Here is a 57671-nt window from a genome sequence, read left to right as displayed (position 1 = left end):
CCCATTTTTCTAAAATTTTGTCACGATTTTCTGCTGCCCATTTAAAGTCATTCTTTTTATATAATTTTTCAGTAACATCTTTCGGGAATCCCTCTGGAAGTTTATAATCATTTTTAATTGTCGCAAATCCATTTTTCTCAAAGTATAACTTCATTACATCATCAGTAATTGCCCAATCTAAAAATGCTTGTGCTAATTTATCATTTTTCGCATTATCTTTCTTAATAAGTGCGTTCGCTTCTACTTCCCACCCTAATCCTTCTTTCGGCAGTACAACTTCAACTGGTGCACCTTTTTGTTTCTCTTTTAAAGCACTATAAACCATTGATACACCGACTGGATATTCACCTGCTCCTGCTAATTTCGCTGGTTTTGATCCTGAATGCGTATAACTTGCCATATTATCATGAAGTTTCTTCATGTAATCCCAGCCTTTATCTTCACCCATGATTTGTAGCCATGCAGAAACTGTTAAAAATCCTGTTCCAGATGATGCTGGATGTGGCATAACAAGTGTTCCTTTATACTCTGGTTTCGTTAAATCTTCATATGATTCTGGCATCGGTAAATTTTTCTTCTTTAACTCTTCTTTATTTACAGCAATCCCCGTCATAAATGCAGTATTTCCTACCCATTTTTCAGGTTGCTTATCATCTTTAAATTGTGGAAGAACACGATCTGCTCCTTTTGGAGAGTATCCTTTTAACATATCTTTTTTATCTAAAGCTAATAGACTTGATGCCGCAGTTCCCCATACAACATCTGCTTGTGTATTTTTCCCTTCAGCTAGCAATTTCGCAGTAATAACTCCTGTTGAATCACGTACAATGTTCAATTTCACATCAGGATATTTCTTTTTAAAGGAATCAAGATAAATTGGTACAAGCTCTTCTTCAATTGCTGTGTAAACAGTTAATGATCCAGATAATTTGTCATCTTTCACTTTCACTCCAGCACTTTCTTCCTTCTTTGCACCACACCCCATTAATAACGAAAATACCATTCCAGTCGCTACAGCTTTAAAGATTGTTTTTTTCACTGTTTCTCTCTCCTTTTACAAATCTTATGTACAACTCAAATATAAACAACTAGTGTAAAAGCAGTATTAAACCAACATTAATCTTTTGTTTGTTGTTTGTTTTTGTGTAATACGTTGCTACTTCTATGTTTTTTCGCATTTTTCTGCTAATAGAAAACACTAAATTTACAAATAATTAAAAAAACCTTTATAATCCCACAAAAAAATGAGGCGTTTGTAAAAAACGCCTCATTTTTATTTCCCTTTTTTTGAATTACGATTAGCATACTTTGCGCTATTTTCTCCTTCATACTCTAATGCAAATTCTGCATCTGGTAAGCTTTCTTTCGGAGTTTTATTATTATTGATTGCCGCATTTTGTTTCACTTTTCTTTTTACCAATACATTCACCTGCTCTCAAGAAATCACTTTCTACTCTAGTTTGAAACAACTTAAAATAATTATTACTGGCAAGTGTTAACAAGTACATAAGAGGCGTTAGATGGAAATACTACGTATGAAGAAATCATTATAAAAAGGAGCGATAATTTTGAAGAAAAAAGAAAAGATTCAATCACCAATTTTAGACGAAACGCTCCCGCATCAAATGAATTTTCCATCTTTTAAAGGAACAGGAAAAACGATGCAACAACCTTTTGTGAATCAATATGATGTTGTAATTGGAGACAGTAAATATAATTCCGAGAACAGTCCACTTAACAATTGGAGTGATAAAATAGATCCTGCCATTATGGCTGGCGATGAGTGGATCCATCCTACAAATGATATTGGGTGGATTTCAGAAGAAAATCAAGAGTTGCTAAAAAACGAAGCGGATAATAAAAATGAAGCTTTTATGCATCCACAATTTGGAATTAACGACTAAAAAACCATTCTACCTAACGTAGGTAGAATGGTTTCATACTATCCAATAATAATCCGCTCTTTCGGGTATTTATAGCGAGGTGGTTGTTCCCTTCCACCACTAGCTAAAATAAATGTTAAAATACCAACGCGTCCGATAAACATAAGCACAATAAGTACAAGTTTCCCAACAGTTGTTAAATCAGGCGTAACACCTGTTGATAGTCCCGTCGTTCCGAAAGCAGAACAAACTTCAACAATTAAGCTCATAAGCGGTACATTTTCCGTAATAGATAAAATGAATAGCGCAGTAGCACATAACAAAATCCCCATCGTCATAACGACAGATGCTTTCAGTACATCCTCTTCATGTAGCTGACGTTTGAAGACTCTAACTGTTCTACCACCCCTTGCAAAGGTATATAGTGACAATATACTAACAGCAAATGTTGTTGTACGTATTCCGCCCCCAACCGAACTTGGAGATGCCCCTATAAACATTAATATACTCATAAATAAAAGCGTCGGTTGTGACAATTCACGTATATCCATCGTAGCAAGTCCACCACTTCTCGTCGTCACAGATTGGAATAATGTATAAAATACAGTTTCATGCCATGACTTTCCTACTAAAAAATGATTTCTCTCCAGTAAAAAAATCATAATTGTACCAACAACAACGAGTGCAAAAAATGTTGTTGTCGTCAGTTTTGTAAATAATGAAAAACGGAATAATTGTTGGCTCCTTTTACTAAGGAATTGTTTCACTTCCATTAGCACAGGGAAACCAATCGCTCCTAAAATAATTAGTAACATATGAATCATTTGAACAATATAATCTTTTTTATAAGGAATTAATGATTGTCCTGTTAAATCAAATCCGCCGTTCGTAGTCGCACTAACAGCTGCAAAGAAACCGTGAAAATAAGCTTCTTTCCAAGTCGGAAAGTAAAGTAAAAATCTTGTACCTAATAGGATTGCTCCAATAAGTTCTATTGAAATAATTACAATCAAAATAGAACGCATCAATTCTACAAGACCCGATAAATTCCCTTGATTATGGTCTGCCATAATTAATCTTCTTCTTTGCAAACCAATCTTTTTCCCCGTAATGATCCAAACAAATGTACCAAGCGCCATAATTCCTAAGCCGCCTAATTGTAGAATAAGGGCTAAAACAATAATTCCTGCTGTAGTAAACGTATCTGAAATCGTAATAACAGACAGTCCCGTAACGCTTACCGCACTAACCGATGTAAAAAGCGCATCTATAAATGTCCATTTCACATCAGGCTTCGTAACAAACGGTAAACTAAGCAATATCACCGATACAACTACTGCTAACAAATAAAACAAAACGATGAGTTGTACAGGACGTAATTTTTGTAAAAACTTTTTTATATCTCTCATTCCATCACTTCGCTACCTTTTTTCTATCGATTAAATAAAGAAAAATCTTTACTTTCTTTATTTGTAAATAACTGCTCAAATAATTTGGCAAAGACCATTCCATATACAGTTCCATTACCTCCATACGGCAATGCGTAAAACAAATTATGTATCTTTTCGTCTTCTTTTAAAATGGGGAGACCATCATGAGTACCACCAAATGCGGCTGCCCAATAGTAGTCTGCCTGTATATTTTTATACTGCGGGAACATCTCTTTTACAATATTAATAAGGATATCACGCTTATGCAATAATTTCGTATCACCAATTGTTTGAATTTGCAGCGCTTCATCTAATCCGCCTACAATAATGCGGCTTCGATACGTTCGAAAATATAAGTAGGGCCGTGCCGTTTCCCAAATTAACGATCGCTCATGCCAGCCTTCAAACTGATCTATTTCATTTGTTACAATTGCATAAGAGGTGTCTACTGTTGTATTTTTTCTTTCTTTCTTTCCAAAAAGCGCTTCATAACCTGTCGCCATAATAATATTCTTTGCTACAATTTGATTTCCTATTTTCGTGTAACAAATTAAATCATTTTTACGTTTTTTTATATGTATTGCCTCTGTATGTTCATATATATTAGCTCCCATTTGATTTGCTTTATGCAAAAGACTGTGCGCTAATAAATACGGATTCACCTCGGCATCACCGTGTGTATATAATGCCGCTTGTTTTATGAAAGGATAACGTTTCTTAATATCAGATTCTGTAAAATACTCAACAGGAAATCCATAATTCTGTAACGTATTGTACTCCTCTTGTAAAAATGAGACATCCTCACTTTTACTTGCATAATATAAACTACTTCTCGGAATAAAATAGGGATCAATATCGAGAGTAGGTACCACTTTCTCCATTGTCCGTAACGCTTCGTAACACAGTTTATATGCTCGTACCCCTTTTTCTTCACCAAATGTATGGATAAGTGAGGTTAACGATTTATCATGAAGAAACTGTAATACACCTACATTTGCAAATGTACTACCACATGCAATTTCTCTTTTTTCAATAAGCATTACACTCATACCTATTTTCGCTAAAGAATACGCTATATGGGCACCTGCTTCGCCACTTCCGACTACAAGCACATCACATATCATATCACTTCCTAACGGTGGATAACAAGGTACTGAAACTCCTGTATTCCAAAACAACTTACCTGTCATAAGTTTCATAATTATACTCCTAAAATATAAATTTCTCCTTTCTATGTTTTGTTATTTTTCATAAAAAAATCCAACTAACATAGGCTAGTTGGATTTTTTATTTTTAATTAGAACGCTCTTCAAGCCAATTTCCAATCGTCGGATATGTTTGTTTTACAGCTGTTCCACCGTAAACGATAGACATATGCCCTGTTGGTAAACATACATATTGTTTATCTGTGCTAGAAATATGGTCTAGTAATGCTTCTACTTGACATGGCAAAGCGATATGATCACGTTTCCCGGAAATATTTAAGACATTCGCCTTAATATTTGCAAGATCTACCTTTTGTCCGCGAATAACGAGTTCACCCTTAACCAATTTATTATTTTGATAAAAATCACGAATCCACTGTCTGTATGATTCACCTGGGAACGGAATACCATCACCAACCCACTTTTGAACCAATCTCCAGCTTTCGACGAAGCGTTCATTCTCTGAACGATCTACTAGAGCAACATATGGACCAACAAAGTTCGTAATTGGCTTTAACATTTTGTTTCCGAAATCAATCATTTCTGGCGGAATATTTCCAAATGTATCAACCGCTTTATCTAAATTGAAGTATTTCTCATCTAATAAAGGACCATACAATCCTGTTTCAGAGAAATCAAAAGGACTTGTCATGAAAATTAAATTACGAATTGGCATGTGCGGATGAAGCGCTGCATAAATAGAAGTTAACGTTCCCCCCATGCAATAACCAAGTAAAGAAATCTCGTCCGATTTTGCAGTTCGCATTACTTTTTTTACTGCTTTTGCAATATAATCAAACACGAAATCATCAAATTTCAAATGACTATCTTCTAAACCAAATGTGCCCCAATCAAGCATATATACATCAAAACCACGATCCACTAGATATTCCACTAAACTATTTCCAGGAGTTAAATCCATAATATATGGTTTATTAATAAGAGCATATATTAACAGAATTGGAACTCTTTGTGTTTTTTCTTGTTTTGGAATGTAGCGATAAAGCTTCGTCTTATTCTTCGTCCAAATAACCTCTTTCGGCGTTAATCCGACTTGCGGCTCTGGTTCACGTAATAAAATTTCACTCGCCCTTTTCACTCGGCGGTATGCTTTTCGGTACTCTTCTGGGTATAGCTCTAATTGCTTTTCCCATTCTGTTGCGAATGTAGTCATTTTTCTATCTCCTTTTTGGTCGATTTCCTTCTTAAAAAAAAAGAAGTGCATTCCTGCTATGGATATGCACTTTTTTCTTACTTCATTACATATATAATCCGCCGTTAATGTTTAATTGTTGACCTGTGATATACGCACCGTCACGGCATAGGTATACTACACCTTTTGCAATTTCATCAGCTTGACCAAAACGTTTTTTCGGGATTTTTGCAACGATTTTTTGACGTACTTCTTCTGGTACTTCTGCTACCATTTCAGTATCAATAAATCCTGGGCAAATAGCATTTACAGTGACATTTGTTTTTGCAAGTTCTAACGCTAATGATTTTGTAAATCCTAACATACCCGCTTTTGCTGCTGAGTAGTTTGTTTGGCCAAATCCACCTGCTTGACCAATAATAGAAGAAATGCTAATAATTCTTCCTTCTTCTGCTTCCGTTATGTATGGAAGAACCGCACTTGTCGTATTAAATACGCTGCTTAAATTCACGTCAATTACGCGCTCCCAATCTTCACGATTTAACTTTTTGAATGTACGGTCTCTTGTAATACCAGCATTATTAACAAGAATATCAACTTTACCAAAATGATTCACAGTTTCTTCTACAAGTCGGTTTGCATCTTCTACTTTAGAAACATCCGCTTGCACTGCATAAACGTCATGTCCGTCTTTTCCTAATTCATTTACTAAATTTTCAGCTGCTTCTTTACTGCTATTATAGTTAATAACTACTTTCGCTCCCTCTTGTGCTAATGCTACTGTAATTGCTTTTCCAATTCCTTTTGCTCCACCTGTTACGATTGCTACTTTTCCATTTAATTGAACCATTTCTTTTCCCCCTTAAATGAATTTGTGAACGATTGTTATGAATCATTTTGGTACTCATACTATAGAGTCCATATATAATTATGTTTCGCTGTTTATACGTGAAAAGAGATTCTCCCTCTCTCTTTTATCTGTTATAAACAAGCGCTTTTATCATTTTTTATTTTCTGGTTTATTCGCAGGCTTTACCTCTTCTTTTACAGGTACTTGTAGTTTAGCTAGTACTGCATTTTGCTTTTCTAGCAATTCTAAAATTTGATCTACTTTTGTTTCAAGCGTACGAATATCTTGTTTTACTTTCGTTACATCACGCTTTAATGTAGGAGCTTGCCCTAAAGAATCTACTTTCTCCTCTAGAAACTCCTCAATGTTATCTACTTTATTTTCTAAGTTAATAACAAGCGTAGCCACTCTTGCGATATCCTCTTTCGTCGGCACATTTACTTGTTCTAAATAGTTTTTTGTCGTATCATTTAATGCTTTTTGATAAAACAAATTCAAATCTAGAACGCTGCCCATCCAAGCAGAATATTCTTCTGTTTTAATTGTTTCATTGAGCGCTTTTCCCCAAAATGTTTCGGTTTGTTCATAAGCATTTTTCCATGCTTGTAGTGGATCGAATTTTTGATCAATCACTTTACCTACACTCCCTTTTTCGTTTTTGAAACAATTCAACCTATTCACTATTTTCTAATATTCTGAATAAAACTTCAAGTCTATATTTTATTTTTTCTATTTTCTAACAAATGTGTTGACTTTAAAAACAGATAGGTGTAAATTGCACTTATAAGCAAAAAATTCCATCTAACTGATTCATGAGGTGATGCACAATCATGCTACAAAATGAACCAGAACAACGCGAAAGTTTGGAGAGCAACCAAGCGAAACAACCAAACTCCATGCCAAAAAACTTCTTAGTTCCCTTCTTACTTCTCTGTCTAAAAGACTGGAGTCTTCATGGTTACAAACTTATTCAAATGCTAATGGATATCGGCTTTTCTTCTGTTGACCAAGGTAATGTTTATAGAACACTACGCAAATTAGAAAAAGAAAACCTTATTTCTTCTACTTGGGATACAAGCGATGGAGGGCCGGCAAAAAGAATTTATTCTTTAACTGAATATGGAGAGCAATATTTAACAACATGTGCGACTTCTTTTGAACATTATCAAAATATGTTGCGAACGTTTTTCACGTTATACACCAATGCATTCTTTCCATTTTCTACTTCTCCAGAAAAGGATGAAAAGGATTCTTCATCTTCACCTGGTGGTACAGCAGAGTAATCTGCGTTCACAATATGCAAAAAAACATTTGGGGGTCAAACAATGGAAACTAAACCATACGAATTAGTCGATGCATTTTGGAAAAACTGGTCTCAATCACTTTCCCTTTTCTCTTCAGCTGGGAAGCAATTAGAGCAACTTACTTTAGAAACATTAAAACAACAACAAGACGCTTTGCATAAATTAACATCAGGAGTAGATGAACTAGAAAAAGAACTACAACAACTCACTGCTCAGTTCAATAACCAATATACAGATTACGTGAAACAATTAACTGGAAACTCCTTAAATGATCAAATTAACGAGTGGCAGGACAAATGGAAGGAACTTTCTGCTCATATGCATCAGCTTACTGTTTCTCCTACAAAAACATCATTGTCAATTCTTACCCAAACAAGCGGCCAATTTGAAGAAACAACAAAACAATTTATTGAGCAACAACAATTACAACGTGAAGAGGCTCAAAAACAGTTAGAGGGTTTTTTGGAAGAGTTCAAGTCAAAACAGTTGGAACTCGCAAAAAAGTTCGAGGAAAACTCAAAAAATCTATTTACTTCCATCAAGTAAGAAAAATGTGGGAGCTAACCGCAGCACAAACAAAACTCTTTCTTCCTCCTACTACATCAAGATGGCTAACATTTTTCGATATGGAAAAGAAGGAGGACAAAATGAATCCATTTCAAGAAGCACAAACTGTTCCGGAGCTTCGCTATGATGAGATTCAAGTCGGTGATCAAGCATCCCTTACAAAAACAATTACAGATGAAGATGTTATCAATTTTGCAAAATTGACTGGGGATGTGAATCCTATTCACATTTTAGATTCTTTTGCAAAAACGACAATGTTTAAAGAACGTATTGCTCACGGTATGCTCGTTTCGAGTTTTATTTCTACCATCCTTGGAACGAAACTCCCAGGCAAAAATACGATTTATTTATCCCAAAATGTTTCATTCCGTGCCCCTGTCAAAATCGGTGATACACTTCGCGTTGTGGCAGAGGTTATTAAGAAGCGTGATGATAAAAAAATCATTACGCTGCAAACAAACATATATAATCAATCAGATGATATTGTCGTGGAAGGAACAGCGACAATACTAAAAAAAGAGTAGCAAATTTGCTACTCTTTTTTCTATCCAAGAACTTCTAATCGCACCGATTACTTCCGCGTATGAGTACGTCGTTTCCACATAAAATAACGTTACCAGTTTAGATAAGAACTTAGCTGAACTGGACTACTCATAAGGATGTGTATCAACATGGTAAAAACAAACAAATTATTAGTTCCAGGTGCAGAACAAGCACTTGAACAATTTAAATATGAAATTGCACAAGAATTTGGTGTAAGCTTAGGATCTAATACAGCATCTCGTTCTAACGGTTCAGTTGGCGGTGAAGTAACAAAACGTCTTGTTGCTTTAGCTCAACAACAATTACGTGGATAATAATATAACATATGGCTTAGAGGCAGATATTCTCTGCCTCTTTCTATTTTCAACATACATAATGGTGCTTTTTCACATACTAATCAAAACGAAAGGAGCGATCTGTAAAATGAAACGGATTAATATTAGCATGAGCCCTCCCCGCGTTCTTACTTTGTCTTTTCTTGTATTATCAGTTGTCGGCACATGTTTATTAAAACTGCCCATTGCTACGACAACTTCCATTTCATGGCTCGATGCCTTATTTACAACCGTTTCCGCTTGTACTGTTACTGGGCTTGGTGTTGTAGATACTGGAAAAGTATTTACTTTGTTTGGACAATGTGTCATTTTAACGCTTATACAAGTTGGCGGGCTTGGCATTATGAGCTTTGCTGTCTTAATTGCGATTATGCTCGGAAGAAAAATCGGTCTTCAAAATCGAATTTTACTGCAACAAGCATTAAATCAAACGAATATCGGCGGCATCATCCGTCTTGCCAAAGCATTATTTTTATTCTCTTTTACAGTCGAATGTATCGCTACTATAATTCTTTCTTTTGAATGGGTACCAAAATATGGGGTTATGAAAGGGATCTATTATAGTTTTTTCCATTCAATCTCAGCCTTTAACAATGCTGGCTTTTCTGTGTGGAGCGATAATTTAATGTCCCATTCTCATAGCATTCTTGTCAATCTCGTCATTTCCTCTCTCATCATCTTAGGTGGAATTGGTTTTACAGTAATCGTAGACATAAAAAGAAAGAAAAACTTTAAAAACCTTACACTACATTCAAAACTTATGCTCTCTTCTACTCTAATCGTCAACATTATTGCTACCCTTTTTATTTTTATATTCGAGTTCCATAACTCCCTTTCTATGAGAGGTTTTACCCCATTTGAAGAAGGATTGGCCTCTTATTTTCAAGCAATTTCAACGCGAACTGCCGGGTTTAATACTGTTGATATTTCTACATTGTCAAAACCTTCTCTCCTATTAATGATGCTCCTTATGTTTATTGGTGCTGGTAGCGCTTCAACTGGTGGTGGGATTAAGTTAACAACATTTTTAATCATATTTTTTGGCGTATTTAAATTTTTACAAGAACAAGAGGATATTGTCGTATTTAAAAAATCCATTAAAGATACTCTCATTGTCAAATCATTAACCATTACTATTATTTCCATTTCATTTATCTTTTTTGCTATTTTAATTTTGAGTATTACTGAGCGAGTTCCTCTATTGATGAGTGCTTTCGAAGTATTTTCAGCATTTGGGACTGTTGGCCTCAGTATGAATTTAACACCCCACTTAACTATAATCGGAAAAGCTATTATTATCTTTATGATGTTTTTCGGGAAAATGGGTCCTTTAACATTGGCTTTTTCATTTGCTCGTAAAAAGAACCTGAAAATAAAATATCCGAATGAAGATATTTTAACAGGTTGACAACCGTATAAATTATCCATATAATGAGAATACAATAACATATCTCCAAAGGGGAGTAGCGTCCAAGAATATTTCTTGGAAACAAAGTCGTCATTACGTAGAACTTAGTTCTTCCGGCTTTGTTGGCATTTTTTATTACATATGTCTAGCAAGACCTTTGCCTATTAACGGCAGAGGTCTTTTTTTGTATTCACTTCCAGATTTTTCCAAAGTTAATAGGCAGGAGTATGGGGAAACTAAATAGTGGGGAAATTCTTCACTTATTTAGAACTTATAGAAATGAGAGGAGAATGTACATGGATGTATCATTATTATTGGAGTATGGTTGGGTATTACTCATCCTAATTGCACTTGAAGGGATTTTAGCGGCTGATAACGCTCTTGTTCTTGCAATTATGGTAAAACATTTACCAGAAGAAAAACGAAAGAAAGCACTATTTTATGGATTAGCGGGGGCATTTGTTTTCCGATTTGGATCGTTATTTATGATTTCGTTCTTAGTCGATGTATGGCAAGTGCAAGCAATCGGTGCCATCTACCTTATGTTTATCGCTGGTAATCACTTATTTAAAACATATGTTAAAAAGAATACAGATGAAGAAACAGAAGAAAAAGAAGCAAAGAAAAAACAAGAGAACTTTTGGTGGACTGTATTTAAAGTTGAGGTTGCTGATATCGCCTTCGCAGTTGATTCAATTTTAGCTGCTGTTGCACTAGCAATGACTTTACCAAAAACAGGATTAGGTACAATTGGTAGTCTTGATACTGGGCAATTCGCTGTTATCTTTGTAGGTGGACTTATCGGATTAATCATTATGCGATTTGCAGCAACTGCTTTCGTACAAATCTTAAAACGTAAACCAGGACTTGAAACCGCAGCATTCTTAATTGTAGGTTGGGTTGGTGTGAAGCTAGCAGTTTATACATTAGCACACCCTGCATTAAATGTAATTCCACATTCATTCCCAGAATCCACTCCGTGGAAGCTTACATTCTGGATTGTATTAGTCGGAATCGCAGTTGGTGGTTGGTTCTTCTCAAAAGAAGTAGAAGTAAAAGTAGAAAAGAATTTAGACGAAAAAGCGCTGTAATTACAGCGCTTTTTCTTTTTTCTTTCTTCCTCTCAATGTCCAGAAAAAATTACATTATACTACCTTTTGTAAACGTTTTCTTAATGTATGTATGTCCTTTTTGTGAAACATTGCACAAACTTATTGAAAGTGAGAACAATTCCATGTACTTTATTCATATAAGGAGTATTTATAGAAGATTTACTAAAGGAGCGTATTACTCATGCTAGAACAAGGACTAGATTATGTTGTCAAACTGGCTAAAAGCAAAAAGAAAATACTAGATACAAACCCAATGCAATATTTCATTCGTGCTGCACTTGCGGGTATTTATATCGGTTTTATTATTGTACTATGTTTTAAATTAGGTAACTTTTTTCACATTGCAGATTCACCAGCAACTTATTTAGCTGCTTCTATGTTTTTCGGGATTGCTCTCGTACTTATTATATATGGCGGTGCTGAATTGTTTACTGGGAACACAATGTACTTTACTGTAGCAACTTTAAGAAAAGAAACAACGATTTCTGATACACTACGTAACTGGGTTGCTTGTTATGCAGGTAACTTAGCCGGCGCGTTATTCTTTGCCTTACTATTTTACGCAACTGGAATTTTTGAAGCAATTGATCACGGTCACTTAATGAATAAAGTCGTTGAAGGAAAGATGAACACACCTACAATGCAGTTATTCTTTAAAGCCATTTTATGTAACTGGCTCGTATGTCTTGCTTGTTTCTTACCTTCTCAGGTTAAAGGTGACACAGCAAAAATAATAGTCATGATGCTACTTGTTTTCACATTCTTCTTATCTGGTTACGAACATAGTATTGCAAACTTATCACTCTTTGCTTTATCTTTAGTTTCACCGCATCCTGAGACAATTTCTTTTTCAGGTGCTATTCATAACTTAATTCCTGTTACAATCGGTAACATTATTGGCGGATCAGTATTTGTCGGTATGGTATACCACTACTTAACAAAGAAAACACCTGAAGTTCAACAGGAAGAAACTGAAATCGCAGTAGCTCAACAAGAAGAGATTATTCCTTTACAAGCACATATGAAACACTAAAAACTCCAAAGTTTTACTTTGGAGTTTTTAGCTTCCCACGTATTTAACAACAAGGTGAGGATTAATTTCTCCTTCTTCCTTTCCCTTATCCATTCTCTGTTTCATCTTGTGCATACCGATGACATCATTCGTATGAAGGTGAATTTCATTTACATATAATCCCTCTGTACAAAAAGCTTCTACAAAATCTAGTCCATTTTTTGCTCCCCAGCCCATATTATAATCAAGGGAAAGAATATTCACATCATAATCCCGAACCATTTGCAAGGCACATTCTACTGTAGTTGCGGACACATACCCGAACGGGCAACTTCTTTGATCATCCATATATACGTTCATTTTCGATTCCCTCTCTAATTTGAATAAACAGCTAATACATAGCACATTGCCCCAAGACTAATAAAAGGACCAAATGGAATTGGCTTTCGTACTTCTATACGTTTTAATCCGATACCAATCCCGAAAAAACAAAGACTAAAACAAGATGCTAAAAATAAAACGATAAAAACTCCCTTCACTCCTACTATAAAACCAAGTAACGAAAGTAGTTTTATATCTCCTCCGCCAAGCCCTTCTGGATATATCTTTTGCATGCAATATAACAAAAGGAATATAACACCACTGCCAACTATACTATCTGTCCAAGTAACTAATTGTACAAAAACACTTTCGAGAATGAGTAAAACCGCAAACGAAATTAAAATACAATCAGGAATTAACATATATAAGTAATCTGTAACTGAAATAATAAGAAGTAGCGAAAAAAGGGATAAAATGATAATAAGTTCTCGTTCTATTCCAATCATATACACGGTAAGAAGAAATATACTTCCTGTTATACATTCAAATGCTACATATATAATTGGAATTTTCCTCTTACAATTCGTACAACAGCCTCTTTGTATATAAAATGAAATGATGGGGATTAGTTCTTTTGGCCTTAGCACATATTTGCAATAATAACAATGTGAACGCGGGGTAATAATAGACGCACCTAATGGAACCCTCACCGCAACTAACATAAAAAAAGAACCAAACACCATCCCTGCTAACAGTGCATATAAATAAGTGAACATCCCTTCCTCTCCTTTCCCAAAAAACATAGCAAAAAAAGGAGAGAACTTCTACTTCATATTATCCTTTATTCTACTAAAAAAGCAGGCCATTTTCCGGCCTGCTTTCCCCTCTTTTATACGATGAAATATACTGCTTTTAATGGTCCATGTACTCCGACAACAAGATTCATCTCAATGTCAGCCGAGTTACTTGGCCCTGTAATAAAGTTAATACAAGATGCCGCTGTCTCCCCATTTTCTACGCGTGAGTTCATATCCTGAACTGCTTGTGTAATACGAGGCACAAGTGTTTCACGTGGAATAATAGCAAAATATACAGTCGGTAAAAAGTGTAAAGAACGTCCCTGCCCTTTATGACTTTGTACAACAATTGTACCAGATTCGGCTAATGTATAATCACTAAATGCAATACCAATATTCGCTTTTTCAGCTAAACGCATATTTTCGTCTTTTCTCTCTGGATCCCATACGTTTACTTCAACGTCTCGCTTTGGAAGTTCTTCTTTAAATAAAGATGTTAAACCATATGCATCAAAACGATCATCTGCTGATAATAAAATAGGTCCCCCGCCGTTTTCCATGATTACTTTTTGAAGGTCTTCACCTAAACGGTCATTTGTCGTTTCTACTACAGTTGTATGAATGTTTGTACATTGCTTTTTAAACACTTCTAGTAATTCTTCTTGTGAATAATCTTTTAACGTTTCTATATTCACATTACTTTTCCATACTGGACGCTCTACACCTTCTGTTTTACGTGCGCGCCCAAGTTCTTTTGCAATGTTATCTAGAAAGGCATCACGGTTTTGAATTAATCCTGTCATTATTTATCCCCGCCTTTCTTATGATCTTTATACCAATCACGGAATCGTTCTTTACTTGGAGCTGGGAATTCACGAATATCCGTCCAGTTTTTAAGTGGTCCAACACCTTTTGATACACGATTACCAGATGTAAATGGACTCATTGCCGCTGGTGCCATTTTTGAACCCATTTTATATAAAGCAGCTGAAGAAGCACCCATACTAAACATTTTCATCGCTAGTTTTTCTGCAAGTGGTGCACGACCTTCTTGCTCAACGATGACTTGACGATGTTTTAATAATAAATCATGCAATGGAATTTTTACCGGACAAGCTTCTGTACATGCTCCGCATAAACTAGATGCATAAGGAAGCTCTTTGTAATCATCATATCCACCTAGAAGCGGTGTTAATACCGCACCGATTGGTCCTGAGTAAATCGATCCATATGAATGTCCACCAACGTGACGATATACGGGACATACGTTAACACAAGCAGCGCAACGAATACATTGTAATACGGAACGGAATTCAGATCCAAGAATTTGAGAGCGACCATTATCAACAACCACTAAATGGAATTCTTCAGGTCCATCAACTTCCTCTTCTTGAATTGGTCCTGCTACTGTTACATAACTTGTTAATTTTTGACCTACTGCACTACGACATAGTAAACCAACTAAAACATCTAATTCTTCCATTGTCGGAACCATACGTTCCATACCCATTACCGCAATTTGTGTTTTAGGAATTGACATAACAAGATCTGCATTACCTTCATTCGTTACTAAACAAAGAGATCCAGTATTTGCAACAGCAAAGTTACAACCAGTTACACCAATTTCTGCATCCATAAATTTCTCACGAAGTTGTTTACGAACAAACTTTGTCATTTCATATGGGTCATCAGAATTTTCATAGCCTAGCTTTTCTTTAAATACATCGCGAATTTGCGTTCTATTTTTATGAAGTGCAGGTGCAATAATATGTGAAGGTGGATCGTTATCTACTTGCAAAATATACTCTCCTAAGTCACTCTCTAACACTTCACAGCCAATCTCTTCAAGCGCATGGTTCATACTAATTTCTTCTGTTACCATCGACTTTGATTTTACTACTTTTTTCGCTTGTTTCTTTTTAGCAACGTCTTGAATATACTTTGCAGCTTCCTCTTTCGTCTTCGCAAAGTACACGTGTCCGCCTCTTTTTGATACATTTTCACTTAACTGCATTAAGTAATAATCCAGATTTTCTAACGTATGTTGACGAATTTGTTCACCTAGTTCACGCCACTCTTCCCAGTTTCCTAATTCATCTGCAGCTTTTAAGCGATTCGTATATAAACGCGTTTGTGCAGAAGATACTGCTCCGCGCATAAACGAATCTTGAATTCCATCACCAACGCGATCATTAAATTTTTTCTCACTGATTTTCATAGACATAGCTTATGTTCCCCCTTCATGAGCGACTATTCAGTACCTCAGCAATATGCATTACTTTTACTTCTTTTCCTAAACGCTCAATACGTCCGCCAATGTTTAACAAACACCCACAATCTGCACCGATTAAATAATCTGCACCTGTTTCCATGACACTATCTACTTTTTCGTCTACCATTTGCTCAGAAATTGGAGTCATCTTAACTGAAAACGTTCCCCCAAACCCGCAACAATTTTGCACGTTTGGCAAATCTCTCACAGTTAATCCTTTTACATTTGATAATAAAATTCCTGGTGCTTCTTTTACTCCAAGCATACGCGTCATATGACATGATTTATGAATAGTAGCTATCCCTGGTAAACTTGCACCAACATCTGTAACTTTTAAAACATCTACAATAAACTGTGTAAATTCATAAGTTTTATCAGCAACTTTTTGTGCACGTTTAGCCCACTTTGGATCATCTTTGAAAACATGCGGATACTCATGAAACATTGTCGCACAAGAACCAGATGGCGTAACAATATATTCTGCATCTTCGAAAGTTTCAATCATATGTTTCATCGCTTCTTTTGCTGCTTCTACATGGCCGCTATTATAAGCAGGCTGACCACAACAAACTTGCGCTTCTGGAAATTCAATTTCACAACCTAAACGCTCCAACACTTCAACTGTTGCTTTGCCGACATTTGTTTCAAACATATCGACTAAACAAGTAACAAATAAAGTAACTTTCATAACTATTACTCCCCCTTTTTACAACTTCACCAACAAACATATGGTCATCAGATGACTCAGTAGAGAAGAAATAGGCTCAACCATGGCCTATCCTCTCCCTCTTCTAAAGAAAACGCTTACTTAATCTTTCTCTATTTTATCAGAAAATTAAATTTTTAAAAGATTAAATTACGAATTTATATCGTTTTTACCTGTGACAATATGTTCTACATTTGTTAAATGATCTAGCATTGCTTGCTGCGCTAATTCTACATCTTGTTTTAACACCGCATCATATATAACTTGATGCTCTTCTATAAGTCGTTCTGATGTCGTTTGTTCACCATATAAAATAATGCGTCTTGATTCACCAATTGTTTCAGCAATCATCTCTGAAACATGATTCATGAGTTCAAGCAAAATGTTATTATGCGAAGACTCTGCAATTCCCATATGAAATTGAAAATCGGCTTTTTCGCCAGCCTTTTCATCTCCAATGCTCTTTGCCATTTCATCTAACCAATGTTTCATATTTTGTAAATTATCTTCCGTACGTTTTGCCGCCGCTACTCGAACTGCCCCCACTTCAAGCACCTTTCGTACTTCTAATAAATTCAAAATATCTTCTTTCTTCATTAATAATCTATTGTTTAATGATTTCGTTAATGAAGAAGAATCGAAGTTCTTCACATATGTACCTTCTCCTTGTTTCATCTCAATTAAGCCCATCGCTCTTAGCGCACTTAGCGCTTCACGAACAGCAGATCTGCCAACTTGAAACTGCTCAGCTAATTGATGCACAGGGAGTAGTTTGTCACCAGGTTTTAACGTACCATTTTTAATCATTGTTAAAATAGCTTCAGATACTTCTTCGTAAATTTTTTTCGGTTTAATAGATTTGTACTCCAGTTAAATCACCTCAGTATCTTCCAAACAACAATTGAAACGATTTATAAGAACTTTGCATCATAACTATTTTAGACCGAATTGATAAGAAGTACAAATGTTTTGTTCATAAAATAGTCAAATTTTCGATATTTATTACATATTAATTTATATTTTACGTGTAAAGTGAAACTTTAATCAGTGGGGGTTTTGTTCATCGCCCACTGATTATTAGCCCTCACGAATCGGACTTTTACGGGCAGCAGGGCCTCCACCTAACTTCTTTGCTTCCGTTGAATTTTGAGGTGAGGGTCTTACTGCCCGGCGAATAGCGGGATAAATATTTTCTTCAATATAAAGAACATGTCCTAAAAATTAGAACATGCTCCCCTCATCCTGTACATTCAGTTTAATAATAACCGTTGTTCCCTTATCTTTTTCACTTTCAATTTTCCACTGTCCACCATGTATATGAACAATTTGTTTCACAATAGCAAGGCCTAAACCTGTTCCACCGTGTTGACGACTTCTCGCTTTATCAACTCGGTAAAAGCGTTCTCCAAGATTCTCCAAATGTTCTATATCAATACCAATTCCTGTATCTTTTATTTTTAATTCACAGTAATCATCGATTTGCTCTAAAGTTATAACGATATTTCCTTTTTGATTTGTATACCGTATCGCATTATCTAACACATTATGAAGCACTTGTTGCATACGATCTTCATCAATCATGACAATGACCTCTGGATTTAAATTAGTTGAAATATGAATTTCCTTTTCTATAAACTTAATCTCATACGTATCTAATACGTCTTCAATCAGCTGTGAAAGAACGATAGGTTGCTTCTTTAACGGAAAGTGCTCACCTTCTAATTGTGCTAAGTCTAACAAGTCATGAACGAGACGCTGCATACGACCTGCTTCTTTATGAATTAGCTGCGTTACTTTTTCCTGCTGCGGTCCCTTTGCAACACCATCTAAAATAGCCTCGCTATACCCTTTTATATAACTAAGTGGTGTTCTAAGTTCATGCGAAACATTTGCTAAAAATTCCTTACGCTTTACATCTTCTGTTTCTAATGAATTTGCCATTTTATTAAATGCTTTTCCTAATCGTCCAATTTCATCCTCTGAAGAAACTGTAATCCGCTCCGAAAAATCTCCCGTAGCCAAATGATTTGCAACCCGCTCCATTTGCGAAAGTGGCTTCGTAATTGCAATTATAATTTTCCTTCCAACCCATATCGTAATTAAAATCATAGCAATTGCTAACGGTGCTAAAATAAGACCCATATCATAGATTAAATCTTTTATACTTTTTAAAGGAATATACGAATAGACAATTCCGACTAATTTTTTATTTTCCAATACAGGGATGACAACCCCCATAATATTACGGTCAAAATGTTCTTCATATCCTATTTTTGTCACAGTTTTCCCGTCTAATAGCGTTTGCCTATCTCCTTCACTTATAAGAGAATGATGATGCACATCAAAAGGCAAACATGCGCTTAAATCACGCGGATTAGACACGAAAATAACGTCTGAACTAGATATTTGATCAAACGATCTTACTTTCTCTTCAAAAGTTGATATTCCTTCACGCTTATCATATTGAGCAGCAAGACTTTTTCCTTCCATTACTAACGAAGCTTTTAAATTATCAACGTATAATTTTTCATACGAGTATAAAGATACGAAATAAAGAAAGGACACTGTTACACATACTGCACATACTACTGTAAGCCAAAGTTTTTGTACCATCGTAAACATACGTTACACCTCAAATTTATAGCCTACACCCCAAACAGTTTGAATGTAGTTTCCACTTTCTCCAAGCTTCAAGCGCATCGTTTTCACATGCGTATCTACCGTTCTTGTACTTCCGGCATAATCATATCCCCATACCTTTTCAAGTAATTGCTCCCGGCTAAATACTTGTCCTATATGTTGGCAAAGAAAATATAATAAATCAAACTCTTTTACAGTAAGAGAAATCGACTCACCATCCGCCTCTATTCGTCTACTTTTTTCATTGATAAGAATTGGTCCAAATTGAATCTCTTCTTGCTGTTCTTGCTTTGTATATCTTCTTAGCACAGCTTCCATACGGGCAACCAATTCACCAGGACTAAACGGTTTTACAATATAGTCATCTGCTCCCATACGTAAGCCGTTCACCCTATTCCACTCTTCACCTTTTGCCGTTAAAAATATAATCGGCACATCTGACGTTTTTCTAATTTCTTTACAAACTGAAAGTCCATCCATTTCTGGCATCATTATATCTAATACAACGAAATCATAATGATCCGTTTCTAGTTTTTTAAGAGCCTCTTTTCCATTCTCAGCTTCTCCCCACTCATATCCAAAGTTATCCAAATACATTCCAACAAGCTGTCTCATATCACTTTCATCATCTACAACTAGCACTCTATATTTATTCATTGTCCTTCCCTTCCCTCTCTATGAGTTGAAACGGTCCTTTTCCGACTTTAATTGTTTGTTTTATTTTCAAATTCTTCATATCTATAACGCACACTTCATCACTATCATAACTGGCTACATACCCTTCTGCTCCGCTCTCAAAAAATGCAAATGGATTCGACCCTACTTCTACAGAAGCTATTTCTTTATATGTTCTAATATCAAACTTTCTAAGTGTATTCGACCCATGACTGAGTGCATATACGTACTTACTATCCCTCGTTATATTCACAGGCATAAATGGAGCGTGTAAAGAACGCACCATTTCTCCACTCTGTAAAGAATACACTAACACTTTCTCATTTACTTGATTTCCATCACCATGTCCGCCAATCCATATTTCTTTCCCATCAGGACTAATCGTCGCTCCTGTTGATGCTGGCGGAATCATAAAGGATTGAATAACTTCTTTTTTCTTCGTATCAATTGTCGTTAGTTTCGTATCATAAAAGTTTAGTACAGATAACCGATTCTGATACTCTACCATCGTTATAGGCCCTTTTCCTGTTGAAACATTTCCTGTCTCTTTCCCATTTATCGTAAAGAACCTTACCTTTTGAACATTTTGATCAGCAGCAAATAATTGTTTTTTATCTGCTGATACGACCACATTTACAATGCCCTTTCCAGTTTTATATTTTCCCACTTGCCTTCCTTCCGCTAGTGAATATACATACATATATTCTAATTGCTTACCGTATACAAGTATTTCATCGCCATTTGGAAGCAGTGTGATTCCGGCCATTGGCTCATTTAGTTCCCATGTCGTAATTAACTTTTTATCTTTTTTATCAATAAAACTAATGCTGCCTTCTTTTATATTCGTAGTTATAATAACATTTTTATCTTTAGCAATTGGTGTATATGAACTTCCTTGACACCCTACTAGTAGAAATAAAAAACAGAGAAGAAAAACATACTTTCTCAAAAGATTCCCTCCATCTTCGGATGATTTCGTTATAATTGTAAAATAACAAATAAATGTGTGGAAAGTGTGAAATTTCCCTTTCTTACTCAATTTACATATATAATGTACAACAAATAGAATTTGAGGTGTGTCAATTATGCTATTTCCTGATTTAGCGAATAAAATTGTACGAGAAGTACGCAGACTAATTACAGAAAATATTATTATCATTAATATAGAAGGCGTTATTATCGCAAGTACAGATACAGAAAGAATTGGTCAATTTCATGAAGGTGCACTCCGCTGCGCCAAACAAAAGAAAACCGTCATCATTACAAAAGAAGATGAAAGGCGATTGCAAGGTGTAAAGGCTGGGATGAATCTTCCTTTATTATTTCATGATGAAGTAATTGGTGTCATTGGGATTACAGGAGAACCTGAAAATATTTCACGCTACGGAGAAATATTGCGTAAGATGACCGAATTATTAATTCATGAAAACTACTTTTTAGAGCAACTAGAACTTGAGCACCGTTCTTATGAAGCTTTTGTCTTTGATTGGCTTCAAAATACAGAGTGGTCCCCGAGTTTTCTTGATCGCGCCAAAACACTTGGCATTGATTTATATAAGAAAAAACAACTTATTTTGTTTTCTATTGGCAAAAATGACACGATGCTCCAGCGTAAAATATGGCAACACATACGTAATATTTTAACAAAAGAGCATCTATTTGTTCGTTGGGGAAATGATCGTTTTATTTTATTTACAGCAACGAGCTCCAAAGAGCAAACTTATCAATTTTTAAAACGGTTAAAACACGACTGCGAAACTTTATTTTCTATTTCTTTATATATCGGGATTGGACAAACAGTTACCTCAAACAATATGAACATATGTTACGAACAAGCATTACGCGCTCTTTCTGTATCATTGGAAACGAAAAAAATTGTATTTAATGAAGATTTACGTTTAGAAATGTGTTTACAAGATATTTCTGCCGAAACGCGTGAACAATTTCTAGAGCGTACCATCGAAAACTTATTATCATTTCCTGAGCTTATGCATACTTTGCGCTTATTTATCGATTATAACCAATCTTATAAACAGACGGCTAAACAATTACATATACACATTAACACATTACATTACAGGCTAAAAAAGATTGAAGAACATACAGGACTTGATCCAAAACAATTCAAAGACTTAAACGTTTTATACTTCGCACTCCTCCTATTAGATGATCATACAAAAAAGAACGATAAAACAGATTAATCTTTAGATGATTATACATAGAAAGAATCCCTCGACTTTTTTATCATTATAATGAAAGCACTGTTACCACGTTGTTTATTATAACTAAACACGTTAACAGTTTGAGGGGGATTTCCAATGTTAGAAAAACAAATTATTCATTCATTCGTATCTATTGTTGGCGAAGATAATGTAGATACATCCAATATGGGGCGTTTAACTTATAGTTATGATGCCACTCCAAACTTCCAAGCAATGCCTGATGCAGTCATTGCTCCTCGTAATACAAATGAAGTAGCTGAAGTGTTAAAGGTATGTAACACTCACAAAATTCCTGTGTATGTGCGCGGGTCTGGAACAAATCTTTGCGCAGGAACATGTCCACTTGAAGGCGGTATCGTCCTTATTTTCCGCCATATGAACAATATTTTAGAAATTGATGAAGAAAACTTAACAATTACTGTACAAGCTGGTGTCATTACACTTGATATTATTAAAGCGGTAGAAGAAAAAGGTTTATTTTATCCACCAGATCCAAGCTCGATGAAAATTTCTACAATCGGCGGTAATATTAATGAAAACTCAGGTGGATTACGCGGTTTGAAATACGGCGTAACACGTGATTATGTAATGGGGCTTGAACTTGTCTTACCAAATGGCGATATTATTCGCACTGGTGGTAAATTAGCAAAAGATGTAGCTGGTTACGATTTAACTCGTTTATTTATCGGTTCTGAAGGAACACTTGGCGTGGTAACAGAAGCTATATTAAAACTTGTTCCTATGCCTGAAACAAAGAAAACAATGCTTGCACTATATGAAGATATTAATGAAGCTGCACGTGCTGTTTCTTCTATTATTGCAAATAAAATCATTCCAGCAACACTGGAGTTTTTAGACCAACCGACAATTGAAGTAGTAGAAGAGTTTGCGCAAATCGGTTTACCTACAGATGTAAAAGCAATTTTATTAATTGAACAAGACGGCCCTCCCGAAGTAGTCAATCGAGATATTGAAAACATGGCTAATGTTTGCCGCTCTATGAATGCAGTTGATGTTCGCATTGCAAAAGACGAAACAGAAGCAGATGCGCTTCGTACCGCTCGCCGTAGTGCTCTATCAGCGCTCGCACGATTAAAACCTACTACAATATTAGAAGATGCGACTGTACCACGTTCACAAATCGCTCCGATGGTTGAAGCTATTAATGCCATTGCAAAAAAATATAATATTCCTATTTGTACGTTTGGACACGCTGGTGATGGTAATTTACATCCAACTTGTATGACAGACGCTCGTAATGCAGAAGAAATGCACCGAGCTGAACAAGCTTTTGCTGAAATATTTGCGAAAGCAATTGAACTTGGTGGCACAATTACTGGTGAACATGGTGTTGGTGCAATGAAAGCTCCATATTTAGAAATGAAATTAGGTAAAGAAGGTATTGCAGCTATGCAAGGAATAAAGCAAGCTTTCGATCCAAATAACATTATGAATCCTGGAAAAATGTTCGCGAAAGACACTCGAAAAAGAGTGGTGGTTGAGCAATGACCACATTAAATAAAGAAAATATTCAAAAAGAATTTAAAGAACGATTAAGTGAAGATGAATTACTAAACTGTATGCGATGCGGTTTTTGTTTACCTACTTGTCCTACCTACATTCAATCCGGATATAAAGAGTCACATTCACCACGCGGACGTATCGCATTAATGAAAGCAGTCGTTGATGGTTTAATCGAACCAGATGAAGATGTTGAACATACATTAAACGTTTGTCTTGGTTGCCGTGCTTGTGAACCTGTTTGTCCATCTGGTGTAAATTATGGACATTTATTAGAAGAAGCTCGTGATATTATTAATCAAAATAAAAAATTCTCAGTGCCAGTAAAAGCTGTTCGAAAAGTCGTTTTTGAAGGATTATTCCCCCATCAAAATCGAATGAGAACATTAACTGGACTAATCGGATTTTATCAACGTTCTGGTTTACAAACGCTAACACATAAAACAGGGATTATGAAGTTATTCCCTGAAACACTTGCAACGATGGATCTCGTTTTACCAAAAGTCCCTAAAATGAAAGCCATGAAAGATCGTCCTTCATTTTTACCTGCAGAAAGTACAAAGAAAAAACAAGTTGCATTCTTCACAGGCTGCTTAATGGATACGATGTTTTTAGAAACAAATAACGCAACGATGAAACTTCTTCAATTAGCTGGTTGTGATATCGTTATTCCAAAAACACAAAGTTGCTGCGGTGCATTGCATGGACATGCTGGTGAAAAGAGTGGAGCAAAAGAATTAGCAAAGCGAAATATAAAAGCATTCGAAGATTTAAACATCGACTATATTATTACGAATGCAGGTGGTTGCGGGGCTTATCTCGTAGACTATGATTATCTTTTAAAAGATGATCCGGATTGGGCTGAACGTGCTAAGCAGTTTGTTTCTAAAATTAAAGATATTACTGCTATACTAGTAGAACTAGACTTCCATAAGCGAACTGACTTACGACTCACGCCGCAAGTTATTACGTATCAAGACTCTTGTCATTTACGCAATGTTATGCGCACATCTTCTGAACCTCGTATGTTACTAGAGGCTATCCAAGGTGCAACATATCGAGAAATGAAAGATGCCGACCGCTGCTGTGGCTCTGCTGGTATTTACAATATTGTTCATTCAGAGTTATCAATGGAATTTCTAGATTACAAAATGGACCGTGTGCATGAAACAGAAGCAGCAACCATTGTTACTGCAAATCCAGGTTGTTTATTACAAATGAAATTGGGTATTGAGCGAGAAGGGCTTTCTCATAAAATGAGAGGAATTCACATTGTGGATTTATTATTAGAAGCAATTGAAACTAACTCGTAATAACTCGTAACATACGTAATAATAGGAAAACGGCTATCTCCTTCGTCTATGTAAAGAGATAGCCGCTTTTTTGTCTGCTACAACATTAAAAATATGTTACTTTATTATAAAAAAGAACAACAGAAACATTACAGTTTTGTAAAAATCAATCCATTATATTCCTCAAAAAAACGTTCAAACCATTGATACAATAGGATTCTTCATTTTCTATTTAGGTAACTTTATCCAAAAACCCCCTCTTAAAACCAAGTATAAAAACACTATAAATTCCTTTTATACTCTATATTTCTCTTATTTTTGCTCCCTTCTTCTCTTAGGATAAATTAGGTAATTTTAAAGTCTATGAATTTTTTTCCATCTTTTTTCTCGCAAATTGTATGCTACGATGAATTTGTCAGTCAGACAGGCTGTCAAAAACAAATCGTGTGAAAACAAATTAAAACTTTATATAGGGGGACACACATCATGAAAAAGCGTGTTTTATTATCTGTAGCTGCTGCAACAGCTCTTACTTTAGGAGTATCTTCTCTAGATGCACAAGCTGCAACAGTACAACCATCTAACATAAAGGTTCAAAATATTCAGCATTCAAAAGTAATGATGAAACAAATGAGCCAACAAGAATTACAAGCATTCTTACAATCTATGGGAGTTGAATCGTTAGCACAATGGCAACAAGGAAACTTCCAACCAAACTGCTTCATTCCTGGTCAACAACCTACTGAAAATGTTGTAACTGAGCAACCAACAGCTAAGCCAGAAACTCAAAAGCCAGTTGAGCAAAAACCTGCCGAGCAAAAGCCTGCTGAAGAAGTTCAAAAACCAGAAACTCAAAAGCCTGCTGAAAACAACAATACTCAAAAACCTGCTGAACAAAAACCAGCTGAGCAAAAGCCTGCTGAAGAAGCAAAATCTTTAAGCGAGTTTGAACAACGTGTTGTTGAATTAACAAACGCTGAGCGTGCAAAACAAGGCTTACCAGCACTAAAAATCGATACTGAATTAAGCAAAGTAGCACGTATTAAGTCTGAAGATATGCAAAAAAACAACTACTTTGATCATAACAGCCCTACATACGGGTCTCCGTTTGACATGATGAAGAAATTTGGTATTTCTTATACATCTGCAGGTGAAAACATCGCTCAAGGTCAACGTACACCTGAAGAAGTAGTACAAGCTTGGATGAACAGCGCTGGACACCGTGCAAACATCTTAAATAACGGCTTCACTCACATCGGTGTTGGTTATGTAGAAAGCGGCAACTACTGGACACAACAATTTATTACGAAGTAAATAGATTAAAAGAGTCTTCTCATAATGAGAAGACTCTTTTTTAAGTTCCATAGCTTTCTATTATGTATGAATAGAAAATATATAACATAAACAACATAGATCCACAGCTTATTACACTAAGCAATACATAAAATCCCCACTCTAAGTTCAAAAACAATGAAAACAATATGCCACATGCCATCACTTGAAAAATCCGTCTACTCACTAAACAAATTTTTTGTAATTTAATTGGATCTTTTTCTTTTTCTTTGCCTTTTATTTTCTTAAATTCTTTACTCAGCATAAAAAGAAACATACTAATCCCAATCGTTAATCCTGTTTGAAAGGATATCAAATCCCCAAAATTAATAAAGAGGATAAGCGTATGAATAAACAACATAAATAACGTAATTTTCTTTATAAATCCGCCTATAATACCATGCTCTCTTTCATTAAACTTAAATATATTATGTGAAATAATATACAAAAATCCATATGAAAAAATAATAAAACAGGGAATAAATGCTACAACGACTTGTTTACTCATAAACTCGTTTGGCTGACCATTTACATTCCAATGTACTGCCATACGATTTGGTAAATAGGGATAGAGAAATAGAGTAAGTAAAAGACAAGCGAAAAATATTCCCAGTACATACTTATATTTAATCAAGTGATTCTCACCTCTCTTTTCTCTTAACGGCTTCGCTTCTTTTAGAGAAATCCCTGCAAAAATCTACTTTTTTCAAGTTAAAACTTATACTTTACGCATTTTCTTTTTGAAATTCTTTTATTTTATTATTTAACTTTGTAGGAAACGGCACATCAACTTCAATCGCTTCTTTCGTAATTGGATGCAAGAAATGTATCTTCATCGCATGCAATGCTTGACTGGACATATATTTTGTTTGTCCACCATATAATACATCCCCAACTAATGGATTACCATTATGACTCATATGAACACGAATTTGATGTGTTCTACCCGTTTCTAATTGTAACGTTACGAGAGTCGTGTTTTGCTTCTTAAAATACTTTTCTACTTTATAATATGTGATAGCTTGGTCACCTTTTGGAGAAATACGACGCCTTGTAGCATGATGGCGATCCCTTCCGATAGCAGCATCAATCTTTCCTTGTTTCTTCTTTACTTTCCCTTCAACGAGCGCTGCGTACGTTCTTTTAATTTTTCTTTCCATTAATAAGCGATCCATAATTGAACCAGCAATTCTATGCTTAGCAAACACGACACCACCTGTCGTATCTTTATCTAAACGATGAATATGACGCACCTTCGTCTCTAAACCTTGCATTTGAAAATGAAAAGCAACAAGATTTGCAAGCGTCCCGGTTCCACCTTTTTCAGCAGGGTGTGTGTCCATTTGCTCTGGTTTATTTACGATAAGTACGTGATCATCTTCGTATACTACATGTAATTCACCATATTCTGGATCTACACCGTACTCTTCCTCCGCAAACATATGGACTTGTAACTTATCGTTCTCTTTTAAAAGCTCATTCCATCTTCTTTGTTCCCCGTTAACCGTAACACCTTTTTCCATACGAAGCTGATGTAATAGCTTTTTCGGTATTTCCCATTCTACTTTTAATACCGATTCAATACTTATACCATTCCATTTAGCTGGAACGGTAATTTCACACCATTCACCCTTTTTCTTTGTTTCCATACTGTTTATCACCTTATTTCTATTGATTCTCTCATTGTAACGGAAAACACACTTTGATGCACCGTCAAAAATAGAGGACAGTCTTATAATAGACTGCCCCTCAAGCTCTAAGTCTTTTCATTTCTAACAATACTTCTTCAGCTTTTTGTTCATACGATAAATCCTTAAAGAAATCCGCCAACCTTTTATAATCATTGTAAGCATCTAATAAATCGTCCATCTTTTCTATTTTCATCACTTGTTGTTTTTGTTTCATTTTTACTGGATAGCGATAACCTGATACTTCTTGTATTTTGTAATACTCATCCTCTACTTGAACGACCTTTACAAGTTCTTCCTCTTCTGCATCCATCGTATACCCGTCAAATTCTCTAAGTAGTTCATAAATGATATGAGTCCATTCATCTTTTGGATAAAATCCTTTTTCTAACCGATAACCGACAATGCGATACATATGCCCATCGTTCTCGGCAAACTGTACTGTATCATTTAACTTAAACTTAAAATAACGAAACATTGCCTTCACCTACTTATTATGTAATGTTCTTATCACATACTATTTGCAAAATGTAGGCTTTGCTATTCATAAAAAATGCTCATCATATTGATGAGCATTTTTTACGATGATTTTTCTCGTTTTTTTCGAAATGGTAACCACCAGTTCCAGTCTCCAAATAACTTCATTAAGCTTGGTACGAGCATAAGACGAATAATTGTTGCATCAAGAAATATTGCTAATGCAACGCCAAGACCCATCTGCTTTACTGGTAAAATATCAGTAAATGCGAATGCACCAGTTACAACAATCATTATTAAAGCAGCTGATGTAATGATTCTACTTGTTGAAACGAGCCCTTCTAACGTTGCTTGATCGTTATCTCCTGTTTCTTCATAGAGCTCATGAATACGTGAAATAAGAAATACTTCATAATCCATACTAAGCCCAAATACGAGGCCAAAAATGAAGATTGGTAAGACAAACAGAACCGGACTTGCTTCTAAACCGAAATGACCACCTTCAAATAACCAAACAACAATTCCAATGGTTGCACTTAAACTAAGTATATTCATAACAATTGCCTTAATTGGAATGAGTATAGATCGGAATGCAAATAATAATATAACAAAGGTCGATCCAAATATAACAGACATACCAATTACAACTTTATCTTTAATTTCATCTTCTAATTCTTGTTGAAACGTCGTCATTCCGCCTAGATAATACGTAACATCCGTTTCTTTATAGTTCTTTTTAAAGTCACGTACCCACTGTTTTGCAGTCTCTGTACGTGGTTTTGTTTTCAAAAATATTTCTATCGTCGTCTTATTCCCTTGCGTGTATGCTTCAAATACAGGAGTTAGTTTCGCTGATTCTGGCGACTGCAACATTCCAACAACTTGATCTGCTTTCATTCCAGTTAACCCGTCGTATAAACTTCTTACTTCATGTACTTTCTTATCACCTTTTAACTTTTGAACGACTTCTTCTATCTTTTGTAGACTTTCTTTTTCTTTCATATCTTTTTTCGTCTCTACAACTAACGTAACATCAGCGTGTGTTTTGACAGTTTCATTAAATGCTTCTTCATACTTTTCATATGCAATCCTTGTATCACTCTTTTCAGGTAAAGCTTCAACACCAGGGAACTGCAAATTAGCTGTACGTAACGGTAATAAGCAAATAACAATAAATGTTGTAACAACAATAATCATTGCAATTGGATGTTTCATCACAAATTTTGCAAATTTACGCCATGCTTTTGCCGGCGTATGTGCTACTTGATTCTTTTTTAATATTCTTTTACCGATTAACGATAATAGTGCTGGAAGAAGTGTGAGTGAGAATAAAATACTCATAATGACAACAATCATTCCGCTAATCGCGACAGATTGAATATAATCTATCTTAAAGAAAAACAAACCGGATAACCCAACAAATACGCATAATCCTGAAAATACAATCGCACGTCCTGCCGTTTGATATGTAATTGCTATCGCTTCTTTTACCGTTCGTTTAGTAACTTCCTCTCGAAAACGGTTCACAAATAATAGCGCAAAATCAATAGATAATGCAAGTCCAATCATCGGTGCAACGTTTAACACGAAAATAGATAGTTCTTTATCAACACCGATGAAATACAATATACCCATCGTACTAATAACACTAAGCGCCCCATTCAAAATCGGTAAAATTGATGCCAAAAGACTACCAAACGAAAATAGTAATACAAGAAACGCAATTGGTAATCCAATCATCTCTGCTACTTTTAAATCATTTTGCGTTCTTTCATTAATCTCTTTATTAATTTTCGGAAACCCTGTAGGTGTTACTTTTAATGCTATATTACTTTCTTTCTCAATCTCATCAGCAAATTGTAATGTCTTTTCCATTCGTTCCTTATTTGTTTTCCCGGAAAATAAAATTGTCGCATAGCCGATGTCATCTTGTAGCATTTCTTTATTTTGGATTGGGTGATGGAAAGATTCATAGTTCTCTTTCTCTTGAACATTCTTTACAATTTCATTTATTCGCTTTTTAAATTCCTCATGCGAAGCATCTTTATTTTTCTCAAAAACGAGCAGCAGCGTATCTTGAGACTTCTTAAAATCTTTATCTAAAATTTCTTTCGTTTTTTGATAGTCGCCTTCGGTTTGGAAACCGTCACCACCTAATACTCCCGGTAGCTTTGGAGCAAAAATCCCAAGTGCGATTGCGAGCAACAGTAACGCTACAATTACTGTATAACGAAACTGATACAAAAAGGCTCCTAACTTCCCCCACTTATCAACTTTATGTACATTTGTCTTCACACATTTTCACCTACTTTACATAATTCAATTGTCACTTATACTGTATCACATCTTGATATAAACAAAAAACGTCTGGAAAAACTATAATAATAGTTTTTCCAGACGTTTTTCTATCTCTCTTTATTAAGCCCTAATCTCTCAGTAAGTAAACGATGGTAGTAAATCGCGATAATTAACAAAATACCACCTACGCAGTAACCAGCTAAAATATCAGTTGGGTAATGTACATTTAAAATGACTCTACTTAATCCAATCGATAGAATTACTATACCCATCAAAATCGTTGTGACACATTTCCCAGCTACGCTTTTCAAATTAGCAGCAATGATATAAGTAAGAAATCCAAATGTCATAATTGATAGCATTGCATGTCCACTAGGAAAACTATATCCAAGTGCATCTAGCGCTTCATTTAATGACGGACGTTCTCTCTTGACAATCTCTTTTATCCCTTTATTCACAAGATGTGTTATTAAAATTCCCATTGGATATACAATCATCGTAGCATAATAACGCTTCTTCCAAAAAACAAGCAAACTTATAACGAGCGTAGCGACTATCCCAATTGCTGATCCCAATTTTGTAAAGTACGAGAAAAATGTAAGAGAACTTTCCGTTTGTAGCCCTCTTACTAATCCACGGACATATGTATCCATCACTGTAACGCCACCTGCATGTACGCGCCAAGCAACAATACCAAATACAGCAAATAACAAACCGATACACATTACCTCATACTGATGTAACTTCTTCTTCAAACGATTTCCTCCTACTATGAAAAAATGCGATTTCTACTTTAGAAACCGCATTTCCTTGCTTATTTACCTTTTGTTTTTAGCTCTGTCCAGTAACGATCATAGTCTTTTAACTTATCGTCTACATCAACAAGCCATTCTGTACGATCTAACTCTTCTTTCGTTAAGAAAATCATGTGATTATCACGGTATTCTTTACTATGAAGAGGATGAGCTTTTTCATTTGGATTACTGTAACCAATTGACTCGTAGTTTTTCACACTTACTTTTTCATCTAGTAAGTAGTTCATAAATTTCTCAGCAAGCTCTTTATGTTTTGCACCTTTTGGAATTGCTAACGTATCAGCCCAAATTGTGCCGCCTTCTTTTGGTACAACATATTCTACATCTTTATTATCTTTTGCGATAAATGCTGCATCTCCAGACCAAACTGTTCCGATCCAAGCATCTTCTGTAATGAATTTTTGTTTAATGTTATCTGTATCAAATGCTAATAAGTTTGGAAGCAGCTTCTTTAAATCATCTGCTGCTGTCTTTAATTGTGCATCGTCTTTCGTACTGTTTGAGAACCCGTGCTTCTTAAGACCCACTCCTAATACTTCACGAGAATCGTTCAGTAACGTTACATGTCCTTTATATTTCTCATTCCATAAGTCCGCCCAGCTTGTAGGTGCTTCTTTCACATACTTTTTATTGTATGCAATCCCTGTTACACCCCAAGTGTACACTAAAGAATATTTATTCTCTGGATCAAACGCAGGTGTTTTAAAATTAGAAACCATATTTTCGATATTCGGGATATTCTTTTTATCTAACGGCGCTAATAAGTCCATTTTCGCCATTGTTTTAACCATGTAATCCGACGGCTGAATTAAGTCATACTTTGCGCCACCAGCTTGTAATTTCGCAAGCATTTCTTCATTACTTGCGTACTTGTCATAGTTAATTTTCACATTATACTTCTTTTCAAAATCTTTTAGCACTTGCTCATCAAAATTGTCAGCCCAACTATAAATATTTAATTCTTCTTTCTTTTCACCACAACCAGCAAGCACACCAGCAACAAGGCTAAAGCTAATTGCTGCGCCAGCTATTCTTTTCATTAATTTCATCGGTTTATTACCCCCTTGTACTTTCTATATCGTTCGTATTATAAAGGAAGGTGTCCTCCAGAGTTTTCTTCACCATCTGCACCTTTGTTTCGGAAGATTTCAGATAGAACCATTAATCCTACGATAGCAACAATTAAAATTGTAGAAAGAGCATTAATTTCTGGTGATACTCCGCGCTTAACCATACTGTAAATGTATAGTGGCAATGTTGTTGATCCTGGTCCTGATACGAAGAAACTAATTACAAAATCATCAATTGATAATGTGAATGTTAATAATGCTGCCGAAATAACTCCCGGTGCAATTGCTGGGAACGTTACATAACGAAACGTTTGCCAAGGCGTTGCTCCTAGATCATTTGCAGCTTCTTCTAAGTCACGTCCCATACTTGAAAGACGCGCAGCTAAAATAACAACAACAAACGAAATGCTAAATGTAATATGTGCAATAATAATCGTTGTTTGTCCAAGTTCCATTCCTAACTGACTGAAAAGAATTAGTAAAGATAATCCCATTAAAATATCAGGAATTAAAATTGGTAAATATACAAGGCCATTAATAGCCCCTTCGAAACGATATTTATAACGATGTAAAGCAATTGCAAAGAATACACCAAGTACCGTTGTCACAATCGTTGTTATAACTGCAATCGTAATACTATTTACAAATGCATCAATAACATCTTGTTTTTGAAATAAATCTGTATACCAATGGAATGTAAAACCTTCCCACTCCGCATTAATGCGAGAGTCGTTGAAAGAATAGACCATTAAAACCATCATTGGAAAATACAAGAATAACAAAATTAACCAAGAATAAGAAACTAAAAACTTCTTCATCTTTGCCTATTCCCCTCCGTTCTCATTATATTTATATACTTTCGTTGCACGATAATATAAGTAAATTAACAGAACAGAGAATAGAACAACGATAATCGATAACGCAGATCCAAACGGCCAGTCACGTGCACCTAAGAATTGATTTTGAATAACGTTTCCAATTAATGCTACTTTCGATCCGCCCATCACGTCTGATACAACAAACATTCCGATAGAAGAAACGAATACTAAAATAGAACCAGTCGCAATTCCTGACATCGTCATCGGCACTGTTATATTCCAAAATGCCTTTATTGGTGTTGCTCCTAAATCATAAGCCGCTTCTAGCTTACGCTTATCCAGCTGCTCAATTGCTGCATACACTGGTAAAATCATAAATGGTAATAAAGAATAGACCATTCCGAGTATTACAGAAGGAGTATTATATAATAAATTTAACGGTCCACTAATAATGCCAAGCTTTAATAACAACGTATTCACAAGACCTTGTGAACGTAAAATAACAATCCATGCGTATGAACGAACAAGAAAGTTAATCCAAAACGGGATCGTTGCCAATAATAAAAGAATAGAGCGGTATTTGCGGTCAACAATTGTAATTGTATACGCAAACGGATAACCAATTAATAAACATATTACTGTTGTAATAACTGCGATCTTAACAGTTTCCCATAACGTTCCTAAGTACAATGGATCAAATACACGGGATATATTCTCCAGCGTAAATTGCATTTCTACTGTCCCGTAAGCTCCGCGCTGCATGAAGGCGAATCCTAATACGAATACGAGCGGGATCAGGAAGAAAAGTAACAGCCACGCGACTGTAGGTAGTGCGAGTAATTTCCCTTTTTTCAATTTAAGGTCACCTCGTCCTCTTGCTCCCAGCCTACATATACATTATCCCCAATGCTCCACTGCGCTGCCTCTTCAGCAGTTTGATATGCCATTAATAATTCTGATGTTTTCTCATCACGTACATAAAGCTTCTCCATATTTCCGACAAACTCGATATCTTCAATATGTCCAAGATGGTATTCTTTTAAAATTGGTTCTTCAACCGAACGTACTTTTACATTTTCAGGGCGAATTGCTACATAGCCTTCCCCGTTTTTCACAATATTATTTTCACCGATGAATGTCGCTACGAACAATGTTTTCGGCTTATTATAAATTTCTTTCGGCGTTCCGATTTGTTCGATATGTCCTTTATTCATAACGACGATACGATCGCTCATGCTCATTGCTTCTTCTTGATCGTGCGTTACGTATATGAACGTAATTCCTAAATTACGTTGTAAGTTTTTCAATTCACGTTGCAAGTCTTTTCGTAACTTAAAGTCAAGCGCTCCAAGTGGCTCATCTAATAGTAATACACGCGGATTATTTACAATCGCTCTTGCAATTGCAACACGCTGCTGTTGTCCACCAGAAAGCTTCGCAGGTTTACGATTACGGAACTCAAGTAACTGCGTTAAACGCATTGCCTCTTCAGCACGCTCTTTCTGCTCTGCTGCTGATACTTTCTGCATTTTCATACCAAAACAAATATTCTTCTCTACTGTCATATGTGGGAATAGTGCGTAATGTTGGAACACTAGGTTCATATGACGCTTATATGGCGGCAAATCGTTAATTCTTTCATCATCTAATAAAAGATTCCCTTTAGTTGGAGTTTCAAATCCTGCGATCATACGAAGTAAAGTCGTTTTCCCGCAGCCACTCGGCCCTAAAATTGTTAAAAACTCTCCCTCTTTAATATCTAAAGAAAGAGGTGGGATAATCACTTGATTTCCAAAATGTTTTTCAACTGCTTCAACTTTAATAATCTTTTTCATTTTCCCGTCCTATCTACCTTAAATTTTAAATTTTTATATTCATGAATAAATATTTATGTTCTATAGACTATTTTTTGTTTCGATCCAAACAAAAATGGTTATTTAACAAGCGTTCGTTTCTATTCTTTATGTAGTATGTTTGATTCATTTTCGCATGATACATAACGTCGAACAGAAAAACCCCTTCCATTGCGAAGGGGCTATTATCATACGGCTACGCCTACTGATAAACACCATCATCATTTTAACAACTTTCGTATGAATTTTAAAGCACTTTTTGTAGAAGAGTAACGAATTTTCATGTCGAATGCTGTAGATTGGGCTAAAATGCTTTTATAATGTGAAAAAGTCCGAAAACTTTCTTTCCCATGATAACCCCCTAATCCACTACTTCCAACACCCCCAAAAGGTAAATATGGCGTAGCAAGGTGATAGACAACATCATTAATACAGCCTCCACCATATGAAATATTACTCGTCACTTTCTTTTGTACTTCTTTATCTTCAGAAAATACATATAACGCTAACGGCTTCGGATGTTGCTGGATTGTGCCAATTACATCTTCTATATTGTCGTACTCTATGATTGGTAAAATTGGACCAAAAATTTCATCTTCCATAACAGCATCTTGCCATGTAATATCCGCTAGTACTGTCGGTTCAATATGTAAAGTATCTTTCTCATAGTTTCCACCAATTACGACTTGACCATCTTGTAAAAATCCACATAATCGTTCAAAATGACGCTCACTTACAATACGCACGTAATTTTCATTTTGCAAAGGTTCTTTACTATACTGCTCTGTAATTTCATGTCGCAGTGCCTCAATTAGCTTTTCTTTCACGGAAGAATGCACATACATATAATCAGGCGCTACACACGTCTGCCCTGCATTTAAAAACTTACCCCAAACAATTCTTCTTGCTGTCATCTCTATCTTTGCATCTTTATGTACAATACAAGGACTTTTCCCGCCAAGTTCTAAAGTGAGCGGCGTCAACTGCTTCGCTGCTGCTTCCATTACAACTTTTCCAACGCCAACACTACCAGTAAAGAAAATATAATCAAACGGTTCCTTCAGCAAAGATGTACTCTCTTCAACGCCACCTTCTACTACCGCTACAAGCTCTTCTGGGAATAATTCATCTAACATTCTCTTAAGCACTTTTGAAACGCTTGGTGTTAACTCTGATGGCTTTAAAACGATTGTATTTCCAGCTGCCAGTGCTCCTACAAGTGGTGCAATTGCTAATTGAAAAGGATAGTTCCACGGTGCAATAATAAGCGTCACACCATACGGTTCTGGCACTACTTTTCCTTTTGATCCAAAATGAGTAAGCGCTGTTCGAACTCGTTTCGGTTTACTCCACGATGACATATGTTTCAATTGAAAGGAAATTTCTTTTAATACATATCCAACCTCCGTTGTAAACGACTCGTGAACTGACTTATTTAAATCTAATTTCAATGCCTGAAATATTTCTTCTTCAAAACGCTGAATGCCTTCATAAAGCTTCTTCAAATTATTCTTTCTCATTTCGATGCTTCTCGTATGCCCTTTTAAAAAATATTCCTTTTGCCTACTTACAATAGAGGAAATACTCATTCACTCACCTTCTCCCACTATTTTTATCCAATTCTTTCATTATTTATATAGACTTCATATATAACAAATTTCTATTCTTAAGGTTACATTATATATGACTTTTTCAGCTATATAAAATTCATTGCTCACAAAAAAACTACCGAAAGAAAATCTCCCGGTAGTTTTACAGTATTAACGATATAAACGAACAGCACCTGCAGAATTATCATCAGCTTGTCCTACTACTTCAAACTTCAGACCAAGCTTCGGTAAAATACGTCCTGCATCTGGAATCTGTTGATTAATATACGTTTTAGAATCATCAAACTTCGGTACGCCTGCTAAGCCATCATACGTAAATGTTCCACGCGTTGGAGATACGACTTTCCAAGCTGGCGTTTTGTCGAATGAGAACGCTGCATCAGCGATTTGGAATCGTGTACTACTCTTAACTGTCGGTTTACCATTTAAAGTACCAACAATTGCTTCTGGATGAGAATCAACTACACCAAGGAAACCGTGTCCTGGATGTACACCAACCCAGTTATCTGTATAAGCTGAATCTGCATACCATACAACCATACCAGTGTTAAATACTGGACCGCGAGCAAATTTCAACGCGTTATCTGCCCCAGCATAGTTTCTCCACTCAACATAGTAGTTATGGCTTTTCTTCTCTGTTCCGTTAGAAACAGCGAAACCATCTAATTTTAATTGTGGTGTACCTTCTGCGTCATCAGAGAATACTACTTTACCATCTACTGTTAATGAAGCATTATCAAGAGCGAATCCATTTAATGCTAAACCACCATCAGTAATGTAATCAAATGTTAATTTTACTTTCTTGCCTTTGAATTGACTTAAATCATATGATTTGTCAATCCATTTTCCATTTGTCGAATCTGCATTTCCACTATTTGCTTTCTCACCAAGTCTTTCAATTAACGTTTGTTGACCATCTTCTGTTACAGCGTGTACTTCAAGAAAATCATAACCTGCTTCAATCTCATATAATGACTTGAAATCAAATTTTGCATTCGTTGCATTCGTTAAATCGAACAACGGTGTTTCCATCTTCGTATGAAGATCGTCACCTTTTGTGCTGTAATAATATTGTTTACCAAATGCTGGCTCAATTGTTTTAACATCTTTATCTGGTAAGTTAACACGGATCATACCTGGTCTTGCTGATTTCGTAACACTTTGATCCAAATATGTCGCTAGACCGATACCTTTATTTAATTTCTCGTAATCTACTTCTACGATATTTGCCCAGTTACCACCGATTGTTTTTTGGAAAAACTCTTTATTTTGTGGTGAGAAACTCGTTGGCGTCGTTCCAGCGATTTTACCAGCCCAGCTTCCGCCACTCATAATAGACCAAGCTTCAATCGGCTCACCTTGACCACTATATTGTGTATCGTACTCATCTGGAAGACCTAAATCATGACCATATTCATGTGCGAATACACCAACTGCTCCATCTTCTGGTTCAATTGTGTAGTCGAATGCTGCCATCTTTCCACCCCAATATGGTACTTTCGCTTGTGTACCTTCAATTGGGAATGGCTTTGGTCCAACTGTCCAACGGTGCGACCAAATTGCATCATCGCCTAATTTACCACCGCCTGCTTCTTGTCCAACACCCGCATGAATAATCATTAAGTGATCGATTAAACCGTCTGGTTGATTTTTATTTCCATCACCATTTACATCATATTGATCAAATTGGTCGAACTCTGATAAATCAATACCACTATCTACAGCTGCTTTTAATGCATCTTTTACTAAATCACGTGGCCCTTTTGGTCCTTTATTATCATGGCCGCCGCTAGCAGCATCTGCACCGTAATCAGCAGCTTTACCAGGAACTGTTAACCATTTTGTAACTGTTCCGTCCACTGTGTAACTACCACCAGATTGCTCTTCGTAATATTGTTTAAACGTTTCAATTTTACTTCCATCATCTAATGTGAATGGCTCGTTGCCGAATAACATTTTTTCATAATGTTCTTTATTAAAATCGTTAGAATACATATATCCAGGCTCTTTGTCGATATTATTATGTTTAAAGTCAGCGTACTCTACAAGTAAAACGAGTACTTTGTCTTTACGAACTTCACCGTTATAGTCTTTTTGTTTCGCTGGAGAAGTTGGTACTTTACCATTTAGACCGCCTTTAACTGGACCTGTCGCTGCAGGTGTGCCTGTTGCTGGTTGATTTAATTTTTCTTTCGTGTCTGCTTTCGCATCTTTCACTTTCTTTAAAAAGTCAGATGCATCTTTCGTAAGTTGGTCCCCATTCGCTGCTTCTTTTCCAGGATTTTCACCCTTTTTGTTCTCTACATACTTTTCGACTGCTTTCTTTGTTTCTGTCTCTGAAGCTGACGAATCAATTACCCCACGTTTTTTTAGCGCATCTGCTAAACGTTCTTCCGGAATTAAGTGATCATCAACTGGGCTCGTAGCTGTTTTATTCGCAGGCGTTTCAGCATATGCAGATTGAGTGCCAACTCCGAATGAAAGGCCTAATACAGCTGTCAAAGCGATTGATGACAAAACTTTGAACGGTTTCTTGTTCATCCCATATTTCCTCCCCTAATAACTAATATGTATTACAAATTGAATTTTATTAAAAATTCAATATTTTTTCAATATTTAGTCACATTCTGTAATTTTTTTAATATATTTGTAAAAATTTCATAGTTAGCATACGAATATATCACAATTCAACAATGTTTTCTGAAAATATTGAAAGTTTTTATCGAACAATTTATAATTTCCATAGAGGGAGTTTAATGGGGATTTTATCTTTGTTTCATCTACACAATATTTGATAATTCACTATATAAAACACAAAATCGGATTTCATTATCATGTATTCTGTAGCAGCAATTATGACCGATAATTAGGGAGGAATTACATTTGTACAAAGATAAGACAGACGCACTGGATCAAGAATGGATTGATTTAATACTTGAAGCTCTAGATGCTGGTATCGCCATGCAAGACATCGAGCAATTTTTCCAACGTATGAAGCCATCCAGTCAGGCTCAATAGGTTTGTTCTTTTTAACGAAGTTTATGTTATAATAATGACATCATAAGACAACTACATATTGATAGAAAGGTGCGCAAATATGATTGGAGAACGTATAAAACGCCTTCGTTTACAAAAAGGTATTTCATTAACTGAACTTGCCGAAAAAGCTGGCGTTGCTAAATCTTACATTAGTTCTATAGAACGAAATTTACAAAAAAACCCTTCCATTCAGTTTCTTGAAAAGATCGCAGCAGTTCTACAAATTCCAGTTGATACTTTACTTCATGATGAAACAACAAAGGAAACTAACCTAGACTCCGAATGGACACAACTCGTTAAAGATGCAATGAACTCTGGTGTCTCCAAAGAACAATTTCGTGAATTTCTTGAATTTACAAAGTGGAAGCAAAATCAAAAATAATAATAGAAAGAAGTGCTTACAACCAGCACTTCTTTTTCTTTATAAAAAAAAGCGGGAATACCCGCTTTTTTATTATCTTTCTTCCCCAGCTTCTTGGTTAGCATTGAATGTCCATTCTAAATTCAATGAGTCACCTTGGAAGATATTTTGGTCTTGACCATTATCTTCGAATACAAATTGTACCCATAGATAATCCTCTGTGCCAGCTTCTAATCCACCTTTTTCTCCCCACTCAGGAGCAAAGATGTCTTTAGCTAAAAGGTCTGGATCAGCTTTTTGTAAGTCTGCTAAAGTTGTTTCGTATACAGGCTCACTTTGTTTATCCCAGTTCCAAAGGAATTTTACTTTAACGTGCTTACCAAAGTCTTCACCAGCATTATCACCTTTTGCATCTTTAACAGTATACTTTGTTGCTAATTTAACATCTTTAATAGTTAACGAACCGCTGTTTTGTAATAAGAACTCTTTCTTAACAGAATCCCCTGGTTTTAAATCTTTAATATCTACAAGCGTCTTAGGGTTTAATGTAAGGTCTAACGTCCCAGCTGCAAATGTATTGTTTGATACTTCTTTATCGCTAAAGAATGCAAATGTTCCTCCACCAATTAAAGCTAACCCCAATGCTGCTGATGCAACTCCCATACCTAATTTCTTTTTCAGACTCACAATCAATTCCCCCTAGCTTTTTTTTATATTTTTATCACTTATTTTTCAATAAGAGATGTAAAGAAAACTATATTAGCTTAGCTAATATGTGTTCTTTTTTAAAAACCTTATGTTCATTATAACGAACAACTCTATATAAACACAACACATATTTATTAATATTTTCAGTTATTTTTATTTCTCAATATTTTTTAGACTTTTCAGAAAAAATGATAATTTACAACTTTTTTCACACTCAAATCATTTAATACTATAAGAAAAAAGAAAAACAAAGAGGTGAGGGCTAACGTTCCCTCACACTCGTATAAATATTACTAGTCTTGCTTATTCGTTCACTCTCTCTTACACCACATTCTTGTTTTCTGGCTGTTTCACTAAAGCAGTTACTCCGCTTCCTTCTGTTCTTCTACTTTCTTCTGTTCTTCGGCTTTCTTCTGTTCTTCTACTTTCTTTTGTTCTTCGGCTTTCTTTTGTTCTTCGGCTTTCTTCTGTTCTTCTACTTTCTTTTGTTCTTCGGCTTTCTTTTGTTCCTCTGCTTTCTTTTGTTCTTCTACTTTCTTCTGTTCCTCTGCTTTCTTTTGTTCTTCTACTTTCTTTTGTCCTTCCGCTTCAATTGCAACGTTTAATTGTTGCTGAAGAGCCTGAATTTGCTCATCAATAGCTTTCAAGCTAATTTCTTTCTCAATATAGTCACGCTTCTCTTTGATACTGCGAAAGCCTTCATTTACATATACGGACACTTGCTGCATCGACTCATCTTTATTTACCTTTAATTCTTCTTGTATTTGATTGTAAGGAGCTTCTATTTCAGTATATACATTTTGCAGAGCTTCCTTCTCAGCAACAATTTTCTCACGCCCTTGTTGCCATACAGAAATCGCCTGTTTTATTTCTTCAATAGAAGTTGCTTCCGATTTCCCCTTCATCGTTCCATACTCACGCTCAATAAACTGTTTATGTTTTTCAGATTGCTCTTTTAACGTATTAACTGTTTTCGGAAATATAATTGCTGTAGAAAGCGTCGCTTCTACTTTCGTTTCATGAATGAACGCCGCTTCTGTATGCGTCATAATTTGAGATCCTAAATAAAACGTAATAGAACACATACACGGCAATATAAGCATCTTTTTAAAATTACGCGGTCTTTTCAGCATCTTAATCTCTCCCATCGAACATTACGTTCTTTATACAGAACATTATCTATATTATAGTAAAGAACTATTAAAATTGATAGACAAATACTAGAAAAATAGAAAAAGGGCTATCCATGTGATAGCCCTTTTTATTATTATCTTTCTTCACCTGCTGTTTGTTGTGCATCAAACGTCCAATTTAATTGTAACTTATCGCCTTGGAATTGATTTTGATCTTTTCCATTATCAACGAACTCAAATTTCACTTTGAATTTATCAGATTTACCTGCTGAAATACCTTTTTCATCCCAGAACCAAGCCGATAAATCATTATCTACAGCTGTAAGTGTGTCACCTTTTAATTTATCTAAAGTAGTTTGTTTCACAATTGTCTCATGCTTATCTACATTTTTTAAGAATGTTACTTTAATATGTTTACCAAAATCATCTTTATTATCTTTCTTTACATCTTCTACATTATAATCTGTTTTCAGTAGAACCTTTTTAATATCTAAAGAACCTTTATTTTCTAGTTTAAATTCTTTTTCAATTGTATCCCCAGGTTTTAAATTCGATACGTTAACAACTGTTGATGGATTTAATGCTAAATCCAGTGTTCCAGCCGCAAATGTATTGTTTGACACTTCTTTATCACTGAAAAATGCAAATGTTCCTCCACCAACTAAAGCTGCTCCTAATACTGCTGATGCAATACCCATTCCTAATTTTTTCTTTAAAGTCATGTCCATATCCCCTTAATATATATTTGTTAACTTCCTAAACGGAAAGTATAACCAAACGAACTAGACGGATTGTTCTACTTTTTTATCTTTCTTTTCTCCGTCAATGCTACGAATAGCACCAAAAATAGAAATAGCGGAATAACCAAGCAAAAAGACTCCTGGAATAATAAGAAGTAATGCTGCTCCTGCTTTCGAATTCGCATAATTCAGTAAATAACCAACATATGGAACTGTAATATCTGCATACTTTCCAACTACATTTTCTGCAAGTACTGGCTCTAAATCTGGTCCGTTGTTGTTATCCCCTTTTGTTTCATACATTACTTTTCCATTTGTATCTTTCACACCGATAATACGGTGAGTGATAATTTTTTGATCTTTCTCTTTAAAGGTAATAACATCACCTTTTTGATATTTAGAACCATCTTTGTTTGGTTCTATTGCAATGATTGATCCTGTTAAAAACGTCGGCTCCATTGATCCTGAAAGAACGCTCTTAAATTGATATCCCATCACTGTCGGATCACCACCGCTTGCTTTTGAAGAAATAACTACAAAAGCTAAAAAAACCATCAATGCAAATAAAACAAATGAGATCGCGTTGCTAATTATCTTCCATATTAATTTCATCGTCTCTCTCCCTCTCCGTTGTTTTATATTATTTGAAGTATGCAATACCCATTGTGTTCTTTAACAAGAACACAAGTAAATGATATAACGAACTTTAAGTTATTGCAATAAGAAAATTTACAATTATTAGTTATTTAAGATATATAAAAAAGACTGTGCCAAAATTTTACACAGTCTTTTTATTAGTAATTTATTTACCTTCTGATTTCATTCCTTTTGTATTTCGGCGCAACACTACATATAAAATTGCTCCAAATAATACAATCGCACCTATCCCAACACTTATTACTTTCATATTTGAGTCTTTTACTTCAGGCATAGTTGTATCTTTTTTAGGCATCGCAAAAGTGACATCTTCTGTTGAAAGAACATTTACCGTCGCAATTGTTTGATTATTTTTCGTAATATCAACTGCACCAACTACCTCACCACGATGTATTCCTTTATGATATAAAGATTCTTTATCTAATGAAGCCGCCCGGAAAATAGTTTTCACATTTTTCCCTTCATCTTTCTTAAGCATAAGCTCTGCACTTTGTTCCAACTCAGAATTAACATCTTTATTTAAATATGTTGTTTTTTGATGCCAATTATGTTTATCAAGCACCATTTGCTTCGTAAATTGACCGAAAGAATATTCCGCCATCTGCTTCAAATCTTCATAAATTTCAGGTCTTTGAGAAGCCATTACTACGCTTATAATACGATTTCCATCTTTCTCATTTAATAAAACAAGTGTATTACGCGCTTCATTCGTAAACCCTGTTTTACCGCCAATGCTATATGGATTTTCAAAAAAATTAGATTTATTAAAAATAGAAACCGTCTGCCTAGACGTCGTAACTGTCGTTCTTTTCGTATTCATCGCTTGTAAAATTTCAGGATACTTTTGCACACCCTTCGTAATCATAGCCATATCATACGGCGTCGTATAATGGTTCGGATCATGTAATCCATTCGGTGTTACAAAGTGGCTATCTTTCGCCCCTAATTGCTTCGCTTTCTCATTCATCATATTAGCGAAATTCTCAACACTCCCGCCAATCCGCTCCGCAATCGCATACGACACATCATTCGCACTCAGCACCATTAAAATCATAAGCGCAGTATTTCTATTAATTGTCTCTCCAGGTTGAAACTCAATTTGATAATTACTCTTCTCTTGATCTAATGCTAATTGTGAAAATGTAAATTGATCCTCTGGCTTTGTATGCTCCATGAGTAAAATCGCTGTTAACACCTTCGTCGTACTAGCAGGATATGCACGGTGATATGCGTTTTTGTCATACAAAACATCTCCTGTTTTTGCATCAATTGTCGTTGCAAACTGACTAAAAACATTCGGTCCTTCTGCAGGTGGTGGTGCAACTTGTTCTGGATTTACTCCAATATTCGTCTCAGCACGCAATGTCATAGGTGTCAACAAAAACAAACAAATAACTGTAATAAAAACCAAAATTTTCTTAAAATTTACCATATGACTCTCCCTTTTCCATTTACTCCTCTAACAAAATAATAAATCTACCAATCATATGTAATTTGTATTAAACTGGAAGAATTTTCACTATTTTTTACTATATCATATTTTTACGATAAAGAACATAAATATACAATAAAAATAAGAAGGAATTACTCTTTCTTATCCTTCTCATCAATCAACGAATCTATTAACTTTTGACTAGCTTCCTCGGGCGTAATCTCGTCCGTTATCCCCATAAACGACCAACCTTTAGAATCGACCCACTCAACAAACTCTTGTAAAAATTCATCATGTGTAACATCTACATCAAGAATCGAACCATTAATCGAAATCGTTCTATTTTTAGACACGCGCATCTTGAACGTTTTTCTTACCATTACAACTTTTCTCCCTCTACTTCTGAATATTTATAAAGTGAAACTTTAATCAACCCTCACGAATCGGACTTTTACGGCCATCCCGACCCAACCTAACTTCTTTGCTTTTGCTGAATTTCGAGGTAAGGGATCTTACTGCCCGCAAATAGCGAGATAAAATAATCATGTATCTCTGTTATACATGATTTTCAGTAAATTGTAAAAAGGATATATTGGCCAATTTAAATAGCAAAAATGAAAATCTCTTACCTACGTAAACGTAATACGGCATACAATTGCTCATAAATTATTAAATAAATCCATAAAAACATACAGTTTAAAACATAACTGACGTTGTTTAAACAACGTCAGTTATGTGGATTTAGTTAAGTAAGCCATTATAGCCTTTTGGAAGATATTATCTAAAATAGTATACTAAACGGATAAAGGATATTTGAATAAAGAAACTGAGGCCCTCTATTTAGCTGGACTCTTAAGTTGTAGACTTAGAGACTGATGCCGGAATTCATATTTAATTTCTATTTCTGTACATAATATCGTAAGAAAGAAGGTAGTACTGTGAAAACAACAGAAAATTTTACTGACAGGGCCGATATATATGCAAAATATCGCCCTAGTTATCCTAATGAATATATTGATTACTTGCTTTCAGCTAACCAACTGAAAGGGAATCGGATTGTGGCTGATATTGGTTCAGGTACGGGGATATTTAGCCACCAGCTGCTTGAAAGTGGTTTACATGTTATTGGAGTTGAGCCAAATGATGATATGAGAAAGATGGCTGAGCAATCGTTAAAACTATATTCTCGTTTTCAATCCATAAAAGCAACTGCTGAACATACCACTTTAAAAGAAAATAGTGTAGATTTAGTAACTGTTGCCCAAGCATTTCATTGGTTTAATAAAGAGGCTTTCAAAATCGAATGCCAACGAATTTTAAAACAAAAAGCAAATGTTGCACTTGTTTGGAATAGTAGAGATTTAACTAGTCCACTTATTAAAGAGAATGCAGAAATTTGCCAGAAAACCTGTCCAAACTTTAAAGGCTTTAGCGGTGGAATAGATGAAACTCCAGAAGTATTTAACAACTTTTTTAAAGATGGAAAGTATGATTTTAAAGAATATCAAAATGATTTACTTTTTGATTATGAAGAGTTTTTGGGAAGGAATTTATCAGCATCTTATGCTCCGAAAGAAAATGACGAACAGTATAAAAATTTTATTTTTCTCCTATCAGAGCTATTCGAAAAATACAGTAAAGATGGAAAAATTATTCTCCCGAATTTAACACGAAGCTATCTAGGCAATGTATAAACAGCCTGATACAAAGAGACTTTGAACGGAATTAAAACAAGCTTAACCCCTCCCTGAATGTAGAACGAGGTTAGGCTTGTTTTGCATTTTACCACATCAAATTCAAATGACTTTCGTACAATAAAGTAGAATATATTAGAAAACACCTTAAACTAAGGAGGAACTCAATGGCGCGTTGTACGTATTGTAAAACGAAGTGGAAAGTAAAAGACGTATGGTCGATACTCTTGGCATTTGAAAAAGATTGTCCGTATTGTTTTGGGAGGCAATATCTATCAAAGAAAACAGTGAACGCTATGCCAGAACTTATAAGCTTACCTTTACACTTCTTGTTCCCTTTTCTTGTTGATTTGAGTGATGAAGGTCCTTTGGATTGGTATCGGAAATAATATAACCTCTACATCCAAAGACTACTTTCTACTAAATTCGCTTCTCATCATTATCCCTTCATACATTACTCTCATAATCGCTTATACTTTCTCTTTTAAAGATCCCATAGCTCAACAGGAAGAGCGTCCCCTGAACAAGCTTTATCAATTATGACTTTAATTAACGATGATATATTGTATACTGTTAAACATAAAAAGTTAGCATTAAGTTCCAATTAAATATTAATTGAAACCCAACACTACTTGTATTCTGAATTACAGAATACAAGTAGTGTTTTTTATTATGCATTTTTGCATACAGTATGATTTTTTCTTGTAAATAGATAATAATGGTATATAATAAAATCAACATTTTACCAATAAAAGGTAATAAAAAGTAGTGGAATAAGCAAATAACCAAAACGTATTAACAGATTTGTTCTATGTAAATCATGATACATATATGGAATCAAAACTATGAAATTTTATGTAGGGATTAGATTACTACAAGATGAAAGATTCATAGCGAATGCACTCGAGGAAAAAAGTGTTCGATTAGATTAATCTTATTAAACTATTTAATGTGACGCCTATCGAACGAATTGAGAATATACTTAGGGGGAATTTCAAGTGAAGGCATTTAGTAAAGTATTATTAACTGGCGCATTAGCTTTAGGCGGTTTAACGGTTATGAACATTGAAACACCAAAAGCACATGCTGACGGAGTAAGCGAGTTCTGTCGTTATATTTGTGGTCCTAGCGAAACGTTGAACGGTGTTACAGTTCAAGTACACGCTACACAAGTTACTTTTGGTAACAGCGTAATTGCAAGAATTACAAATGACCGAGCTGAAGAAATTCATTACAATGTCAGCCTTGAAAAGAAATATGGCGATAGATGGGGAGAATTTGAAACCAACTTCCGTTGGCAAAATCAATGGGTCCCAGCTGGAAGCAATGATGAAATTGCAACTTTCACAGGATATGGCGATGATATTTATGAGGATGGAACATATCGTTATAAAGTCGAAATAAAAGGTGCTGACGGTTCTATTGATACAATTTACACAGCAGGAATGACAGTTACAGGACGATAGCTTATGAACAAGCTCCATTATTTATGATTGTATTTTTGAAAATATCATTGATAATTGCGTTGATATTGTTATTAAAATAAGCTCTTCGGGGCTTATTTTTTTATACAAAAATTAGAATATAAATATTCGGAAAATTACATCTTTACACCATTAAAGTTCGTTGCTATTATAGGAATACATCAAATGTTACAATACTCAACAAATTGTACAAATCCTCCGATTACACGAATGAAATGAAAATACATTGCTGATGGTAACATTTATAGTTGGGATCCCGTAGCTCAGCAGGGAGAGCGCCACCTTGACAGGGTGGAGGTCGTGAGTTCGAGCCTCTCCGGGGTCATATAAAAAAGAGACACCATATCAACCTTCTACGTGATATAGTGTCTCTTTTTTATCTAATTCAATTACTTCCCACCAAACATCTTCTCCAAAGATTTCGCATTTGCAAACAATACTTCTTTCAAGTTATCGTCAGCAACGATTTTATAGTCGCCATCTTTGTCTTTCTTTAAGTTCAATGTAACTTCGCGAGTTGCCATTGCTGCATCTTTATCCGTTAAGTTTTTGATGATAGTTGAGGTCATTGTTTTTTCGATTGCTTTTTCAGATTGTTCTTTGTCTTCACTAAATGCGCTAGCGAAGGCCATTGGCATAACTTCTCCCACTGCTTTTGTTACAGCAACGGATAGATCAGCAGATGTAATTTTCACTTTCACTTCTGCTTTGTCATCCTTTTTCGATACTTCTTCTAGCTTTTCAAATTTAAAGTTCTTTGTAATTGCACTTAGCATTGCTTTTGCCTCAGCATCATCTGTTTTTTCATTTAGCTTATTAAATTCCTTGTCACTCTCAACAAATGTACGAGCCTTTTCTACATCACCTTTTTGTATCGCTGTTAAAAATTCTTCTGTAGTATCTTTCGGATTTGCACACCCTGCTAAAACACCTGCTGTTAATCCTACTACCATCATTAATAGCAATAATCTCTTTATCTTTTGCACGCTCATTCTCCTCTTATCTTTTCTAGTAAGTCAGCATCATACAATATTATGAAACTGACATTACAAACATTTTTTAGTATAGCATTTATATGATTCGTTTTCTATTAATTCCCAAAAGATAAAGGGCCTTGCAGCATTCCTACAAGGTCCCTCTTCTATCAATCTGTATCCGTAGCACAAATGAACCACATTTTCTGTTCCCTACTATCTAACACCATCCAAGTAACATCCCACGCAACATCGTAAAACCAATCTGTCCAAGGGCGATAGCTTTTGAACACTTTAATATCTTCGTATCGATTTTGGAACATATATTGACATACATTGACTGCTAATTGTTTTGCGATAACTGGTCGTTCCTTAAACCCTTCATATGCTCCGCCCCACAAAATTTGCGCAGCAATGCTACCATCAAGCATAACTGCCAGCTGCTCTTTAAAACGAAACTTATATTTGTCTGATGTATGTATTTTTAACTCTTCTAAGTTATTGATTATATCTAAAGAGTTGAAGATTCTTCTAAAGAAGTGCTCATGTCCATCTTTCGAATGTGGTATTTCTTTAAAAAATTTTCGTTATGCACTTTAAAACAGCTTATTATTGCTCCACCAATTAAGTTTTGTTCCTTAAACGTGTTTATAAGTTGCTCAACAGATGAGTTATTCGTGTCTATTTTTTCAAACGTTCCCTCTTTCCATCTCATAACGCCCACTACTCTCTATTAAAAATTTGTTTCTTCATTATAAATAGCAAAATAAAAACCAGCAACTTTAAGGTTGCTGGCTTAGCTCTTATTCATATTCGAAAAAACAATAACAACTGCTCCAAACAAATAATGCCCTACTACCATCCACATACTCCAATCAAAAATCATAAGCAATAACCAAAGTGATATATTCATAGCAGTAAATAATAAATATAAAATGAAATCTCTCTTTTGCATTGCTCCTCTATTCATCAAAATGTAAACGGCACCGATAGGAGGAAAAGACAAATATTTTTCTTAACGACCACGAATACTAAATTACTGTCTACAAAAGATTCTCCTTTTCATCACAATACCTGCTTCGACATCGGCCTCACTACCCTATATTCATCACTATAAGCTTCCTTTATGATTAAAGGCGGATATTCACTTTTTTCTTCCTCAATCATTGTGAATACTTCTGTTTTCTCTTGTAATGTATTAGATTCTCTATTTTTAGTAGGTTTTTTACTTGTTTTAATTTCCCTTGTTACTTCGCCAAGTTTTCGCCCAACTTCTTCTACTTTGGCAGGTTCATTCGTAACATAATATTCTTGTTCGTCCCATACTAATATAGGTGGCACTTGTTCTCTTTTTTTACATATTATATAAGTAGTACTAGCTACAAGTAGTAGACAAGTTAATAAATAGAAGATAGTTTTTTTATTCATATACTACACTCCTTATCTATCATTTCATTGGATTATATAATACAAGTCATTTATAGTAAATGGATTTAGTGGTAATTTTTAGGTTGAACAATAAAGAAAAAACCTTACCGAAGTAAGGTTCCGTTTTTACATTCTATAGTGACTGACTTATTAAAACAATCATTACAATAATCGCTATAAGCATAACAACTAAACAGGCGATTAATTTATAAAATCCTCGTTTCGTTAACGTCCCGCCTTGAACGTCTTTACGAATAAATAAGAATACGGCTAAAAATAATACAAGCCCAATGCCAAAAGCATACATCATTTGCATATGTTAATCTTCCTTTCTCTCTTCCATCTTAATATCTTTTTGATAAAACAACAAATGAGATAAAAACTGTACTCATTGTAAGTGCCATAAGTATATTTAATAATTCAGTAGCAGATAGTGTAAGTATTTTTAAGTTTAAGCCGATAGAGAAAAGAAGATAATATGCCGTTAACGCAAAAAAGGTTACAAACATTCCTTTATAACGAATAAGTTTCATTCGCTCATCTTTTTCTTTAAATTGCGGGTGCAAGTAGCTTAGACAGAAACTCATAATCATCATCCCAAGCAATGGATACGTTATGGCTGGCGGTGCAGAATGCGTCATTATACCTGTTAATATCATAAATCCACTCATAAATAGAAAAATAATCCCCATAATTACAAAGTACTTTTGTGAATAATTCATCCCTATTCCCCCTCTTCTTTTCCTTTATAAATAAATACATGTTCTATTGTTGTCTGAAATGTTTTCGCTATTTCAAATGCTAGCGGAAGTGATGGATCGTATTTCCCTTTTTCAATTGAGATAATGGTTTGTCTGGAAACTCCAAGTTTCTCAGCCAACTTTTCTTGAGATAGTCCAAATTTTTTTCGGTATTCGACCATTTTATTTTCCAAGGAAATTTCTCCCTCCTTCCATATACCGAGTATATATGTAAAGGAAACTTTACGTCAAGTTCCCTTTACATATATTTTGATTATTATTCACGCTATTTATATAGAAGAAACTTTTTTTCAATTTCAGCACGTCTATTTTGAAGCGAAACACGGAACACTGTAAATAACTGTTACTATATCTCCTCACTTCTTTTTTTAAAATTTAATATCTCCATATTTGTTTTATCCTTTTAAAACATTTCATTTATTTCTTTATTTCACGAAATACGTTATTTGTTTTACGGTGTTTTTCGTCATATTTATAGAAACTAACTGTTTATGGAGCATTTTTTATGTTTAGCAACTTTTTTTGTAGAAATCCTTCACTTTCCTTTCAATATTTAACACTATCTAAATAAAGTTTACGATAAATTCATAATTTTTTATTTTTTATACTATATTCCGTTATATTGTTGTATAATATCTATGAAAGCGCTTATTATTTCAATATACATAATTCAAACTAATTTTATCGAAACATTCTAACTATTACACCTATATTTAAATGCAACAATTATAGCTATTAGTATAGGCATACCAAATATATCCACCCCATTTTTCTGTAAAATTACTTTATAACATGAAAGATTAACTTGGGTGATAAGTTATTGTGAATGTTTTTTTACAAAACAGATAAGTAATAGTGTTTGGTATTATGTAAATTATTGTAATAACATAAGAGTAAAGAAAACATTTACATTGATTATTGATTTATTACTTATTGAAAAAGAGCAAAATGCACCTTTGTATGGAAAAGGATTATATGCATTGGGAGGTTTAAACAAATGACGAGGAAGAATACAACGACAAACCCTTGGGCCAAGTTCCACGGTCCGAACCTTGGTTATGTTATTGAACAGTATGATCTTTACGTAACTGGAGCAGGTTCTGTTGATCCGGAATTACAAGAGCTTTTTGAAATTTTTGGAGCTCCTTCGTTTCAAGATGATGTCGTAACAGGGGACAACACAGCAACACATTTTTCTCCTCAAAACACAGGTAACATTGAAAAAATTCTTAAAGTCGTTCAACTAGTTGAGCAGATTCGTTCTTTCGGGCACACGTTGGCTCACATCAACCCGATGGAAGATGCTGCAAATGGACAATCTCTTCTTGAGAAAGCAATGAGCGAACTGAGCGATGCTGACTTGAAAGCGATTCCAGCGAAAACAGTATGGCCAGATGCACCAGAAGGTATTCACACTGCACTTGATGTAATTCATAGATTAAAAGACGTTTATACAAAATCTTTAGCTTATGAATTTTCTCATATACAAGATAGTGAAGAACGCGCGTGGTTGCATCAAATGGTGGAATCAAATTCATTGCGTCAACCACTATCAAATAAAAAACGAACTGCTCTTTTAAAACGTTTAACAGCTGTTGAAGGTTTCGAGCAATTCTTGCATAAAACATTCGTTGGGCAAAAACGTTTCTCTATCGAGGGCGTTGATATGCTTGTACCTGTTTTAGATGAAATTGTTCTAGAAGGTGCTAAAAACGGCGTTGAGGATGTCATGATTGGTATGGCTCACCGCGGTCGCCTAAGCGTACTTGCTCACGTATTAGAAAAACCATATAGCCACATGTTTGCTGAGTTCAAACATGCAAAAATAGAAGGCGCAGTGGCTAATTCTGGCTGGACTGGCGATGTGAAATACCACCTAGGTAGAGAACAAGTCGTTAGTAACGAAGAAGTTAGCACTCGCGTGACATTAGCAAATAACCCGAGTCATCTTGAGTTCGTGAATCCTGTAGTAGAAGGTTTCGCACGTGCTGCTCAAGAGAATCGTAAAAAATCTGGTCTTCCAGATCAAGATACTTCAAAATCATTCGTAATTTTAGTTCATGGTGATGCTGCATTCCCTGGTCAAGGTATTGTATCTGAGACACTCAACTTAAGCAGATTGAACGCGTATCAAACAGGCGGAACGATTCATGTTATCGCAAACAATGCAGTTGGTTTTACGACTGATAGCTATGATTCTCGTTCTACGAAATATTCTAGTGACCTTGCAAAAGGTTTCGATATTCCGATTGTTCACGTGAACGCTGATGATCCGGAAGCTTGTCTTGCAGCTGCTAACCTTGCGATTCAATATCGCATGTTGTTCAAAAAAGATTTCTTAATCGATTTAATTGGTTACCGCCGCTACGGTCATAACGAAATGGATGATCCAGCAGTTACGCAACCACAAGTGTACAAAAAAATTAAAAACCATCCAACTGTAAGGGCAATTTATGCAGATCAATTACAAACTGCTGGTGTTCTAAATGCAGATGAGGTTGAAACAATTACACAGTTTACACAAGAGCAATTAAAATCCGACTATGCACAAGTACCACCAGCTGATACGAGCGACGCAACAATTCACGTTAAAGTACCAGATGTTGTTGCAAAAGGTATTCAACCAATTGATACTGGTGTTGAGATTGACTCACTTCGTGCAATTAATGAAGGTCTACTATCTTGGCCAGAAGGATTTAACGTATATCCGAAAGTGAAGAAAATTCTTGAGCGCCGTAAAGATGCTCTTGAAGAGAACGGTAAAATTGAATGGGCACTTGCTGAATCGTTAGCATTCGCTTCTATTTTACAAGAAGGTACGCCAATTCGTTTAACTGGTCAAGATTCACAGCGTGGTACATTCGCACACCGTCATATCGTATTACACGATACTGATACAAATGAAACATATTCACCGTTACATCGCTTACCAAACATTAATGCATCGTTCTCTGTTCATAACAGTCCGTTATCAGAGGCTGCTGTTGTTGGTTACGAATATGGTTATAACGTATTCGCTCCAGAAACTCTTGTTATGTGGGAAGCGCAATATGGTGACTTCTCAAATACTGCGCAAGCATTATTTGATCAATATGTTTCAGCTGGAAGAGCAAAATGGGGTCAAAAATCTGGCTTAGTTCTTCTATTACCACACGGTTATGAAGGTCAAGGACCAGAGCACTCTAGTGCACGTCCAGAGCGTTTCTTACAGTTAGCTGCTGAGAATAACTGGACAGTTGCAAACTTAACGAGCGCGGCTCAATACTTCCATATCCTGCGTCGTCAAGCATCTATCTTAGGAACAGAAGCTGTTCGACCATTAGTATTGATGACGCCGAAGAGTTTATTACGTCACCCACTTACGCTTTCAACTGCTAGTCAGTTAAGCGAAGGACGTTTCCAACCTGCTTTAGAACAAGAAAACCTTGGCATGAAACCAAATAAAGTAAAACGTCTTGTTTTAAGCACAGGTAAAATGGCGATTGACTTAGCAGCAGAAATCGAGTCGGGTAAACATGAGTACAACTTAGACGAAGTTCATGTCGTTCGTATTGAGCAATTGTACCCATTCCCTGCTGAGAAAGTTCAATCTATTATTAAACGCTTTAAAAACTTAGAAGAAATCATTTGGGTTCAAGAAGAACCTCGTAATATGGGCGCATGGCATTACATGGCTCCAATTCTGTTCGAACTTGCTGGAGATAAAGTGAAAACAGGCTACATTGGACGTCCTGATCGCTCTAGTCCATCTGGCGGCGATCCATTCGCTCACAAAGCTGAGCAAGAGCTAATTGTTGCACATGCTTTAGATGTGAAGTATAACTTCCGTCAAGATAAACAAGAAATTGAAGTTTACAGCAACTAAAAAGTAACAATGAAGGTTTCTAGCTTGTTCCTTGGGCAGAATATCTGCCCAAGGCCAGGCTAACAAATGGAGATTACCGAAGACAAAAGAAGAAAAAACACACCGTTAGGCAAATAAGGGGAGGACATTTAAAATGATCGAAATTAAAGTACCTGAGCTTGCAGAATCTATTACTGAAGGAACTATTTCACAATGGCTTATCAACGTAGGCGACAAAGTTGAGAAAGGTGGCAGCGTTGTTGAGCTTGAAACTGATAAAGTCAATGTAGAAATCATTGCAGAAGATTCAGGTATTGTATCGAAGTTACTAGGCGAACCTGGGGATACAGTTGAAGTTGGCGCAACTATCGCAATTTTAGATGCTAATGGAGCACCAGTTGCAGTAAGTACACCTGCACCGGCTGCTGAGCAACCAAAACAAGAAACAGCTGAAGCACCGAAAGCTGCGGCACCAAGTGCTGAGCAAACTGCAACACTACAAGGGTTACCAAATACAAACCGTCCTATCGCATCACCAGCTGCTAGAAAGATGGCTCGTGAATTAGGAATCGACTTAAACGACGTACGTAGTACAGATCCACTTGGACGCGTGAGACCACATGATGTACAAGCTCATGCTGCAGCACCAAAAGAAGCACCAGCTGCTCCAAAGAGTCCAGCTCCTGCTCCAGTTGCAAAAACGGAATTCGAAAAACCAGTTGAGCGCGTGAAAATGTCCCGCCGCCGTCAAACAATTGCAAAACGTCTTGTAGAAGTTCAACAAACATCTGCAATGTTAACAACATTTAACGAAGTTGATATGAGTGCGATCATGGAATTACGTAAAGAACGCAAAGATGCTTTCGAGAAAAAACATGATGTACGTCTTGGCTTCATGTCATTCTTCACAAAAGCAGTTGTTGCAGCATTAAAACAATTCCCATTATTAAATGCTGAAATTCAAGGTGACGAGCTTATCATTAAAAAATTCTATGATATCGGTATTGCAGTAGCAGCTCCAGATGGATTAGTTGTTCCAGTTGTACGCGATGCTAACCAATTAAACTTCGCTGAAATCGAAAGCGAAATTCGTGAATTAGGTAAAAAAGCACGCGATAACAAACTTTCATTAAAAGAACTACAAGGTGGTACATTTACAATTACAAACGGTGGTGTATTCGGTTCTCTAATGTCAACACCGATCCTAAATAGCCCTCAAGTTGGTATTTTAGGAATGCATAAAATCCAAGTACGCCCAGTTGCAATTGATAACGAGCGTATGGAAAACCGCCCAATGATGTACATTGCTTTATCTTACGATCACCGTATTGTTGATGGTAAAGAAGCAGTTAGCTTCCTTGTTGCTGTTAAAGATATGCTTGAAGATCCAAAGTCATTATTATTAGAAGGTTGATAGATTAAAAATCTATTAAAGGCTGTAGAATGAATCATTCTACAGCCTTTTTTTATTGTGTTCATACGGGACAAATTTCATGACATAAAGTAATAATGTATGCCTAAACGTAAGGAGGATTAAAATGAATAACCTTCCAATTCATGCAAAACTTAAAGTAAATAAGGATACTTTCTTCCTCCCCGATTCAAACGGGGGTGTCTATTTTCGAAATAACGCCAGTTCATTTCGCATGGACGGTGATGGAATTTATGACTGGATTGAAAAATTAATGCCAATGTTTAACGGAAATTATTCTTTAGCAGAAATAACCGATGGCCTCCCTCTCCCCTATCAAAATCGTGTATTTGAAATTGGAGAGATTTTATATGAAAATGGTTTCGTTCGCGATGCAAATCAAGATGCACCTCATAAATTAAACAGTACATTACTCGACAGATATGCTTCGCAAATTGAATTTTTAGAAGCTGATTCTCATTCAGGTGCTTTAAAATTTGAAACGTACCGCGGGGCAAATGTCCTTATACTTGGTTCTGGGGATATGCTTACTTCCTTAGTTTCTTCTTTATTAGAATCTGGTTTACCTACATTTCATTACCTCGTTACAGATCGAGATAAAACAAACTATGACAGAATACATGAGCTAATAGAACGTGCATATGAAGTTGATAACAGTGTACTCCTTCAAGAAATCGATACTACAATTGACCGTCCCTTGCATGAAGTATTCGAACCTTTTGATTGGATTTTATATGTTTCTCAAAACGGAGACATTGACGGTTTAAAAACAGTT

59 protein-coding genes, 1 tRNA gene, 1 pseudogene and 1 riboswitch (2 of these 62 cut by a window edge) are annotated in these 57671 nt (G+C 35.5%); of the genes and pseudogenes, 21 read left to right on the top strand and 40 right to left on the bottom strand.

The genetic code is table 11. From position 1 onward, the window contains the following. Together MR112_RS00610 and MR112_RS00605 are read right to left on the bottom strand one after the other, a co-directional pair. A protein-coding gene (locus MR112_RS00610; protein ID WP_242244717.1) for a putative 2-aminoethylphosphonate ABC transporter substrate-binding protein crosses the window boundary here: on the bottom strand, nucleotides 1–1039 show its 5' portion. 38 nt of this gene lie to the left of the window's left edge; 1039 of the gene's 1077 nt are visible here — the first part of the coding sequence; it begins with the start codon at nucleotides 1037–1039; its stop codon lies off the left edge, out of view. A gap of 234 nt (nucleotides 1040–1273) precedes the next feature. Further along, on the bottom strand, nucleotides 1274–1420 hold the full coding sequence (locus MR112_RS00605; RefSeq protein ID WP_000240798.1) for a hypothetical protein: 147 nt from the start codon (nucleotides 1418–1420) through the stop codon (nucleotides 1274–1276). 148 nt (nucleotides 1421–1568) lie between these two features. On the opposite strand from MR112_RS00605, the gene MR112_RS00600 reads away from it, so the two are divergent. After that, nucleotides 1569–1904, top strand: a complete 336-nt coding sequence (locus MR112_RS00600) for a DUF3905 domain-containing protein (RefSeq protein ID WP_000726025.1) — start codon at nucleotides 1569–1571, stop codon at nucleotides 1902–1904. Between the two features lie 38 nt (nucleotides 1905–1942). On the opposite strand, the gene MR112_RS00595 is transcribed toward MR112_RS00600, so the two are convergent. From MR112_RS00595 to phaR, 5 genes are all read right to left on the bottom strand, one after another. Continuing rightward, complete coding sequence (locus tag MR112_RS00595) at nucleotides 1943–3292, bottom strand: TrkH family potassium uptake protein (RefSeq protein WP_242244716.1); 1350 nt, start codon at nucleotides 3290–3292, stop codon at nucleotides 1943–1945. A 23-nt stretch (nucleotides 3293–3315) separates the two neighbouring features. Beyond that, complete coding sequence (locus tag MR112_RS00590; RefSeq protein ID WP_000772577.1) at nucleotides 3316–4512, bottom strand: NAD(P)/FAD-dependent oxidoreductase; 1197 nt, start codon at nucleotides 4510–4512, stop codon at nucleotides 3316–3318. 94 nt (nucleotides 4513–4606) lie between these two features. After that, nucleotides 4607–5692 carry a class III poly(R)-hydroxyalkanoic acid synthase subunit PhaC gene (gene phaC, locus MR112_RS00585; RefSeq protein WP_000206336.1) on the bottom strand — a complete coding sequence of 362 codons (1086 nt, stop codon included), beginning with the start codon at nucleotides 5690–5692 and terminating at the stop codon, nucleotides 4607–4609. An 85-nt stretch (nucleotides 5693–5777) separates the two neighbouring features. After that, nucleotides 5778–6521, bottom strand: coding sequence for an acetoacetyl-CoA reductase (locus tag MR112_RS00580; protein ID WP_000250409.1), 744 nt, complete (start codon nucleotides 6519–6521; stop codon nucleotides 5778–5780). A gap of 150 nt (nucleotides 6522–6671) precedes the next feature. Then, nucleotides 6672–7154, bottom strand: a complete 483-nt coding sequence (gene phaR / locus MR112_RS00575) for a polyhydroxyalkanoic acid synthase subunit PhaR (protein ID WP_000566942.1) — start codon at nucleotides 7152–7154, stop codon at nucleotides 6672–6674. Between the two features lie 197 nt (nucleotides 7155–7351). Between phaR and phaQ the strand changes: the two genes are divergently transcribed. The 7 genes from phaQ (at nucleotide 7352) to MR112_RS00540 (ending at nucleotide 12823) form a co-directional block, all read left to right on the top strand. After that, nucleotides 7352–7804 (top strand): poly-beta-hydroxybutyrate-responsive repressor, encoded by a 453-nt coding sequence (gene phaQ / locus MR112_RS00570; RefSeq protein WP_000939955.1) that lies wholly within the window; start codon nucleotides 7352–7354, stop codon nucleotides 7802–7804. 42 nt (nucleotides 7805–7846) lie between these two features. Beyond that, nucleotides 7847–8371, top strand: coding sequence for a polyhydroxyalkanoic acid inclusion protein PhaP (gene phaP / locus MR112_RS00565; RefSeq protein ID WP_000448594.1), 525 nt, complete (start codon nucleotides 7847–7849; stop codon nucleotides 8369–8371). Nucleotides 8372–8472: 101 nt separating this feature from the next. After that, nucleotides 8473–8916, top strand: coding sequence for a MaoC family dehydratase (locus MR112_RS00560; RefSeq protein WP_001067916.1), 444 nt, complete (start codon nucleotides 8473–8475; stop codon nucleotides 8914–8916). 147 nt (nucleotides 8917–9063) lie between these two features. Then, complete coding sequence (locus tag MR112_RS00555; RefSeq protein WP_000241212.1) at nucleotides 9064–9249, top strand: alpha/beta-type small acid-soluble spore protein; 186 nt, start codon at nucleotides 9064–9066, stop codon at nucleotides 9247–9249. Between the two features lie 109 nt (nucleotides 9250–9358). Then, nucleotides 9359–10678, top strand: coding sequence for a TrkH family potassium uptake protein (locus MR112_RS00550; RefSeq protein WP_000822360.1), 1320 nt, complete (start codon nucleotides 9359–9361; stop codon nucleotides 10676–10678). A gap of 38 nt (nucleotides 10679–10716) precedes the next feature. After that, nucleotides 10717–10884, top strand: a riboswitch (yybP-ykoY riboswitch). A gap of 90 nt (nucleotides 10885–10974) precedes the next feature. Next, nucleotides 10975–11769, top strand: a complete 795-nt coding sequence (locus MR112_RS00545; protein ID WP_000383314.1) for a TerC family protein — start codon at nucleotides 10975–10977, stop codon at nucleotides 11767–11769. 202 nt (nucleotides 11770–11971) lie between these two features. Continuing rightward, the gene (locus MR112_RS00540) at nucleotides 11972–12823 is read left to right on the top strand and encodes a formate/nitrite transporter family protein (RefSeq protein ID WP_000893025.1); all 852 of its coding nucleotides are present in this window, start codon (nucleotides 11972–11974) and stop codon (nucleotides 12821–12823) included. A 27-nt stretch (nucleotides 12824–12850) separates the two neighbouring features. Here the strand turns inward: MR112_RS00540 and MR112_RS00535 are convergent, their stop codons facing one another. The 9 genes from MR112_RS00535 to MR112_RS00495 all read right to left on the bottom strand — a co-directional run bounded on the left by MR112_RS00535 (nucleotide 12851) and on the right by MR112_RS00495 (nucleotide 21162). Next, a complete protein-coding gene (locus MR112_RS00535) occupies nucleotides 12851–13162 on the bottom strand; it encodes a cyclic-phosphate processing receiver domain-containing protein (protein ID WP_001103770.1) in 312 nt (103 codons plus the stop codon). Between the two features lie 14 nt (nucleotides 13163–13176). Further along, nucleotides 13177–13899 (bottom strand): prepilin peptidase, encoded by a 723-nt coding sequence (locus tag MR112_RS00530; protein ID WP_000495726.1) that lies wholly within the window; start codon nucleotides 13897–13899, stop codon nucleotides 13177–13179. A 113-nt stretch (nucleotides 13900–14012) separates the two neighbouring features. Continuing rightward, nucleotides 14013–14723, bottom strand: a complete 711-nt coding sequence (locus MR112_RS00525; protein ID WP_000147187.1) for a LutC/YkgG family protein — start codon at nucleotides 14721–14723, stop codon at nucleotides 14013–14015. After that, complete coding sequence (locus MR112_RS00520) at nucleotides 14723–16144, bottom strand: LutB/LldF family L-lactate oxidation iron-sulfur protein (RefSeq protein ID WP_000061930.1); 1422 nt, start codon at nucleotides 16142–16144, stop codon at nucleotides 14723–14725. The genes MR112_RS00525 and MR112_RS00520 overlap by 1 nt, the downstream gene beginning before the upstream one ends. A 16-nt stretch (nucleotides 16145–16160) precedes the next feature. After that, on the bottom strand, nucleotides 16161–16880 hold the full coding sequence (locus MR112_RS00515; RefSeq protein WP_000869148.1) for a (Fe-S)-binding protein: 720 nt from the start codon (nucleotides 16878–16880) through the stop codon (nucleotides 16161–16163). Between the two features lie 168 nt (nucleotides 16881–17048). Beyond that, nucleotides 17049–17738: a FadR/GntR family transcriptional regulator gene (locus MR112_RS00510; protein ID WP_254904515.1), complete on the bottom strand. Its 690-nt coding sequence runs from the start codon at nucleotides 17736–17738 to the stop codon at nucleotides 17049–17051. Nucleotides 17739–18119: 381 nt separating this feature from the next. Then, a complete protein-coding gene (locus MR112_RS00505; protein ID WP_242244715.1) occupies nucleotides 18120–19520 on the bottom strand; it encodes a sensor histidine kinase in 1401 nt (466 codons plus the stop codon). A 3-nt stretch (nucleotides 19521–19523) separates the two neighbouring features. Continuing rightward, nucleotides 19524–20195 (bottom strand): response regulator transcription factor, encoded by a 672-nt coding sequence (locus MR112_RS00500; protein WP_242244714.1) that lies wholly within the window; start codon nucleotides 20193–20195, stop codon nucleotides 19524–19526. Next, a complete protein-coding gene (locus MR112_RS00495; RefSeq protein ID WP_001234152.1) occupies nucleotides 20188–21162 on the bottom strand; it encodes a YncE family protein in 975 nt (324 codons plus the stop codon). Before MR112_RS00495 ends, MR112_RS00500 begins: the two co-directional genes overlap by 8 nt. Before the next feature lie 136 nt (nucleotides 21163–21298). On the opposite strand from MR112_RS00495, the gene MR112_RS00490 reads away from it, so the two are divergent. The 4 genes from MR112_RS00490 (at nucleotide 21299) to MR112_RS00475 (ending at nucleotide 26562) form a co-directional block, all read left to right on the top strand. Then, nucleotides 21299–22414 carry a CdaR family transcriptional regulator gene (locus MR112_RS00490; protein ID WP_075677530.1) on the top strand — a complete coding sequence of 372 codons (1116 nt, stop codon included), beginning with the start codon at nucleotides 21299–21301 and terminating at the stop codon, nucleotides 22412–22414. A gap of 117 nt (nucleotides 22415–22531) precedes the next feature. Continuing rightward, entirely contained in the window at nucleotides 22532–23944 is a 1413-nt protein-coding gene (gene glcD / locus MR112_RS00485) for a glycolate oxidase subunit GlcD (RefSeq protein WP_000890755.1), read from the top strand. After that, on the top strand, nucleotides 23941–25269 hold the full coding sequence (locus tag MR112_RS00480) for a (Fe-S)-binding protein (protein WP_000209620.1): 1329 nt from the start codon (nucleotides 23941–23943) through the stop codon (nucleotides 25267–25269). Before glcD ends, MR112_RS00480 begins: the two co-directional genes overlap by 4 nt. A 465-nt stretch (nucleotides 25270–25734) precedes the next feature. Then, entirely contained in the window at nucleotides 25735–26562 is an 828-nt protein-coding gene (locus tag MR112_RS00475; protein WP_048655970.1) for a CAP domain-containing protein, read from the top strand. Between the two features lie 40 nt (nucleotides 26563–26602). Here the strand turns inward: MR112_RS00475 and MR112_RS00470 are convergent, their stop codons facing one another. The 11 genes from MR112_RS00470 to inhA1 form a co-directional block, all read right to left on the bottom strand. Beyond that, on the bottom strand, nucleotides 26603–27214 hold the full coding sequence (locus MR112_RS00470; protein WP_071741062.1) for a DUF1648 domain-containing protein: 612 nt from the start codon (nucleotides 27212–27214) through the stop codon (nucleotides 26603–26605). Nucleotides 27215–27305: 91 nt separating this feature from the next. Continuing rightward, nucleotides 27306–28229 (bottom strand): RluA family pseudouridine synthase, encoded by a 924-nt coding sequence (locus MR112_RS00465; protein ID WP_000448351.1) that lies wholly within the window; start codon nucleotides 28227–28229, stop codon nucleotides 27306–27308. 100 nt (nucleotides 28230–28329) lie between these two features. Beyond that, the gene (locus tag MR112_RS00460; protein WP_000490301.1) at nucleotides 28330–28746 is read right to left on the bottom strand and encodes a hypothetical protein; all 417 of its coding nucleotides are present in this window, start codon (nucleotides 28744–28746) and stop codon (nucleotides 28330–28332) included. A 101-nt stretch (nucleotides 28747–28847) separates the two neighbouring features. Beyond that, on the bottom strand, nucleotides 28848–31040 hold the full coding sequence (locus tag MR112_RS00455) for an MMPL family transporter (RefSeq protein WP_071741060.1): 2193 nt from the start codon (nucleotides 31038–31040) through the stop codon (nucleotides 28848–28850). Nucleotides 31041–31150: 110 nt separating this feature from the next. Continuing rightward, complete coding sequence (locus MR112_RS00450) at nucleotides 31151–31798, bottom strand: phosphatase PAP2 family protein (RefSeq protein WP_242244713.1); 648 nt, start codon at nucleotides 31796–31798, stop codon at nucleotides 31151–31153. Nucleotides 31799–31857: 59 nt separating this feature from the next. After that, on the bottom strand, nucleotides 31858–32907 hold the full coding sequence (potD, locus tag MR112_RS00445; protein ID WP_000772485.1) for a spermidine/putrescine ABC transporter substrate-binding protein PotD: 1050 nt from the start codon (nucleotides 32905–32907) through the stop codon (nucleotides 31858–31860). Nucleotides 32908–32945: 38 nt separating this feature from the next. Next, the gene (gene potC, locus MR112_RS00440; protein WP_000714192.1) at nucleotides 32946–33746 is read right to left on the bottom strand and encodes a spermidine/putrescine ABC transporter permease PotC; all 801 of its coding nucleotides are present in this window, start codon (nucleotides 33744–33746) and stop codon (nucleotides 32946–32948) included. A gap of 6 nt (nucleotides 33747–33752) precedes the next feature. Then, a complete protein-coding gene (gene potB / locus MR112_RS00435) occupies nucleotides 33753–34601 on the bottom strand; it encodes a spermidine/putrescine ABC transporter permease PotB (RefSeq protein WP_242244712.1) in 849 nt (282 codons plus the stop codon). Next, nucleotides 34598–35581, bottom strand: a complete 984-nt coding sequence (gene potA, locus MR112_RS00430) for a spermidine/putrescine ABC transporter ATP-binding protein PotA (RefSeq protein ID WP_000720333.1) — start codon at nucleotides 35579–35581, stop codon at nucleotides 34598–34600. Before potA ends, potB begins: the two co-directional genes overlap by 4 nt. Before the next feature lie 239 nt (nucleotides 35582–35820). Further along, nucleotides 35821–37188, bottom strand: a complete 1368-nt coding sequence (locus MR112_RS00425) for an aldehyde dehydrogenase (RefSeq protein WP_098592485.1) — start codon at nucleotides 37186–37188, stop codon at nucleotides 35821–35823. Nucleotides 37189–37359: 171 nt separating this feature from the next. Further along, nucleotides 37360–39750, bottom strand: coding sequence for a M6 family metalloprotease immune inhibitor InhA1 (inhA1, locus tag MR112_RS00420; RefSeq protein WP_071741058.1), 2391 nt, complete (start codon nucleotides 39748–39750; stop codon nucleotides 37360–37362). Nucleotides 39751–40092: 342 nt separating this feature from the next. Here inhA1 and MR112_RS00415 point away from each other — a divergent pair, with 342 nt between their 5' ends. Together MR112_RS00415 and MR112_RS00410 are read left to right on the top strand one after the other, a co-directional pair. Continuing rightward, entirely contained in the window at nucleotides 40093–40227 is a 135-nt protein-coding gene (locus tag MR112_RS00415) for an anti-repressor SinI family protein (RefSeq protein WP_000276219.1), read from the top strand. Between the two features lie 79 nt (nucleotides 40228–40306). Then, nucleotides 40307–40630 (top strand): helix-turn-helix domain-containing protein, encoded by a 324-nt coding sequence (locus tag MR112_RS00410; protein WP_000578885.1) that lies wholly within the window; start codon nucleotides 40307–40309, stop codon nucleotides 40628–40630. 72 nt (nucleotides 40631–40702) lie between these two features. Here MR112_RS00410 and calY read toward each other — a convergent pair whose 3' ends face one another. The 6 genes from calY to MR112_RS00380 form a co-directional block, all read right to left on the bottom strand. Beyond that, nucleotides 40703–41296, bottom strand: coding sequence for a biofilm matrix protein CalY (gene calY, locus MR112_RS00405; RefSeq protein ID WP_071741057.1), 594 nt, complete (start codon nucleotides 41294–41296; stop codon nucleotides 40703–40705). Nucleotides 41297–41679: 383 nt separating this feature from the next. Beyond that, nucleotides 41680–42465: a DUF4047 domain-containing protein gene (locus MR112_RS00400; protein WP_242244711.1), complete on the bottom strand. Its 786-nt coding sequence runs from the start codon at nucleotides 42463–42465 to the stop codon at nucleotides 41680–41682. Nucleotides 42466–42584: 119 nt separating this feature from the next. Beyond that, on the bottom strand, nucleotides 42585–43172 hold the full coding sequence (locus MR112_RS00395) for a TasA family protein (RefSeq protein ID WP_242244710.1): 588 nt from the start codon (nucleotides 43170–43172) through the stop codon (nucleotides 42585–42587). A gap of 60 nt (nucleotides 43173–43232) precedes the next feature. Continuing rightward, nucleotides 43233–43802 (bottom strand): signal peptidase I SipW, encoded by a 570-nt coding sequence (gene sipW / locus MR112_RS00390; protein ID WP_000767792.1) that lies wholly within the window; start codon nucleotides 43800–43802, stop codon nucleotides 43233–43235. A gap of 190 nt (nucleotides 43803–43992) precedes the next feature. Further along, nucleotides 43993–45279 (bottom strand): D-alanyl-D-alanine carboxypeptidase family protein, encoded by a 1287-nt coding sequence (locus MR112_RS00385; protein WP_048534151.1) that lies wholly within the window; start codon nucleotides 45277–45279, stop codon nucleotides 43993–43995. Nucleotides 45280–45431: 152 nt separating this feature from the next. Continuing rightward, nucleotides 45432–45659, bottom strand: coding sequence for a hypothetical protein (locus MR112_RS00380; protein WP_000251856.1), 228 nt, complete (start codon nucleotides 45657–45659; stop codon nucleotides 45432–45434). 558 nt (nucleotides 45660–46217) lie between these two features. On the opposite strand from MR112_RS00380, the gene MR112_RS00375 reads away from it, so the two are divergent. The 4 genes from MR112_RS00375 (at nucleotide 46218) to MR112_RS00360 (ending at nucleotide 48782) form a co-directional block, all read left to right on the top strand. Further along, the gene (locus MR112_RS00375) at nucleotides 46218–46973 is read left to right on the top strand and encodes a class I SAM-dependent methyltransferase (RefSeq protein ID WP_173602442.1); all 756 of its coding nucleotides are present in this window, start codon (nucleotides 46218–46220) and stop codon (nucleotides 46971–46973) included. A gap of 167 nt (nucleotides 46974–47140) precedes the next feature. Beyond that, the gene (locus tag MR112_RS00370; RefSeq protein WP_000090211.1) at nucleotides 47141–47362 is read left to right on the top strand and encodes a hypothetical protein; all 222 of its coding nucleotides are present in this window, start codon (nucleotides 47141–47143) and stop codon (nucleotides 47360–47362) included. Nucleotides 47363–47971: 609 nt separating this feature from the next. Continuing rightward, the gene (locus MR112_RS00365) at nucleotides 47972–48439 is read left to right on the top strand and encodes a hypothetical protein (RefSeq protein ID WP_242244709.1); all 468 of its coding nucleotides are present in this window, start codon (nucleotides 47972–47974) and stop codon (nucleotides 48437–48439) included. 270 nt (nucleotides 48440–48709) lie between these two features. Continuing rightward, a tRNA-Val gene (locus MR112_RS00360) sits at nucleotides 48710–48782 on the top strand. Nucleotides 48783–48846: 64 nt separating this feature from the next. Here the strand turns inward: MR112_RS00360 and MR112_RS00355 are convergent. The 7 genes and pseudogenes from MR112_RS00355 to MR112_RS00325 form a co-directional block, all read right to left on the bottom strand. Beyond that, entirely contained in the window at nucleotides 48847–49443 is a 597-nt protein-coding gene (locus MR112_RS00355; protein WP_001169495.1) for a DUF4878 domain-containing protein, read from the bottom strand. A gap of 158 nt (nucleotides 49444–49601) precedes the next feature. Continuing rightward, nucleotides 49602–50146 (bottom strand): annotated as a pseudogene (locus tag MR112_RS00350) (hypothetical protein). An 81-nt stretch (nucleotides 50147–50227) separates the two neighbouring features. Then, nucleotides 50228–50386, bottom strand: coding sequence for a hypothetical protein (locus tag MR112_RS00345; protein WP_242244708.1), 159 nt, complete (start codon nucleotides 50384–50386; stop codon nucleotides 50228–50230). 110 nt (nucleotides 50387–50496) lie between these two features. After that, nucleotides 50497–50859 carry a hypothetical protein gene (locus MR112_RS00340; RefSeq protein ID WP_086402124.1) on the bottom strand — a complete coding sequence of 121 codons (363 nt, stop codon included), beginning with the start codon at nucleotides 50857–50859 and terminating at the stop codon, nucleotides 50497–50499. 133 nt (nucleotides 50860–50992) lie between these two features. Continuing rightward, nucleotides 50993–51175 carry a DUF3976 domain-containing protein gene (locus tag MR112_RS00335; protein WP_001178291.1) on the bottom strand — a complete coding sequence of 61 codons (183 nt, stop codon included), beginning with the start codon at nucleotides 51173–51175 and terminating at the stop codon, nucleotides 50993–50995. 28 nt (nucleotides 51176–51203) lie between these two features. After that, complete coding sequence (locus MR112_RS00330; protein WP_001109902.1) at nucleotides 51204–51581, bottom strand: hypothetical protein; 378 nt, start codon at nucleotides 51579–51581, stop codon at nucleotides 51204–51206. Between the two features lie 2 nt (nucleotides 51582–51583). Further along, nucleotides 51584–51793, bottom strand: a complete 210-nt coding sequence (locus tag MR112_RS00325) for a helix-turn-helix transcriptional regulator (RefSeq protein ID WP_000428513.1) — start codon at nucleotides 51791–51793, stop codon at nucleotides 51584–51586. A gap of 824 nt (nucleotides 51794–52617) precedes the next feature. On the opposite strand from MR112_RS00325, the gene odhA reads away from it, so the two are divergent. The 3 genes from odhA to MR112_RS00310 form a co-directional block, all read left to right on the top strand. After that, a complete protein-coding gene (odhA, locus tag MR112_RS00320) occupies nucleotides 52618–55485 on the top strand; it encodes a 2-oxoglutarate dehydrogenase E1 component (protein WP_242244707.1) in 2868 nt (955 codons plus the stop codon). A 133-nt stretch (nucleotides 55486–55618) separates the two neighbouring features. After that, nucleotides 55619–56878: a 2-oxoglutarate dehydrogenase complex dihydrolipoyllysine-residue succinyltransferase gene (gene odhB / locus MR112_RS00315; RefSeq protein ID WP_000569896.1), complete on the top strand. Its 1260-nt coding sequence runs from the start codon at nucleotides 55619–55621 to the stop codon at nucleotides 56876–56878. A 124-nt stretch (nucleotides 56879–57002) separates the two neighbouring features. After that, nucleotides 57003–57671: the start of a putative thiazole-containing bacteriocin maturation protein gene (locus tag MR112_RS00310; RefSeq protein ID WP_242244706.1), read on the top strand. It continues 1251 nt past the right edge of the window; 669 of the gene's 1920 nt are visible here — the first part of the coding sequence; it begins with the start codon at nucleotides 57003–57005; its stop codon lies beyond the right edge, outside the window.

This window comes from Bacillus cereus group sp. BfR-BA-01330, from assembly GCF_022663885.1.
Classification (GTDB): Bacteria; Bacillota; Bacilli; order Bacillales; family Bacillaceae_G; genus Bacillus_A; species Bacillus_A cereus.
The sequence above is the reverse complement of the archived record's forward strand: the minus strand, read 5'-3'. Positions and strand labels throughout refer to the sequence as shown.

Excerpts from the sequence above, each read along its gene's own strand:
- MR112_RS00400 (WP_242244711.1), bottom strand. The coding sequence starts at position 42,465 with ATGGGAGAGATTAAGATGCTGAAAAGACCGCGTAATTTTAAAAAGATG.
- sipW (WP_000767792.1), bottom strand. The coding sequence starts at position 43,802 with ATGAAATTAATATGGAAGATAATTAGCAACGCGATCTCATTTGTTTTA.
- potD (WP_000772485.1), bottom strand. The coding sequence starts at position 32,907 with ATGAAATTAATGAAAAGAATAGCTGGCGCAGCAATTAGCTTTAGCCTT.
- MR112_RS00515 (WP_000869148.1), bottom strand. The coding sequence starts at position 16,880 with ATGAAAGTTACTTTATTTGTTACTTGTTTAGTCGATATGTTTGAAACA.
- MR112_RS00490 (WP_075677530.1), top strand. The coding sequence starts at position 21,299 with ATGCTATTTCCTGATTTAGCGAATAAAATTGTACGAGAAGTACGCAGA.
- MR112_RS00590 (WP_000772577.1), bottom strand. The coding sequence starts at position 4,512 with ATGAAACTTATGACAGGTAAGTTGTTTTGGAATACAGGAGTTTCAGTA.
- MR112_RS00550 (WP_000822360.1), top strand. The coding sequence starts at position 9,359 with ATGAAACGGATTAATATTAGCATGAGCCCTCCCCGCGTTCTTACTTTG.
- phaC (WP_000206336.1), bottom strand. The coding sequence starts at position 5,692 with ATGACTACATTCGCAACAGAATGGGAAAAGCAATTAGAGCTATACCCA.
- MR112_RS00345 (WP_242244708.1), bottom strand. The coding sequence starts at position 50,386 with ATGCAAAAGAGAGATTTCATTTTATATTTATTATTTACTGCTATGAAT.
- phaQ (WP_000939955.1), top strand. The coding sequence starts at position 7,352 with ATGCTACAAAATGAACCAGAACAACGCGAAAGTTTGGAGAGCAACCAA.
- MR112_RS00425 (WP_098592485.1), bottom strand. The coding sequence starts at position 37,188 with ATGAGTATTTCCTCTATTGTAAGTAGGCAAAAGGAATATTTTTTAAAA.
- inhA1 (WP_071741058.1), bottom strand. The coding sequence starts at position 39,750 with ATGAACAAGAAACCGTTCAAAGTTTTGTCATCAATCGCTTTGACAGCT.
- MR112_RS00540 (WP_000893025.1), top strand. The coding sequence starts at position 11,972 with ATGCTAGAACAAGGACTAGATTATGTTGTCAAACTGGCTAAAAGCAAA.
- MR112_RS00525 (WP_000147187.1), bottom strand. The coding sequence starts at position 14,723 with ATGACAGGATTAATTCAAAACCGTGATGCCTTTCTAGATAACATTGCA.
- MR112_RS00580 (WP_000250409.1), bottom strand. The coding sequence starts at position 6,521 with ATGGTTCAATTAAATGGAAAAGTAGCAATCGTAACAGGTGGAGCAAAA.
- MR112_RS00465 (WP_000448351.1), bottom strand. The coding sequence starts at position 28,229 with ATGGAAACAAAGAAAAAGGGTGAATGGTGTGAAATTACCGTTCCAGCT.
- MR112_RS00475 (WP_048655970.1), top strand. The coding sequence starts at position 25,735 with ATGAAAAAGCGTGTTTTATTATCTGTAGCTGCTGCAACAGCTCTTACT.
- MR112_RS00500 (WP_242244714.1), bottom strand. The coding sequence starts at position 20,195 with ATGAATAAATATAGAGTGCTAGTTGTAGATGATGAAAGTGATATGAGA.
- MR112_RS00335 (WP_001178291.1), bottom strand. The coding sequence starts at position 51,175 with ATGCAAATGATGTATGCTTTTGGCATTGGGCTTGTATTATTTTTAGCC.
- MR112_RS00385 (WP_048534151.1), bottom strand. The coding sequence starts at position 45,279 with ATGGTAAATTTTAAGAAAATTTTGGTTTTTATTACAGTTATTTGTTTG.
- potC (WP_000714192.1), bottom strand. The coding sequence starts at position 33,746 with ATGAAGAAGTTTTTAGTTTCTTATTCTTGGTTAATTTTGTTATTCTTG.
- glcD (WP_000890755.1), top strand. The coding sequence starts at position 22,532 with ATGTTAGAAAAACAAATTATTCATTCATTCGTATCTATTGTTGGCGAA.
- odhB (WP_000569896.1), top strand. The coding sequence starts at position 55,619 with ATGATCGAAATTAAAGTACCTGAGCTTGCAGAATCTATTACTGAAGGA.
- MR112_RS00340 (WP_086402124.1), bottom strand. The coding sequence starts at position 50,859 with ATGAATAAAAAAACTATCTTCTATTTATTAACTTGTCTACTACTTGTA.
- MR112_RS00555 (WP_000241212.1), top strand. The coding sequence starts at position 9,064 with ATGGTAAAAACAAACAAATTATTAGTTCCAGGTGCAGAACAAGCACTT.
- MR112_RS00370 (WP_000090211.1), top strand. The coding sequence starts at position 47,141 with ATGGCGCGTTGTACGTATTGTAAAACGAAGTGGAAAGTAAAAGACGTA.
- MR112_RS00595 (WP_242244716.1), bottom strand. The coding sequence starts at position 3,292 with ATGAGAGATATAAAAAAGTTTTTACAAAAATTACGTCCTGTACAACTC.
- MR112_RS00505 (WP_242244715.1), bottom strand. The coding sequence starts at position 19,520 with ATGTTTACGATGGTACAAAAACTTTGGCTTACAGTAGTATGTGCAGTA.
- odhA (WP_242244707.1), top strand. The coding sequence starts at position 52,618 with ATGACGAGGAAGAATACAACGACAAACCCTTGGGCCAAGTTCCACGGT.
- MR112_RS00395 (WP_242244710.1), bottom strand. The coding sequence starts at position 43,172 with ATGACTTTAAAGAAAAAATTAGGAATGGGTATTGCATCAGCAGTATTA.
- MR112_RS00530 (WP_000495726.1), bottom strand. The coding sequence starts at position 13,899 with ATGTTCACTTATTTATATGCACTGTTAGCAGGGATGGTGTTTGGTTCT.
- MR112_RS00545 (WP_000383314.1), top strand. The coding sequence starts at position 10,975 with ATGGATGTATCATTATTATTGGAGTATGGTTGGGTATTACTCATCCTA.
- MR112_RS00380 (WP_000251856.1), bottom strand. The coding sequence starts at position 45,659 with ATGGTAAGAAAAACGTTCAAGATGCGCGTGTCTAAAAATAGAACGATT.
- phaP (WP_000448594.1), top strand. The coding sequence starts at position 7,847 with ATGGAAACTAAACCATACGAATTAGTCGATGCATTTTGGAAAAACTGG.
- potA (WP_000720333.1), bottom strand. The coding sequence starts at position 35,581 with ATGAAAAAGATTATTAAAGTTGAAGCAGTTGAAAAACATTTTGGAAAT.
- MR112_RS00410 (WP_000578885.1), top strand. The coding sequence starts at position 40,307 with ATGATTGGAGAACGTATAAAACGCCTTCGTTTACAAAAAGGTATTTCA.
- MR112_RS00480 (WP_000209620.1), top strand. The coding sequence starts at position 23,941 with ATGACCACATTAAATAAAGAAAATATTCAAAAAGAATTTAAAGAACGA.
- MR112_RS00460 (WP_000490301.1), bottom strand. The coding sequence starts at position 28,746 with ATGTTTCGTTATTTTAAGTTTAAGTTAAATGATACAGTACAGTTTGCC.
- MR112_RS00520 (WP_000061930.1), bottom strand. The coding sequence starts at position 16,144 with ATGTCTATGAAAATCAGTGAGAAAAAATTTAATGATCGCGTTGGTGAT.
- MR112_RS00330 (WP_001109902.1), bottom strand. The coding sequence starts at position 51,581 with ATGAATTATTCACAAAAGTACTTTGTAATTATGGGGATTATTTTTCTA.
- MR112_RS00535 (WP_001103770.1), bottom strand. The coding sequence starts at position 13,162 with ATGAACGTATATATGGATGATCAAAGAAGTTGCCCGTTCGGGTATGTG.
- MR112_RS00560 (WP_001067916.1), top strand. The coding sequence starts at position 8,473 with ATGAATCCATTTCAAGAAGCACAAACTGTTCCGGAGCTTCGCTATGAT.